Source organism: Bradyrhizobium sp. LTSPM299, assembly GCF_000938235.1.
Lineage (GTDB): Bacteria > Pseudomonadota > Alphaproteobacteria > Rhizobiales > Xanthobacteraceae > Bradyrhizobium.
In genome coordinates this window covers 114477-170647 of sequence record NZ_JYMU01000008.1, presented here as the reverse complement: position 1 = coordinate 170647, position 56171 = coordinate 114477, and the positions used below count along the sequence as shown (strand labels likewise).

Genomic DNA, 56171 nt, shown 5'->3' with positions numbered 1-56171 from the left:
GCCGCGCGACGCGAACGAGCCCATGCAGTGCGGGCCGGTGTCGGAATCGGCAGTATCGACATAGACGTCCTCGACGGGAACGCCGAGCGTCTCGGCGCAAATCTGCCGCGTCACCGACTTCATGCCCTGGCCGAGATCGATCGAGGACAGCGCCACCGTGAACTTGCCGCTCGGATTGGAATGCACCAGCGCCTGGCTCGGATCGCCGCCGAGATTCATGCCAATGGGATAGTTGACCGCCGCGATGCCGCGTCCGCGATGCCTGGTCATGGTCAGCGCCTCCTGGTGCCGAAGACGGAAGAGAAACGGGCGGCGCCATGCGCCGGCGCGTTCGGTCGCGGTGGCGGCGGGGGTGACGATGGCGGAGGCGGAGGTGGCTCCCGCGTCGCGGCCGGCGCACGGTCATATGTCGTGCGCTGCTGGAGCGCTGCGGCCGGCGGCGCGTGCGTTTCGCGCGGAGTGAGTGTGACAGCGGCGCGGATGCCGCCACCGTCCTTGCGCGACGACATCTGCTTGAACTCGTCGCGGAGCGGCCATTTGGCCTTCTCGGCGGCGACCTGCACGCATTCGATCAATGCGGTGTTCTTGGCCTCGCGGCGATGCGCCTTCATGTCGCCATCGCGATACGAATTGAGGATCCGGAACTCCATGGGGTCCATGCCGACGAGATGAGCAAGCTTGTCCATCTGGCATTCGATGGCGAAGTCCATCGCCGTGACGCCGAAGCCGCGCATCGCGGTCGCCGGCGTGCGGTTGGTGAAGACGCAGTAGATGTCGCCATAAACGTTCGGGATCGTGTAGGGGCCGGGCAGATGCGCCGCGCATTTCACGGCGGCGTAACTCGACAGCCGCGTATAGGCGCCGCTGTCGAAATAGGCGCGCACCTTGCGGGCGACGACGCGGCCGTCGCGCATCACGCCGTCCTTGATGTAGATGCGCTCGGCGCCGCGCGGCGGCCCATATTGCATTTCCTCCTCGCGCCCGAACACGTAGCGCACCGGGCGACCGGTCAGCATCGCGCCGAGAATACAAAGCGGCTCCGTCAAGGTGTCGACCTTGCCGCCGAAGCCGCCGCCGACCGTGCCGCCGATGAAATGGAAGGTGTTGGAGGGCACGTCGAGGATCTTTGCGCAGGTATCGACCGAGAAGAACAGCGCCTGCGTCGAGGTGTAGACGATGTAGCGGCCGTTGGTGTCGGGCGCTGCGATCGAGCCGTTCGTCTCGGTCGGCGCGTGCTCGATCGGCGACATCTGGTAGCGCTGCTCAAGCACATGGTCGGCCGAGGCGAGCGCACGGTCGACATCGCCGAAGCGCAGCTGCTGGCGATCATAGGTCTCGTGATAGGTGAAGGTGTTCGTCGGGTAGACCTCGTTGACCACGGGCGCGCCCGGCTTCAAGGCGTCCTCGACGTCGAACACCGCCGGTAGCGGCTCGTAGTCGATCTTGACCTTGGCGATCGCCTCAAAAGCCTCCCGCGGGCTGTCGGCGACGATGGCGACGATCGGCTCGCCCTTGTAGCGCACCTTGTCGACGGCGAGCGACGGCTCGTCGTCCTTGCCGAAATTGATCAGGCTGAGCAGCGTATTCAGATTGTGCGGCACGTCGGAGCCGCGAATGATCCGCCGCACGCCCTGCGACCGCTCGGCCTCGCTGGTGTCGACGCGGCGTAGCCGGGCGTGCGAATGGGTGCTGCGGACCACCTTCAGATGCAGCATGCCCTGCAGTTTGTGGTCGTCGAAATAGGGCGACGTGCCAGTGACATGGCCGAGCATGTCCTGCCGCTGCGTGCCCTTGCCGATCTCTTTCAGGTTATCGTCGCGCTCGTCGGCGAACAGGTCCTTGCGCAGTTCCAGCATGGTTCAAGTCCTTTACGCGCGGGCCCTGCCGCCGGATGCGGCGGCGAGTACGGCGTTGATGATTGGTTCATAACCGGTGCAGCGGCAGATGTTGCCGGAGATCGCTTCGACGACCTCGTCACGGCTCGGCGATGGGTTGCGGTCAAGCAGCGCCTTGGCCGCCATCAGCATGCCCGGCGTGCAGTAGCCGCACTGGGCTGCAAAATTGTCGGCGAAGGCGCGCTGCAGCGGGTGCAGATTGGGACCGTCCTTGATGCCGTCGAGCGTCTCGACGGAACGGCCGCCGACCGTCTCGGCCAACGTCAAACAAGAGAGATGCAGCTCGCCGTCGATCAGCACGCTGCAGGTGCCGCAGCCGCCCTGGCCGCAACCGAATTTCGGCGTCATGTCGCCGATCAGCTCGCGCAGCGCGACCAGGAGATTGGTGCCACCATCGACGAAGATCGCGACCTCGCGTCCATTATGGCGAAATTGCAGGGGAGTCTTGGCCATGAGATCCTATCCCTGACCGGACAGCAGGCGCTTGAGATGGACGCTGACGATTTCGCGGCGATACCAGGCGCTGGCGATCGCGCTGTCACCAGGCGAGGTCCCTTCGACGGCAGCGGCTGCGACGGCATCGATCGTGGACGCGTCGAGTGAACGTCCTTCCAGCGCGCGCTCGGCGGCGCGGGCGCGGATCGGGGTCGGCGCCATCGACCCGAGTGCAATGCGGGCACCGACGATGCGGCTGCCATTGACCGGCAAATACGCGGCGAGCGTGATCACCGCGCCGCCCTTGGGCTTGATGCGGGCGATCTTCCGGTAGCGAAAGGCCTCGGCGTTGCCGGGTTTTGCAAAGGAGATCGCCAGCACCAGCGTGCCGGCCTGCCGGTCCCGCGCCTGCAAAAATTCGTCGATCGGCACCTCGCGGCTGCCGAGCCCGCCCTGCACGGAGACAACAGCATCGAGCGCGAGCATCGCGACGGTGAAATCGCCATACGGGTTCGGCGCGAACAGATTGCCGCCGACCGTGCCCATGTTGCGGACCGCCGGTCCGCCGATCGAGCGGGCCGGGGCGTGAAGGAAGCCGAGATCGCGCTCGGCCAGGATGCGCGCGTAGGTGACGCCGGCGCCGAGCGTAATGCGCGAGCCGCCGGTATCGATCCGCGTCAGCGCATGGTCGTTGGCGCGCACCACCGTCGAGATCGAGATGTCGCCCTCGTTCAGGGCGCGCATCACCAGCGTGCCGCCGCCGAGATAGCGGGCGCTGCGGTCCGACGACAGCGCCGCCGCGGCCTCATTGGTGCTGGTGAAAGTCTTCACCGTGACAGGCATGATGTACTCCGCTTACGCGGCCTCCTTCAGGTGCCGGCGGATGGCTTCAAATCCGGCCTGGTAGATGTCTTCCGAAACCATATGCGTGATGCGGACGCTGTCCTCGGGGCGCGTCGAGAAGCGCGACTCCCAGTGCCAGAAGGTGCGGTCGCCGTCGGTGACCGGCAGCAGGCGGACATGCGCCACGTAATTGAACATCGGGACCGGCGTATCCAGCAGGCAGTAGCTGAAGGACTGTTCCAGATCCGACAGCGCCAGCAACTGCTCGCGCAGCTCCGCGCCGTCCTTCAGCTTGAATCGCCTGATACAGCCGATCTTGTCGGACGGCTGCGCCCGCTCGATGCCGCTGGTCGCGACCGCGGGATGCCAGCGGTCATGGCCGTTGAAATCGCGCAGCACGGTCCACACCGCGTCGGTCGGTGCGTCCAGGATCGTGCTTTTGACGATATGCGGCACGGCCTATCCCCCGAATGCCCGTTTCAGCGCGTCGAAGCCGCCCTGAAACACGCCGCCGCCGATGTTCGTCACGAGCTCGGCCTCGCGCTCCGGCGCGCAGTCGAATTCGGCGGTCCACTCCATGAACGTCTGGTCGCCGTCGGTCACCGGGGTCAACCGCAGCGTGGCGACATAATTCTCCACCCCCATCGGCGATTCCAGGATCGAGTAGGTGCAGAACATGTCGTAGTCGGACAGGCCGAGCAGCTTCTCGCGGATGCGGTCGCCATTGCGCAGCCGGAAGTCTCTGACGCAGCCGATCTTGTCCGAGGGCTCGCCGCCCTCGATGCGGCTCTCCGCGATCGCGGGATGCCAGTTCGGCAGGCCATTGAAGTCGCGCACGCGGGCCCAGACGCGGTCGTTGCGGGCGTTGACGACGGTGGAGACGTAGACCCTTGCCATGGCGTCAACTCAGTCCTTCTTGCGCGGCGTGCGCTCGGGGCGCGGTTCGGTGGGCCCTTCCGAGGCCGCCGGCTTGGCATCGCCACTACCTTTGCGCGCTGACTCCTTGATGCCCTGCATGTCGCGCGCCTCGCGGATCAGGCCCGGCATCTTCGACAGGCTGCCACCCTCGACGCCGATATCCGCCAGCAGCGAATCGATCAGCGGCGCCTGCACGCGGTAGCGCAAGGCCGAATCGATCACCTCGTCGGTGGCGCTGCGGCCGCCGCTGCCGCCTCCGCCATTGCCGTTGAGGCCGTCGACCTGGAGGATGCGGATGCCCTCGATCTTCTCCATCGGCTTGACGCTTTCGCGCACGATGCCCTCGATCCGGTCGAGCAGCTTGCGGCGGAACAACGAGTAGCGGGCCTGGTCGGTCAGCACGTTCTCGGCCTCGTTCAGCAGGCGCTGCGCTTCGGCCTCGACCGTGGCGCGCACCCGCTCGGCGCCGGCCGCGATCCTGGTCTCCTCGGCCTGCTTCTCGGCGAGCAGCACCTCGATGGTCTTGCGCCGTTTTGCGATTTCGCTTTCGCGGGCCGTGATGACGCGCTCAGCCGCCTCGGTCGCTCCCACCCGCGCGTCCTCCGCGGCGACCTTGGCGGCCGACTCCTCCAGGGACTTCTGGTAAAGGGCGATCGCCTTTTCCATCAACGCGGTCTCGACGTCTTTCTCTCTGTTCACCTCGAGCTTGCGCAGGTCGCGCTCGCGGCCGACCCGGGCCTCGTCGAGGCCGCGGTCGGAGGCGATGCGGGCGCGTTCGACCTCCTCGCGCGCCGCGATCTCGGCCTCCTGCAGCGATTGATTGCGGGCGACCTCCAGCTGCTCAATCGCGCGCCGCCGCTCGATCCGTGCCGCCTCCAGCGCCTGTTCGCGCGAGACGTCCGTCGTGTCGACCTCCTTGCGAGCCACGATCTCGGCCTGCTTGACCTGCCGGTCGGCGTCGATGCGCTCCGAGCGCTTGGCGGCGAGCGCGATCACGCGTTCCTCGTCGGCAAGCTCGATCGCCTTCTTATGGTCGATGTTGAGCACCTCGCGGGTCTTGGAGGAGGCGATCCGCTCGCTTTCCAGCGCGAGCTCGACGTCGATGCGCTGCCGCTCGATGGCGTCACGGCGCGTCAGTTCGGCGGCCTCGATCGCCCCGGTGCGCTCGATCTCGAGCCCGCGGGTTTCCTTCTCGGCGCGGATGCGCTGGGCGGCGACGGTCTTTTCCTGCGAGATACGCGCCGCCTCGATCGCCTCGCGCGAGGCGATGTCGGCTTCCTCGATCGTACGGGCGAGCGCGATCTCCAGGGCGCGAACGTGTTCCTCCTGGGCGATCCGCGAAGTCTCGGTGGCCTCACGCGCTGCGATCCCGGCGATCTCGATCGCCTGGTTGTGCTCGATCTCGAGCTTGCGCGTGGCGTGGTCGGCCGTGATGCGATCGGCGGCTAGCGTCTTGTCGCGGCCGATGCGGGCGGCTTCGACCGACCTGTGTGCTTCGATCTCGGCTTCCTGGATGTTCCGCACCTGCTGGATCTCCAGCGCGCGGGTGCGCTCGTCGGAGGCGATACGCTCGACATTGACCGTCATGGTCTGGGTGATGCGCGCCTTCTCGGTGGATTCGCGCGCGGCGATCTCGGCTTCCTCGACCGTGCGGGTGCGCTCGATCTCGCGCCGCCGGGTCTCTTCTTCATTGGCGATACGGGCATCCGTCACGACGCGATCCTGCTGGATGCGCGCCATCTCGATCGACTCGCGCGCCGTGATCTCGGCTTCCTCCACCGTGCGCATGCGTTCGATCTCGCGCTGCCGAACCTCGCGTTCCGACGCAATACGCGTGGTGTCGACCGAGCGCTGGTTTGCAATCCGTGCCTTCTCGATCTCCTCGCGGGCCAGCAACTCCTTCTCCTCGACCGCACGCGTCCGCTCGATCTCCCTGTGCCGGGTTTCGCGTTCGGAGGCGATGCGGGCCTCGGTGATCGCCTGCTCGTTGGCGATGCGCGCCTTCTCGATCGTCTCACGCGCCGTGATCTGAGCCTGTTCGGACTCAGTTTCACGCAGGGCGCGTTCGCGGGCGACTTCGGTGCGTTGCAAGGCGCGGCGCATCTCGATGTCGCGTTCCTGTTCGAGGCGGGCGGTCTCGCTCTCGCGCTCGATGTCCAGTGCCTGCCGCTCGGCTTCGAGATTGCGGGAGCGGATCTTGATCATCGAGTCCTGTTCGATGTCGTTGCGCAGCTTGCGCTTGGCCTCGATGTCCTCCATCAGCCGGGTCAAGCCTTCGGCGTCGAAGCGATTCGAGGGATTGAAATATTCGAGGTCGGTCTGGTCGAGGTCGGTGATCGCGACCGACTCCAGCTCGAGGCCGTTCTGCGCCAGCGCTTCCGCGGCGTTGGCCTTGACCCGGGCGACATATTCGCCGCGCTGCTCGTGCATCTGTTCCATCGTCATTTCGGAGGCGACGGAGCGGATCGCCGAGATGAACTTGCCCGAGAGCAAAGTGTGGAGCTGCGCCGGCTCCATGGTGCGACGGCCCAGCGTGGCGGCGGCGATCGACACGGCTTCGCGGGTCGCCTGCACGCGGACATAGAAGTCGGCCTCGATGTCGATGCGCATGCGGTCGCGGGTGCTCACCGCGTCCTGCCGGGAGCGCACGATGCCCATCGGCAGCACGTTCATATTGACCGGCGTGGTGTCGTGGATAAACGGCAGCACGAAGGCGCCGCCATTGATCACCACCCGTTCGCCGAGGAAACCGGTGCGGACGAAGGAGACCTCCTTCGACGAACGATGGTAGAGCCAATTCACGACGTAAACGATGATGATGATCGCGACGATCGCGACGATGAGCCAGAGGATCAATTCACCAGCCAGCATCCCCGACATCTCTTCCTCCCTTGGTCACGACGCGCTTAGCGTGCGCCGATCGCCTTGAACTTGCGAACCTGTTCCGTCAGCGCCCGTTCCACCGGTAGACGCTCCATCGAGGAGGCGCCGTAGAAGCCGTGGCAGTTGCGGGTCTTCTTCATGATGTAGTCGGCATCCGCAGGATCCGCGATCGGACCACCATGCGCGAGTACCAGAATGTTGGAGTTGACGCTGAGCGCGGCCTCGGCCCAGGTCTCGATGCGGGCAGGGCAGTCCGCGAGCTTCAGTGCGGTTTGCGCGCCGATGGTGCCGCCGGTGGTCAGGCCCATATGGCAGACGATGATGTCGGCGCCGGCGATCGCCATCGCGGCAGCCTCCTGCTCGCTGAACACGTAAGGCGTGGTCAGCATGTCCTTGTCATGCGCCTTCGCGATCATGTCGATCTCGAGCGCGTAGGACATGCCGGTCTCTTCGAGGTTGGCGCGGAAGACGCCGTCGATCAGGCCGACGGTCGGAAAGTTTTGGACGCCGGCGAAGCCCAGCACCTTGAGCTGGTCGAGGAACACATCCATGTCGCGGAACGGATCGGTGCCGTTGACGCCGGCGAGAACAGGCGTTTTGGTCACGACCGGCAGTACCTCGCCGGCCATTTCGACCACGATCGCATTGGCGTCGCCATACGGCATCAGCCCGGCAAGCGAGCCGCGGCCGGCCATGCGGTAGCGGCCGGAATTGTAGATCACGATCAGGTCGACGCCGCCGGCCTCCTCGCATTTGGCCGACAGCCCGGTGCCGGCGCCGCCGCCGACGATCGGCTCGCCGCGGGCGACCATGTCGTGAAACTTCTTCAGCAGCGCCGCGCGTTCAAACCTGGCCATGGGTCACCTCGCCACTCTCCGCCGTCCACCGGCGCGCCCGAGCAAAGGACGGAACGCGCTGACGATGGCGGCGGTGAATTCGGGATCGTTGATGTTGCGTTTGACGCGGATGACCTGCCGGTTGCTGGTTTGCCGCACGGTCTGCTCCAGCGCGCGGAACAGCGCCGTGTCGGCGTCGGGATCCCAGAACGGCTGACCCGGCGCGTCGAGGGCGGAGACGCCGCCCTCGGGCAGGACAAAACGCACCGGCCCATCCATCTGGTTCAGCTTGTCGCCGATCCAGCGGCCCATCCGCTCGTTCTCTTCGGGCGTCGTCCGCATCAAGGTGACCTGCGGATTGTGGACGTGGAATTTGCGCTTCCGGTAGCGCTCCGGAATCGTGTCGGGCGCGCCGAAATTGACCATGTCGAGCGCGCCGACCGAGCCGACATAGGGCACGCGGCTGCGGATGATGGCACCGAAGCGGTCGTCGGTGGCCGGGAACACGCCGCCCATCAGGAGATCACACACTTCGGTCGTGGTGAGATCGATCACGCCGGCGAGCTGCCCGGAGTCGACCAGCTTCTCCATCGAGCGGCCGCCGACACCTGTGGCGTGGAAAACGAGGCACTCGAAGTCGTCGCGCAAATCGGCTGCGATCTTCTGCACCGCCGGCGTGGTGACGCCGAACATCGTGATGCCGATGGCGGGAAGCGTGACCGCTGCGTCGCGCGGCTTGCTGGTCTGCGCGTCGAGACGGGCTTTCACCATGCCGACCAGCGCGTTGGCGCCGTTGGCGAGCACCGTGCGCGAGATCGAATTGAGGCCCTGCACGTCAGTGACCGAATACATCATGGTGATGTCGGCAGGCCCGACATAGGGGCCGACATCGCCGGAGGCGACCGAGGAGACGATGAGCTTCGGCACGCCGATCGGCAGCGCGCGCATGCCCGGCGCGACCAGCGACGCACCGCCCGAGCCGCCGGCCGAGATGATGCCGGCGACGTTGCCTTGGCGGCGCAGCCATCTTTCAAACGCATCCGCCATCGCGGTCACCGAAGCGCCGCGATCGACACCGAACACGCTTGCGCCGCCGCGGCCATGGTTGAGCGCGATCTCCTGTGCGGTGACGTCGCAGCTTGCCGCTTTGCCGCTGGTCGAGACGTCGACCAGGCGTGTGCGCAAGCCGCTACCCGCGACGATGTCGCGGATGAAGCGCAGCTCCGCACCCTTGGTGTCGAGCGTGCCGACGACGAGGACGACGGGTGGCCCCGATGCCCGAGACGTCGTCGGCTCGCGCCGCTGCCGGGTTGTTTCCTCGAGCCGCGTGACGCCGGTCGACTGCGTCCGTGCGGCAGCTTCGATGCGCGCAATGGGCACCGGCTGCGTCCAGCGCGTCGGCGGATCGGGGTTGGAGACGTAGATGCGGACCGGTCCGTTGCGTGCCGGTTGCTGCGCGCTGCCGGCTTCCGGCTTCGCCGGACCTGCCTCAACCTCCGTCGCGTCCGCGCCATGCGTTCCGACGCCGAGCAGGCGCTGCTGCAGTTCGCGGTCGGCAGCAAGACGCGCCGAGTCGATGATGCGGTTGACGCGGCCATTGACCATGATGGCGACGTTGCGAGAGACCGCCGTCGCGACGCCGATATTCTGCTCAATGACCAGAATTGCGATGTCGCCCTCGTCGCCGAGGCGCACCAGCATCTCCTCGACCTGCGCAACGATCACGGGCGCGAGGCCTTCGGTCGGCTCGTCCATGATCAGCAGGTGCGGATTGGTCAGCAGCGCGCGGGAGATCGCGAGCATTTGCTGCTCGCCGCCGGAAAGCTGGCTGCCGCCATTGGCCTTGCGCTCGGCAAGGCGCGGGAAGGTTTCGTAGATGCGCTCGACGGTCCAGGGACCGCGCCGCATCCCGGCCGCAAGCTGCAAATGTTCATCGACGGTCAACGACCGCCACAACCGCCGCCCTTGCGGCACGTAGCCGACGCCGAGCCGCGCGATGCGCGCCGGGTTCAGCCGCGTGACCTCCTCGCCACGGATCCGGATCGAGCCGCCGCTGGCGCGAACCAGGCCCATGATCGCCTTGCACAGCGTGGTCTTGCCCATGCCGTTGCGGCCGACCACCGAGAAGACACCCGTGTCGAGCGTCAGGTCGACGCCCTGCAGCGCATGCGAATGCCCGTAATAGACATCGAGGCCCTTGACCTCCAGCGCGGGCGGGCTGCGGCGGTCATTCATGGCCGGCTCCGAGGTAGAGTTCCTGCACCTCGGGATCGGACTCGATCTCGCGCGGCAGGCCTTCCTTGAAGATGCGGCCGTTGTGCATCATCGTCACGCTCTCGACGACGCGCAGCGCGACGTCCATGTCGTGCTCGATGATGATGTAGCCGATATGCGCCGGCAGCGAGGTCAGGATCTCGATCAGCTCGCGCCGCTCGGTCGGCGACAATCCCGCCGCCGGCTCGTCGAACAGGATGAAGCGCGGAGCGCCGGCCAGCGCCAGCGCGATCTCGAGCTGACGCTGCTGGCCGTGCGCCAGCTCGGCGACGCGCTGGTCCTTCACGGCGGTGAGATGCACCGCCTGCACCAGCGTTTCGGTCGCATGCATCAGCGCATCGTTCTGCCCGGGACGGAGTAACGAGAATCGCCCGCGCGAGACGCCGCGGCACGCGAGGTAGACATTGTCCTGCACGGTGAGGCCGGGAAACAGTGCCGAGATCTGGTAGGTGCGGCGCAGTCCGCGGCGGATGCGCTCATAGGGCGGAAATTGCGTGATGTCCTCGCCGAAGAAGCGGATCGTGCCGGAGGAGGGCGGGAAGTCGCCGGTGATGCAGTTGAACAGCGTCGTCTTGCCGGCGCCGTTCGAGCCGAGCACCGCGCGCCGCTCGCCGGGCCGCACGGTGATGGTGACGTCGGTCAGCGCGGCGAGCGCCCCGAACAGCCGCGTCACGCCGCGCAGCTCCAGCGCTGCACCAGCGCCGACGGCGGACAGACCTTGCGCGACGCTATCCATGGCGGCCTCCGCCTGAACGCGTCGTCGCGGCCTTGCCGCTGCGGCGCCACTGATCCCAGAGGCCGATTACGCCGTCCGACGACCAGAACACGATGGCCAGGAAGCCGAGCCCGATCAGAAGCCGGAAGCGGTTGCCGTCGAGCCCGAACTTGACCAGCAAATCGATCGCGAAGGTGCGCAGCAGGACGAAGATGAAGGCGCCGATGAACGGCCCGATCGGCCGCGTGATGCCGCCGACCACGGCGATGATCAGGACATCGATGCAGGCGCCGACGCTGACCGAGCCGGGCGATATCTGCCGGTAGTTCCAGACCTGCAACACGCCGCCGAGGGCTGCGATGATCGCCGCAAAGGCATAGGCCGCGATTCGGTGCGCGTTGGTGTTGAAGCCGAGCGCCGCCATGCGCCGCGGATTGTCGCGCACGCCTTGCAGCGCGAGGCCGAACGGTGCGCGCGAGACATACTGGACCGCGAAATAGCAGATCGCGGCGACGCCGAGCGTCACATAATAGAAGGCGATGTCAGCGCGCCAGTCGACGCCCCAGAAATGCGGTGTCGCGACCGTGTTGATGCCGGTGTGGCCGTTGAAGATCGCCCAGTTCTGGTTGGTGAAATAATAGAAGGCGGCGCCGATCGCGAGCGTGATCATGATGGTGTAGATGCCCTCGGTGCGCACCGCGAGCGCGCCACCGAGCGTGCCAAACAGCGTCGCCAGCGCCAGCGCCATCGGGGTCGCGAGCCACCACGGCCAGCCCAGGCTGATATTGGCGTTGCCGCTCATCCCGAACACCGCGACCATGTAGCCGGCAAAGCCGGCGATCGTGAGCTGCATCAGGCTGACCATGCTGCCATAGCCGGCGAGGAACATCAGGCTGAGCGCGATGATGCCGAGGATCAGGGTGGTGCCGAAGATCTCGATCAGGAAGAAGCCGTTGGCGATCGCCGGCATGATCACGAGGATCAGCGCGACCAGCCAGGCCGCCGGATTCTGCAGTTCGGGCCAGGCGCGGATGAAGGCGCGCCGCGCCGCCGTTGCAGTTGGCTCGGCGCGAAGCTGGGTGCTCTGCAACAGCGACATCTCATCGCCTCGCAAGCAGGCCCTGCGGCCGCACGGCCAGCACGAGCACCATGATCAGGAAAGTGACGACGATGGCGTAGGTCGGGATGTAGACCGAGCCGAGCTGCTCGGCGAGCCCGATGATGACGGCGCCGAGGGCTGCCCCCGGGATCGAGCCCATGCCGCCAACGATCACGACGACGAGCGAAGCGAGCAGGAAGCGGGTATCCTCGCCCGGCGACAGCGATTGGAAGGTGCCGCCGACCACGCCGGCGATGCCGGCCAATCCCGCGCCGAGCGCGAACACCAGCACGAACACCAGCTGGATCCGCACGCCTGTGGCGGCCAGGATGTCGCGGTCGTCGACGCCGGCGCGCACGATCATGCCGATCCGCGTGCGATTGAGCGCGAGCCACATCGCGATCCCGATCACGACGGATGCTACGAAGATCACCAGCCGCACCAGCGGATATTGCAGATAGACCGGCTCGCCGGAGGATTTCACCGCCGTGAGCAGCGGCAACTGGATCGGGCCGATCAGCCAGGCCGGGGTCTGGACCTGGTAGAAATCGCCGCCGAACACCCAGAGCATCAGATCGGCGAACACGATCGATAGCCCGATCGTCACCATGGTCTGTCGGAGGTCCTGTCCCTCCATGCGGCGGAACACGGCGAGCTGCAGGATCACGCCGAGCAGGGCGACGCCGATGAACGCGGCGATGAAGCTGAGGATCCAGGAGCCGGTCCAGGTGCTGACGGCGTAGCCGATATAGCCGCCGAACAGATAGAGCGAGCCATGCGCGAGGTTGACGTTGCGCATCAGGCCGAAGATCAACGTGAAGCCGCTGGCGACCAGGAAATAGAGCCCGCCGAGCGTGATGCCGTTGAAGACCGCGTTGAGGAAGACGCGCTTGCGGCCGATTGCAGCCTCCAGGCCCGGCGGCCAGATCGCGAACACCAGCCACAGCAGCACCGCGATCGCGATGATCACGATCAGCGCCCAGGCCGGATGGCGTTCGATGAATTTGGTCATCTCCGTCGCGCGTTCCCTGATTCCGGCGCGACCGTCTGCGGGCCGCGTTCCGGATATCCTATCGGGCGCGGGCGTGGCGGATTTGTTCGAGAGTATCTTTTATCGCGCGGGCGGAACCCGCTCAGGGCCGCAACACCTTGGCGGCGCGGCGGTAATCGGTCGGGGCCATGCCGACATTGGCGGCGAAGAAACGGGTGAAGCCGCTCTGCGAGGAGAAGCCGAGATCGAAGCCGATATCGGCGATCGGGGATTCGGTCGCGACCAGCGCGTCCAACGCCTGCTCCATGATCAGCGTGTTCATGTAGAGATGCGGGGTGACGCCGGTCTGGGTGCGGAACAGCCGGTAGAAATGCGGCCGCGACAGCCCAGACTCCCGCGCGATCGAATCCAGCTCGATCTCGGCGCCGGGGCTTTCCGACATCAGCTTGATCGATTTGCGGACGCGAAAATCGGTGATCGCAGCCGCCGCGCGCGCGTCCTGTGCCGGCTCCGACAGCTGCCAGCTTTCCTCGTAGCAGGAATCGATCAGCTGCCGCAGCTCGCAATCGAGGCTGCGTAGCGATGGCGCGCCGCACACCAGCGCTGCGGTGCGGCGGATCAGCTTGTCGAGTGCCTCGGTGCGCGGGAAAAAGGTCCGGCCGAACCGCAGGCTCTGTGCATTCGCGGCCGTCGGCGCGAACCATTCGGCGTTGACATAGAGCACGAAGAAGATCGCGCCATGGTCGACGTCCGACGGCAGGAAGTTGTGCGGTTCCCACGGGTTGACCGCGACGACGGAGCAGTCCTTGAGCAGAAAGCGCTGCTCGGAGACGTCGATCTGCGCCGGCGTGCCGCCGACATGAAAAATCAAGTGCCCTTCGCGGTGCGCATGCACGTTGAAGGGCCGGTTCAACTGATAGACCGTCGCGCGGCCAAACCGGCCGTGGAAGACGGCAAGCGCTCTGCTCATGCCTTCCCTCCCGCGGGATGTCCTTGTCTTTTCGACAAGCGTTCAACATCCGGGGAGGGAAAGCAAGCCAGTTTGCACCTGCGACCGCGCACCTCGGCCGGTTCGCTCGCACTTGCAAAATACGTCAGTACTTCTTGCACTCCGGAACCGTGCGACTCGGCAGGCCGATCTTGGCGAACACCGCCGGATCGTAGCCCAGCGTCTGGTTGACGTTCGGGATCACCTTCACGACCTTGCTGAACAGCGCGCCCTTGCCGTCATCGACCACCTCGGTGACGAAATTGGTGCCGATCGCCTGCCGGTTGGCGTCGAGCTTGATCTTGCCGTTGGGGGCATCGATCTCGATCTTCGCCAGCGCGTCCTTGAGCTTGGCCTGATTGTTGGAGAGGTCGCCATTGACCTGCCGCAGCGCCAGGATCAGCGCCATGGTCGAGTCGTAATAATTGGTGGCGAGCAGCGACGGGCTCGGGAAGCGTTTGGCCTCAGGGAACGAGTCCTGGTAGGCCTTGACGAATTTCTGCCAAGCGGGGTCCTCCCAGGTGTCGGCCTGGCCGCTCGCCGCGAGCGTGCCGACCAGCGCGTTCTTGGCGCTGCCCTTCGACGACAGGATGGTCTGGTCGATCATGATCGAGCCGCCCATCAAATGCGCCTTGCCGCCGGCCTGCTGATACTGGTTGAGGAAGTTGACCGCGTCGGCGCCGCCAAGGCCGAGATAGATCGCATCGACATCATCAGGCAGTGCTGCGATCACGGAGGCGAAGTCCTTGGTTCCGAGCGGCACCCATTGCCGGTTCGTGACCTGGCCACCGGCGCCGCAGAACTCCAGCACCAGCCCGAACACCTGGGTGTAGATGAAGGAGTAGTCCTCGCCGACGGTCGCGATCTTGCGATAGCCCTTGGTCTCATAGGCGTATTTGCCGAGGCCCACCTGCCATTGCGCGCCGTCCATGTTGTAGCGGAAGAAATTCGGCGCCGGATCGACATAGGTCGTCTCCTGCGCGCCGGAGGCGGCGTTGACGAAGGCGAGCTCAGGATGGGTCTTGGCGAAGTTCTTCACCGCGATGCCCTCGTCGCCGGATAGCGGCGATAGCAGGATCTGTACCTTGTCCTGCTCGATCAGCTTGCGCACCGCGCGCACCGCGGAGTCGGGCGTCGCGTCGGTCGAGGCGATGACGAATTCGAGCTCCTTGTCGCCGATCTTCTTGCCAAGCACGTTGAGCGCAGTCTGGAAGCCGCGGATGCCGTCCTCGCCGAGCACCGTATAGGTGCCTTCGAGGGTGGCGGTGACGCCGACCTTGATCTTCTCCTGAGCGAACGCCGTGCCCGAAAGCAACAGGCTGCCCAACGCAATCAGTCCCACACTGCCTTTCAACATCGCTCTCTCCCTGGTGTTGTCACCGGCGCCCGCATTGTCTGCTGCAATGTTCGCGAACGTCCGATCGTTGCGCACAAGGCTAGCCGATGCCGGGCGCGACGCGCATGTCGTCACCCTCCTGTGGTTTGACGGGCAGTCTCATTTTGATTGTTGCGCCGCAACGAGATCAGCGGCGCTATGCCGCGGACATCGGCGGCGTTCGCCAGAGGGACAGGGGCACCGATGCTATCTCTGCATCGACCAATCGCATTTCGCGTTTGGTGAGGCGATGGCTGCCTCGCTATGGTCGTTCTACGAAACATGCCGGAGGACGCCCCATGGCCAGATCGATACGCGCAATCACGGTCGCATTGCCGCTTGCGATCATGGCGATCGTCGCCGGAGGCGGAGCAGGGATGGCCGGCACCTTTGCCTATGTCGGCAATGCCGACAGTAACGACATCAGCGTGTTCCGTCTTGCGCCTGAGACCGGCGAGATGATTGCGGTGCAGACGGCGGCCCTTGTCGGCGTCGAGAAGCCGGGCGCCTCGACCCCGCTCGCGGTGAGCCCGGACCGCCGCATCCTGATCGCCGGCGTCCGCTCGCAGCCTTATTTGGCGGTCAGCTTTGCGATCGATCCGGTGAGCGGCATGCTCAGGCACATCGGCAATGGGCCGCTCACCGACAGCATGGCCAACATCGCGATGGACCGCACCGGCAAGGTGCTGTTCAGCGCCTCCTATGGCGGCAACAAGGTTGCGGTTAATCCGGTTCAGGCCGACGGGGTGGTCGGCGCGCCTGTTCAGGTGATCCCGACCGGACTGAACGCCCATGCTATCCTGCCCGATCCCGCCAATCGGTTCGTGTTCGCGACCAATCTCGGCTCCGATCAGGTACTGAGCTTCAGCTTCAATGCTGCGACCGGCGTGCTCACCGCGAACGATCCGCCGACCATCAAGGTGTTGAACAAGTCCGGGCCGCGGCACTTCGTGTTTCATCCCAACGGCAAATTCGTCTACCTCGTCCACGAGCTGAACGGTGACGTCGCTGTGTTCAGCTATCACGGGCGCGACGGCGTCTGGCAGGAGATCCAGCGCACCACCGCACTGCCGTCGGATTTTGGCGGCAAGCCGTGGGCGGCCGACATCCATCTCACGCCGGACGGACGCTTCTTCTACGCGTCCGAGCGCGGATCCAATACGATCGCGGCGTTCAAGGCCGATGCCGCGACCGGGCAGTTGACCACGATCGGCAGCGTCCCGACCGAGCAGCAGCCGCGCGGCTTCAACATCGACCCCTCCGGGCGATATCTGGCCGCGGTCGGCGAACTGTCCGACAGCATGACGGTCTATGGCATCGATCAGGCCAGCGGCGCGCTGACCAGACTGAAATCCTATCCGGTCGGGAAAAAGCCGAACTGGGTGGAGTTTGTCAGCCTGCCGTGATGGGGCGACACCGAGGATGTGGTACGATCCCATAATCAAACAATCGGTGTCATCACCCGCGCGCATGCGGGTGATCCAGTATTCCAGAGACGTTCGTGATTGAGCCGACCGGCCGCGGCGTACTGGGTCGCCCGGTCCATGTGCGCAATTGCGCACAGGCCGGGCGATGACATCTGTGGATGGGGACGCAGCTTCCCGTTCTCGCGACATGATTTGCCCGAGCTTTGCATTTCGTTTGCCCTCTCAACAAGAAGGGGTTGATCGAGCCTACGCCCGTCAAGGCCAGTGCGAGAAACCGCACCGAGATCAAGACTGTCGTCGCGCGGTGTCGCGCTGTTCGACCGCAGCCTGGATGAAAACCTGCGCCGGCACGACAACCTCACAGCAGGGCTTGACGTCAAATCGTTGGAGGTCTTTTTCCGCGTCGTTGAGCATCTCGGACAACGCATTCCGCATATGGGCGATGAAGCCGCCAACGGCCGCTCGGCTCATGCTCCGGTCAAGCGGATCGCCAAGGGGCGCCGACGAAAGCAGCAGGGAATGTGACGTGGCGAATGGCGCCCCACGCGCGGCGGCGAAAGGGGAGTTTATAGCGAGACCCTACGAAAATAGTCCTCAGTTGAAGAGTTTCCCTGGAAGGACATCTCGGCATCTCGACCCGACAGCCTTCGCACCTTGCACTTCCCTACAACGTCATGCGAATGGATGGACGATGCAGGACGAGCGCAACAACATGGCGGCGCTGAATAACGCCGAATGGTGTGCCGCAGTTTGGCGGTCGCATCGGCTGCCGGTCGAGCAGGCTCATGGGATGTGGTTTTGTCCCTGTCCAACGCCGCAATATTATCCCAACGTCGTGACGGTTGATGCCGCGGCAGATCCTGTCAAACAGACTGGATTCATTGCTGAACTGGCTCGCGGCGACGACCTCGACTTCAGCGTGAAGGACAGCTTTTCCTGCCTCGATCTGTCGGCCGCGGGCCTTCACATGCTGTTCGATGCGCGGTGGCTCTGCCTGAGGCAATCCACGCCGGCGGTTGTAACGGGCGGGTTAGGCTGGCGCCGGATCGGCGATGAGCCAGGTCTGGCGGTATGGGAGCGGGCCTGGCGTGGCGCTGAACCGGATGCTCGGCGCATCTTCCGCGCCGAGTTGTTGGAGGACCGACGTGTCTGCGTGCTTGCGGGCTTCGACGACATGGGCAAGATTCTGGCCGGAGGGATCGCGTACGACGCGGCCGGCGCCATCGGGGTCACGAATATCTTCGGCTCGACGCGGCAATTCCTGAACGCCGTGGCCACGCAGTTCGCTCCGTCCGAAATCGTCTGCTACGAGCATGGGCGGGACCTGACGCTTGCGATGGATCTCGGTTTTACGCTGCTTGGTGGCCTCCGGGTGTGGGCTCGCATCGCATAGACGATGACGGCGACGCATGCGTTGTTGGCGCTCGACGACGGTCCGCTCGCTACTCGCTCTCGCCATTGCGTTCGCCGAGAAAGTGAAAGGGGCCGTAGCCCCTTTCACAGTGATTACCACTGGTGCCAGTGATGCCAGTGGTGCCAGCCGTAGCCGTAGCCGTCGGCATAGCCCCACGGATGATGCCAGCCGTCATAGCGGTGCCAGCCGTAACGATGCCAATGGTGCCAGCTGTCACCATGCCAATAGTGGCGATGGTAATAGCGTCCACCGTAGCCATGGCGGTGCCAGCAGTGGCCCCATTCGTTGCAGACGTAGCCGGCTGGGACAACCATTCCGGTTGCCGTCACCGGGACCTCGACCGGTGCCGCAGTTGCGGCCGCGCTGGTGAGAGCGACCCCACCAAGTGCGGCAAGGCCAACAAGTGCAGAAACAAGTTTCATGAATATCACCTCCTTAGATCTGTTGGAGGCGACGGGGGGCTCACGGGTTCGGCGCATTACGCAGGTTTAATGCCGGGCAGAAGTGCTCCGGCCGTCGACCTTGCAGCGGTCATCGCTGGTCTCTGTCATGGGCCGACACCGGACGTCTCTACTTGCTTGTCTTCCGCATCACGCTTTCGACATAGGCGGATTTAGCGTCGGTATAAGCTTCGCGATCTGCGCGATGATCGGTCGCAAGTCGTCGTTTGAGCCGCTCGTAGGTCGCGGCCTCCTCCGGATGAGCGCGCAAATAATCCCTGAATGCCAGCCGCTGCCACATCTGTTCCTGTGGCTCCGTGACATGCACGTGATGGGAGCGCTTTGGACCAAACGGCGGCATCCCCTTGACGAAGAACATGCGATCTTGCTTCGGATTGTCGGCCCAATAAACGTAGTCGAGCTTTCGCAGCGCTTCGACAAAGGCGGCCCGAGCGGCAGCCAATGTCCTCACTGCGATCAGGATGTCGATGATGGGCTTGGCCGACAGGCCGGGAATCGCGGTGCTTCCGAAATGTTCGAGCCCCACGATCAACGATGGATCAAGGACCGCCCGTAACCGCTTCGCCTCCTCGTCGAACAAGAGCGGCCATCGGGGATCGTAAGCGACGATCTCGACTTCATCCATGTCGTCGGCTCCATGATCCGGCCCGCTGAGACCTCGTCATCAGACAAGCGATGTCCACGGCCGGAAGGTGCGCGAAATGCCGTAGAAAATCCATTGGGGGCGCAGCGCTGGCATTTTCGATGTCCAGAAGGTATAATTTCAAGTCACTCACGAGTAGTCCGAATGTCGATCTTCGCAAGCAAAGGCGGTCTCGCAATCCTGTTGGCAGCGCTCTGCCTCGGCGGCCAGCAGGCCTGCGCCCAATCCGCCCCCGTGAGATACTGGCTGCCGGGCGGGCTGTTCGGCTTCGGCGGTCATCCGACGGGCGGGCAGGGCGCGGACAGTTACGGGAACTTTCCAGGTTTTGATGGCGGCAACGCTCAAGGCGATGCTCAAGCTGGCGCGGGCTCCTCGTATCTGGGCAGCAATCTTCCGACCGGCTGGTTCGTCGGCGGTGAAGGCGGCAACCTCGGATTGACCGGATCCAACCAGAGTGCAGCGTTCGGCTCGCTGAGCTATCAAGGCGTTCAGTACGGCTACAATTTCAAGGGTGTCGGCGGATCGCCGGTCACGTTCTTCGCCGGTTTCGACAGCTTGAAGTACACGCCTCCCGGCGCGGGCGGGCCGGTTTCGCCGTTCAGTTCCGGCTCCAGCGTGCCCGCCGGCTACGCCGCGCGTGCCGGTCTCGAATTCCGGCCGACGTCGAATATTAGCCTGTCGTTCGGTGCCAGTTTCGCGCAACCGAATTCGCAGCGCATGGACAGCGACATCAATGCGCCGCTGCTGCCCGGCCAGTCTCCGCTGTTCTACGGCCGTTAGGCCAACATATCCCCGCATACTTCCGTCATGCCCGGGTCAAGCCCGGGCATGACGAATTGAGGTGCTCACCTCAATCCTTGAATTCGCAGCCCAGCCGCTGCAGCGCCTCGTCGACCCAGCGGCGGTCACTGGTGCCGGCGAGGATGTCCTGGATCGCCTTCTCTTCGGTCGCCTTCTTGGCCTCGGTCAGCTTGCAGATCGCAGCCGCCTCGTCATAGGGCACGCACAGCACGCCATCGTCATCGGCGACGATGAGGTCGCCGGGCTCGACGATCATGCCGTCGATCGAGATCGTGCAGTTGATTTCGCCGGGACCGTCCTTGTAGGGGCCGCGATGTGCGACACCGGCGGCAAACACCGGGAACGATCCGGCGCGGATTGCACCCGCATCGCGGATCGAACCGTCGATCACGAAGCCGGCCACGCCCTTCTTCTCGGCGAGCGTCGACATGATCTCGCCGATGATGGCGTTGACCAGGACGCCGCCGGCGTCGACCACGATGACGTCGCCGGGCTGCGCAAGATCGATCGCTTTGTGCACCATCAGATTGTCGCCCGGCCGCGTCTTGACGGTCAGCGCCGGGCCGCCGAGCCAGCCACCCGCATGCATCGGCCGAAGCCGGTTAGTGCCCGCGATCCGCGACATCGAATCGCTGATGTTGGCAACGGGGAGGGTGCGGTAGCGCGCAACCAAGTCGGGCGACACCTTCCGCTTCGCCTTGTGAATTGCAAATCCTATGGCCATCGGTTGTCTCCGGGTTCTGTCAGTGCGCGTGGCGGTCGAGATGGGTGTTCAACCGAGGATAGACCCGGCGGACGTTGCCTTCAAAGATCTTCGCCTTGTCTTCCGCGCTTAGCGGCAAAGCATCAATGTAGCGGCGGGTGTCGTCGAAGTGGTGGCCGGTTTCCGGATCGATGCCGCGGACCGCGCCGACCATCTCCGACGCAAACAGGATGTTCTCGACCGGGATCACCTTGGTCAACAGCTCGATGCCGGGAAGATGATAGACGCAGGTGTCGAAGAACACGTTCTGCAGCAGATGCTCCGACAGCGGCGGCAGCTTCATGTCCTGCGCCAGGCCGCGGTAACGGCCCCAGTGATAAGGCACCGCGCCGCCGCCATGCGGGATGATGAACCGCAGGGTCGGGAAGCGCTTGAACAGATCAGAGGTCAGGAACTGCATGAACGCGGTGGTGTCGCCGTTGAGATAGTGCGCGCCGGTGCCGTGGAAGCAGGGATTGCAGGACGAGGAGACATGGACCATCGCCGGTACGTCGAGCTCGACCATCTTCTCATACAGCGGAAACCACCATTCGTCGGTCAGCGGCGGATCGCACCAGTAGCCGCCGGCGGGATCCGGATTGAGGTTGCAGCCGACGAAGCCGAGCTCGTTGACGCACCGCTCCAGCTCCGCGATACAATTGGCCGGCTGCACGCCAGGGCTCTGCGGCAGCTGGCAGACCGGGACGAAATTGCTGGGAAACAGCGTGCAGACCCGATGCACGAGATCGTTGCAGATCGTCGTCCATTCAACGCTGGTCGCTTCCTTGCCGACATGATGCGCCATGCCGGCGGCGCGCGGCGAGAAGATCGTGACGTCGGTGCCGCGCTCCTTTTGCAGCTTCAGCTGCGCACCTTCGACACTGGCGCGGATCTCGTCGTCGGTGATGCCGAGATTGGTGGTGAGCGGGCGGCGCGACTTGTCGGCGAGCGCGGCCAGCTGCCTGTCGCGAAACGCATGCAGCTTGGGCGGCTCGGTGGTGTAGTGACCGTGACAATCGATGATCATGGTGTCTTCCTTGTGAGATGTGTCAGTGTGCAAAGGATGACGGGATGGCTCCCGTCAGCTCCGTCTCGCGCGGTTTGACGCGCATGGTGGCGGCGATTGCAGATGCGACGAGCAAGAACCCGGCGATCCCGACCAGCGCCCACGAGAAGCTGCCGGTGGAGTCCTTGATCAGGCCGATGCACCAGGGGCCGATCAAGCCGCCGAATTGCGCCAGCGTATTGACCGTAGCGATCGAGGCCGCGCCGGCGGCACCCGTCATCAGCGAGGCGTTGATGCTCCAGAACAGCGGATTGCCGGAGTTGATGCCGAAGCCGGCCACGCACAGGAAGACGAAGGCCAGCACCGGGCTCTGGACGTAGGCGCTCGCCAGCATGGCGATGGCGGCGAGCAGGTAGACGCCTGCAAGATGAAACTTGCGGTCGCCGGTCCGGTCCGAGCTGCGGCTGATCAGGATGGTGCCGACGACGCCGAGCAAGGGCGGGATCGCCGAGAGAAAGCCGACCTCGATATTGCTGAGATTGCCCATGCCCTTGATGATCTGCGGAAGCCACAGCAGCAGGCCATAGATGCCAACCAGCGCACAGCCGAACAGCGCCGCCAGCAGCCAGACCCTGATATCGAGGATGCAGTCGATCACCCTGTGCTGTCCCTGTTGTTCTATGGAGGCCCGCTCAGTGGCCAATTCGCCTTCCAGCCATGCGGCCTGTTCCGGGGTCAGCCAGGTCGCCTTGGCCGGCCGATCGGTGAGATAATATAGCGTGAAGAGGCCAAGCAGAATGGTGGGGACGCCTTCGACAATGAACATCCATTGCCAGCCATGCAGACCGCCGGCGCCGTCGAACCAGGTCATGACGCTGGTCGAGATCGGCCCGCCTGCTACCGCCGAGAACGAGCCTGCGATGATGTACCCGGCGACGGCGCGGGCGCGATAGCGCGGAGGAAACCAGTAGGTCAGGTACAGCACCACGCCAGGCATGAACCCAGCCTCCGCCACGCCGAGGCCGAACCGCATGACATAGAGGCTGAGCGGACTCCAGATGAAGGCGGTGAGGGTTGCAACCAAGCCCCAGGTGATCAGGATGCGGGCAAGCCATATTCGCGCGCCGAGCAAGTGCAGCATGAGATTGCTCGGGACCTCCAGCACCATATAGCCGAGGAAGAAGACGCTGGCCGCGAAGCCGAAGATCGCGGGGCTTAAGCCGAGATCCTTGTTCATGGTCAAGCCGGCATAGCCGAGATTGATGCGATCGAGATAGTTGAAGAACATCATCGCGAACAGGATCGGGATCAGCCGCCAGTAGACCCGCCGGATGGTTTCTCGTTCGAGTTCGCTTACCGAAGAAACGGTCATTGAAATCCTCCCTTTATTATTATGATGGCGCCAGTGATTTGATCCTGGAGCGCACGCCGCATCGTTTTTCGCCGCCGCGATAGCGCAGGGCAGACCGGCTATGCGGGCCGCGCCGTCCTGCCTGATCCCAGCACATTGTTGCGCGTCTCCCCTTGGAGCGTCCGTTGTTTTGCGCCAAGATCGGGAAACGCGTCTGCAAGGTCAAATACGTTGTTGACCCCTCACTTATAGGGAAACGGTATAAGCGATGGATTACAGGCAGCTTCGTTACTTCATCGCGGTGGCCGAGGAGCTCAGCTTCAGCCGTGCCGCCAAACGCCTCCATGTCAGCCAGCCGCCGCTGAGCACCCAGATCAAGGCGATGGAAGACGAACTGGGGACGCAGCTCCTGGCGCGGACGCGGCGCAAGGTGGAACTCACCCAGGCCGGGCAATTGCTGCTGGACCATGCGCGGCGCGCCGTCGGCGAGCTCGACCTTGCCTCGGAGACGGTGCGTCGTGCGGCCCGCGGCGAGGCCGGCGTGGTTCGCGTCGGGTTCACCTGCTCGGTCCCGATGCTCGACATCTTCGCGGAACTGTTTCGGAGTTTTCGTGCCGGTTATCCGAAGGTGAAGACCGACCTGCGGCATATGTCGACCGCAAAGCAGCTTCAGGCGCTCGCCGACGCCGAACTCGATGTCGCGATCATGCGGCCGCCGCTCGATTTCATGCCCGGAGCCGATCTGCAGGTCCACACGATCTGGCGCGACCGGATGATGGTGTTCCTGCCGCTGGATCATCCGCTGGCCGACATGCCGGGCAAGTTGAAGATGGCTGATTTGGCGGAGCATGCCTTCGTCGGAATTGCCGCCGTCGGCTGCGGCGTCGGCGACCAAACCGCGACGCTGTGCCGGCGCGCCGGCTTTGCGCCGCGCGTAGCGCAGGAGGCGCATGAGCTGCGCACCGTGCTGAGCCTGGTCGCGGCGGGGATCGGGCTCTCGATCCTGCCGTCCTGCTACCAGCATGCCGGCGTCGTGAATGTCGTCGCCAAGACGCTGGATACACCGGATGCCGAGAGCCGCATGCTGGTGGCAATGCGCACCTGCAACGCCTCGCTGTTGCCGCGCCGTTTCATCGAATGCGCGCTGCAGGCCTCGTCGCGGATGGTGCGGCCGCTGGCCGCTGACGTCGCGGCTGCCGGCCGCTGATCCTGTGGCTGATTGTGCGCTTTGCGCCCGCAGCGGACCCTAGACGAAATCAGTCACAGCAGGCATCACGAGCCGGTTGAGAATCGCGATCGGAATCTGGCTGCGATGATCGAACGCGTTGATGGCGACCACGAGATCGAGCCGGGGATCTGCGAAAAGACGTTGGCCGCCACTGCCGAAGCCGGCGGTCCACGTCAGGTCGTGACCGTTGAGCAGGGAGCGCCCCAGCCACCAGTGGTATCCGTAGTACAGCGCGCCGTGTCCTTCCACGTTCATGCGCGGGATCGTCGACTCGCCGCCGGGCGGGCAGGATTTGCCTGCCGTTCCAACGCCCCTGATCCACCATGAGCTGGCCGAGCTTCGCGAGGTCGCGCGGTCTCAGCCGCAAGCCGGCAAACGCCGCAACCTCCGCACAGCCGGTAAAGCTCAGCCACTCGACGTCAGTGATGCCGAGCGGTGCGAACAGTCTATCCTTGGCATAGACGTCGAAGCTCCGGCCGGCCGCTTTGGCCACAGCCGCAGCCAGCAGGGTGGTGGCGCCACCGCTATAGTTGAACGCCGTGCCGGGCGGTGACGCGACCCGCTGCTCCAGCACGTAACGGGAGGGATCCACCGCCTCGAGCAGTTGGCGTTCATTGTTGGCCTGGCTCTTCCAGCCCCGGCTTTCGTCCCATCGCAACCCATGCGACATCGTGAGCAGGTGTCGGAATGTGATCCGCTCGTTCTTGCGCGTGCGCAGATCGGCATATTCGGGAAAGCAATCGATAACCGGCGAATCGAGCGACGGAAATCTATCCTCGCTCACCGCCGTGCCGACTAAGAGTGACGTCACGCTTTTTGAGATAGAGCGGATGTCGTGTTTTTTGGTCGGTGAGAATTGAACCTCGTCCGACCAGTCCATCCAGCGCCGCTCCCTGCCACGGAAATAGCGCTCGAAGACAAGCTTGCCTCGCCGCGCGATGACGACTGCGTGAACATTGCGCTTGGGCCACTGCCTGAGAAAGGCATCGAGTTCGGAGAGCGTGGCTGCGTCGAGACCGACCTCCGCGGGAGTGGCAGCAGCCCATCCATCGTGATCGATCGGCACGCCGCACTTCCTCATTCTGGCTGTTGTGGCCGCGGGTGAAGCCAGGCGAATCTGTCCGGCCATATTGCCGGCGTCAAGCCGACCGCGGTCGCAGCTGGCAGACCTGATGGCGGCGCGACTTTCGTTGCCAGTAGTCTCCCGGGCTGCGGGTTGGCGTCGGTTTTGCATAGCCTGTCCCATGTGGTTGGGACGCTGATTCGTGTCCCTGCCTGCCGCTGCGGCACGGCAGAGGAAACGGTGACGCGTGCCCGCCGACCTAAACCGTGGAGACGAGACGATGCACGCCATCACGCGTGCGGCATTGCTGCTTGGCATGATAGGGCTCGCATCGCCGACACTGGCGCGCGATGACGGCCGCTACGCCAATTCGCCGCTGAAACCCTGGTTCGAAAGCCTGCACAGTGCGTACGGACAATGCTGCTCGGATGCCGACGGCTATGTCGTCGCCGATCCGGATTGGGAGTCCGAGCACGGGCACTATCGCGTGCACCTCGATGACGAGTGGGTCGTGGTGCCGGACGAGGCCGTGATCACCGAGCCGAACAAGATCGGGCGGACCATGGTGTGGAAGCACTATCTCGACGGCCATCCGCTGGTTCGCTGCTTCATGCCGGGCAGCATGACCTGAGCGCGTCATGCCGGTGGGACGAAGACGCGTCCCGGGAACGCTCTCTCGACGGCGTCGAGGAACGCGCGGACCTTGGCACCGACAAGGCGGCGCGAACTCTGTAGCGCCCAGATTTCGACAGAAGGTCCGGCCTGCGTTCCCCAACAGGCGAGTCGGCCGGCGGCAATATCATCCTCGACCAGCAGCCTGGGCAGCAGCGCCGCACCCGCGCCGGCCAGCGCTGCGTCGCGAACCATCAGCAGTGATGACAGGCGCAGGATTGGCCTTGGCTGGAGCGAGATCTCGTCGTCTCCATCCTTCAAGCGCCAGGTGACATCGGCCGGCATCGCGCTCATGAGGATTGCATTGACGGTGGCGATGTCTCCATCACGCGCGGACTTTGGCCGCGGGCGAGCGGGGTGCGCGACGACCAATCGCTCATCGTTGAGGAAGCGGCGGCCGACGAGCTGTTCATCCGGCGACGGGTTGATCCGGATCACGAGGTCAAAGCCATCCTCGACCGGATCGACGACGCGATCGTCCGCGACGATCTCGAGCTGGACGTCGGGATAGGCGAGCGCAAAGCGCGCAGCGATCCGGCCAAGCGCGACATGGGCGATCACCAGCGGCGCGCTGACCCGCAACCGGCCGCGCGGAGTCGAGGCGCCCAGCACCACGGCCTCGCCGGCCTCCGCGATCTCCGACAGCGGGCCGCCGGTGCGCTCGTGAAGCGCGCGCCCCTCATCTGTCAGCCGAAGACTTTGCGACCCGCGCTCGATCAGCCGTACGCCGAGGCTTTGTTCGAGCTCGGCGACCCGGCGCGACAATGTCGCCTTGGCCCGGCCGGAGGCGCGGCTCGCGCGGCCGAACCCGCCATGAACAGCCACCAGATTGAAGTCGGTGAGGGCCTGCAGGTCCATGACCTGTTCCATAATTGAGACGAAGTGTCCAGATCATGGCATCTCGTACTAATCCTCAACGGCAGACGGTCTGCCCCAACGAGGAGTATTCGAAATGGCTATTCTGGTAACTGGCAGCACGGGCACCATTGGAATGCAGGTGCTCAATCACCTGGCCGGCCACGACGTCGAGGTTCGCGCGCTGACGCGGTCGCCCGGCAATGCGCAGTTTCCCGCTGGCATCACGCCGGTGCGCGGCGATCTGGCCGATCTGGAGTCGGTGCGCGCGGCGCTCGAGGGTGTCAACACGCTGTTCCTGTTGGTGCCCAACGTCGCCGACGAATTGACCCAGGCCATGCTCACGCTCACTGCTGCGCGCGAGGCCGGCGTCAAGGGCATCGTCTATCTCTCGGTGTTGAAGGGCGAGGCCTATGCCGACGTGCCGCATTTCGCGGGCAAATACACGGTCGAGCGGATGATCGAGGCGCTCGATCTTCCCGCGACCATCCTGCGTCCAGCCTACTTCATCCAGAACGATGTCAGGCTGAAGGATCCGCTCTCGAAGTTCGGCGTCTACGGCATGCCGATCGGCGGCAAGGGCGTTTCGATGGTCGACATCCGCGATATCGGCGAAGCCGCGGCGATCGAGCTGCTGCGCCGCGAGCGTGCGCCGGCGCCGCTTGGCCGCGAGACCTATGCGCTGGTCGGACCGGACAGTCTGACCGGTACCAGCATCGCCGCGATCTGGAGCGAGGCGCTCGGCCGCGCTATCAGTTATGGCGGCGATGACCTCGTGACCATGGAGAGCCGCCTCAAGGCGACAATGCCGGCCTGGCACGCGCTCGACCTGCGTCTGATGATCGGGCGTTACCAGTCGGATGGCGCTGTCGCGAGCGCCGACGACATCGCGCGCCTGACCAAACTGCTCGGGCGTGCACCGCGTTCCTATCGAGATTTCGCGAAGGACGCGGCTGCGCAGTGGCTGAAGGGTTAAGTCCGCCGATCCGTGAGAAAACGCGCGATCACGCCGCCGAGCCTGGCGTGATCCAGCGGCGCGGCGAGCGAGGCCTTGGCGGTTGCGACCACGTCGTCCGGCGCGCGGCCGCGGCGCAGGTCGCACAGCGCGTCGGCATAGTCCGCGGTGAATTCAGGATGCGGCTGCACCGACAGCGTCGTGCCGTTGGCATAGAGCAGCCCGGCATGCGGCGTGAAATCAGACGACATGATGGTGCGTGCGGAGGCGGGTGGCGTGATCACCTGGTCCTGATGCGAACAGGCAACCGCGATCTCCTCGCCGTCGATCAGTCCGTTATCCGGCGCTATCAGGTAGACGTGACGCCCGATGCCCCAGCCCTTCTCCGACTTGCGCACCGTGCCGCCGAGCGCCTGCGCGATCAGCTGATGGCCGAAGCAGACGCCGACCAGGGGGATGCGCCTGTCGTGGGCCTTCCGCACGAAGTCTTCAAGCGGTGCGATCCAGTCGAATGCGTCATAGGCGCCGGCCGACGAACCGGTGATCAGGATCGCATCCAGCCCCGCAGGGTCCGGCAACGCCTCGCCGTTGGCGACGCTGACGACGCCGTACGCGTTCGATGGATCAGTTGGCGCGATCATCCGCTCGAACATCTGCGGATATGTTCCGTGACGCTCACGGAACTGCGGACCGACGAGCCCGGTTTCAATGATGGTAATGCGTGGCATGGGATCTGCTGGTGGTGGCTAAGCGAGCCGTGCTTACTCCAAAAGCGCTGAAGGCCACAAGCCGCGCAGCTGGAGATCAGTTCTGCTGCAGCCGCACAGGTTCACTCGTTTCAGCGGCGTGCCGCGCAACCGGGACAACACTCACGATCGCCGGCGTCGTGCTTACGATCGCCGCCTCGGTGCGGTAGCGCGGCAGCTGATCCTCGAGCGAATAGCAGATACAGAGCGCCAGGCTCGACCACACCGCCATGCTGAAATACAGCGACATCCAGGCGATCTCTTCCTTCCACTCGGCAATGTCATGGGTGACGACCCAGCGCGTGCTGACGTCGCGCAGCCCTGCGAGCGGGTGGAGCAGGGTGCTACCGGCGGCAAGTTCGGCGCGCCAGCGGTTCAGATACATCGGGACGTCGACGGTCATCAGGAACGCCAGATAGGCCGCGATCCCGACGATGGTGATGAGGAAGGCCCAGCGCACCGGTCCCTGAAACTCCGGCAGCAACCGGCAAAGCCCGATCCCGACCAGGAAGAAGACGACGGCCCAGATCGAGTTCTCGATCGCATTGCCGAGATAGTGGGTGGTCAGCACCGCATACCAGGAGAAGCATTCCGCGATCACGATCAGCGGCACGATGACCCAGGCGATATTCACGGTGGTCTCGGCGCCGGTCATGGTGCCGAGCTGGTGCAGGATCAGCGCCCATTGCGCGGCGAAGGCGACTTCGGCGACGGTGGCAACCGTGCGGCCGACGACAACGCTCGACAGCCAGGTGTCGAACAGGCAGATGCGCTGGACGTCCGCGCGCGGCAGCACCGAGCGGAAGGCGCAGCCGAACACATAGGCCGCGCACAGCAGCAGCATCAGGCCGATGCCGGACGTGCTGCTCAGGCCACCGCTGGTCTGCTCCTGGAGCTGGCGGTACATCACGAACCAGATCGCGATGTTGGCGCTGCTGACCACGGTCAGCAGGCCCCACCACTGCACCACCGGATTCGACCAGGCCAGCGCAACCGGCCGTGCTCGCCACTCCATGCTCATAAATTTGCTCCTTGTAACCGAAATGACATTCCGTTGTATTAATTCTGTCACAGAAGATCGAGAATCACGACTGAAAAATGCATGTGACAGCAGCGTCAGGGCGCAGACGAGTGTCACAATTCGCGATTGTGATCGCGAATCGAGTTCTGCCGGTAGGCATTGCCGGTCAGATCAACTATTGAACGGCCTTCTCAAAACCGGACGACGGCTCGCAAGGCGGTTTGTGACAACGGGAATCGCTTTGTGACAATGGAAATGACGGCCAGCTACGATCCGCTGTTGCGCAGGATTCATTGGGCGACGGCGGTGCTGTTCATTGCGGCCATGCTGATCGGGTTTTACTGTGGCCTGCAGCCGCCCGGAACCTCGCCGCGGCGCGAACTGCTGCTCGAGGTGCACAAGTCGCTCGGCATGTCGCTGTTCGCCCTGGCGATCCTGCGGCTGATGGTACGGTTTGCGACCACGGCGCCAGCCGAGCCGGGATCGTTGTCGCCGCTGGTGCGGCTTGCGGCGCGGCTCAATCACTGGGCGCTCTATGTCATCCTGTTCGCCATGCCGGTGACCGGATACATGTTCTCGTCGGCCGGCGGCTATTCGCTCAGATATTTCTGGACCTTCAGCTGGCCGCGCCTGTTCGCCGGCAATCAGACGATCGAACATGCCGGCGAGGTCGCGCACGGTCTGCTTGCCTACGTCGTCTACATCGCGGTCGCGCTGCATATCGGCGCGACGATCTGGCATGCCGTCGTCAAGAAGGACGAAACGCTGTCGCGGATGTGGCCGCGCGCCGGCCGCAGTCTTTGACTCTGTCCTGAGCGGGCCGCCATACTGCCCCAAGACCACGCAAGATGTCCCGGAGACAATGATGAAGCTGCGCGGCGGCACCACGAATTATGGTGAAACCATCGGCATCCTGATGCTGGACACCAGATTTCCGCGCCCGCGCGGCGATATCGGCAACGCGCTCTCCTACGATTTCCCGGTGCGCTACAAGATCGTGCGCGGCGCCCATCCGACCAGGATTATGGGCGACCATCCGGAGCCTGCGTTGCTAGAGCCGTTCAAGGCGGCGGCGCGGGAGCTGGAAGCGGAAGGCGTCAAGGCCATCACGACGAGCTGCGGCTTCCTGGCGCCGTTCCAGAACGAGCTGGCCGCCGCGGTCAATATCCCGCTGTTCGCCTCGAGCCTGATCCAGGCGCCGCTGATCCATGCGATGCTGCCACCAGGCAAGGTGATCGGGATATTCACCGAGCGCGGCCATCACATGAATGACAGCCATTTCCGCGGCGTCGGCTGGTCGAGCGCCGATATCCCGGTCCAGATCCAGGGCATGAAGCCGGATGCGCAGTTTCCAGCGACCTACATCCTCGGCCGCGAAGAGCTCGACACCGATGTGCTCAAAGCCGAGATGATCGAGATGACGGAAGCCTTCATGGCATCCTGCAAGAACCCCGGCGCGATCCTGTTCGAGTGCACCAATATGTGTCCGTTCTCGAAAGACGTCGCCGAGGTCTCCGGCCTGCCGGTGTTCGACATCAATACGCTGATCAATTTTGTCTATCGGGCGTCGAACCCGGTTGCGTTCCTGCGTTAAGGGGCGCACTGCCAAAATATCGAAAACAACCCCATGCAAAGTAGCCGGCGGCCGCCGGCGTTCGACACGGCAACTTGACACGTCGGGCAACTCAACGGCATTCTTCCATTATTCCGAAATCATGCAAGTGTCCCTCGCCCGCCCGCAAGCGGGAGAGGTGCAGCGACGTCGGTGCCGCACTGATCAACCCGACGCGTCAGCCGCGCAGCGCGGTTTCCGGAATGGTGCGGCGGACCACCTCGCGCATCGCGAAGCTGGAATGGATACGCGCGACGCCCGGCATCCGCGACAGATGCTGCTTGTGGATCCGCTCGAAGTCGGCGATGTCGCGAGCGATGACCTGCAAATGATAGTCGTCGCTGCCTGACATCAAATGGCAGGACACGACGTCGGGGCAGCGCGCGATGGCGGCCTCGAACGCGGCCAGATAATCCTCGCTCTGCTTTTCCAGCGTGATGGTGACGACGACGGTTGTCACGAGGCCGAGCGCCGTCGGTTCAAGGTCGGCGCTATAGCCGCGGATCACGCCGATTTCTTCGAGATGGCGGATGCGCCGCGCGCAGGCGGTCGGCGACAGCCCGACCTTTTCGGCAAGCTCGATCTGGCTCGCACGGGCGTCGGAGACCAGTTCGGCCAGGATCTTGAGATCGATACGATCGAGACCGTCCACGCAATTTTCCTCTAAGTATCCGGGCAGTGACGAAGAATAGGAGCGCATTTTGGTATCGGCAAGCCGGATTTCGCTGAGAAACGCCGCGCGACGAGGACTACGCTTGTCGCAAGGCGGAAGCGAATCATTCAGGGAGCGGACCATGCGCATCGGCGTGCCCAAAGAGATCAAGGTCGAGGAATATCGGGTCGGACTGACGCCAGCGTCGGTGCGCGAATATGTGGCGCACGGGCACGAGGTCGTGGTGCAGCGCGGGGCCGGCGAGGGCATCGGCGCCGGCGACGACGTTTACCGCCAGGCCGGCGCACGGGTCGCCGACACGGCCGAAGAGGTTTTTGCCGCCGCCGACATGATCGTGAAGGTGAAGGAGCCGCAGCCGGCGGAATGGGCGAGACTCCGCGAAGGCCAGATCTTGTTCACCTATCTGCATCTCGCGCCCGATGTGCCCCAGACCAAGGGGCTGCTCGCCTCCGGCTGCACGGCCATCGCCTACGAGACCGTGACCGACGCGCATGGCGGGTTGCCGCTGCTTGCGCCGATGAGCGAGGTCGCCGGCCGGCTTGCGATCGAGGCGGCGGGCGCCGCGCTGCGCAAATCCGCCGACGGCATGGGCAAATTGCTCGGCGGCGTGCCCGGCGTTCCGCCGGCGCGGGTCGCGATCATCGGCGGCGGCGTCGTTGGCACCCATGCGGCGCGGATGGCGGCGGGGCTCGGCAGCGACATCACCATCCTCGATCGCTCGCTGCCGCGGCTGCGCCTGCTCGATGATCTCTTCGGTGGCCGGGTCCGCACCCGCTACGCCACGCTGGAAGCGATCGAGCAGGAGATCGTCGCCGCCGACGTCGTGATCGGCGCGGTGCTGGTCCCCGGCGCCGCCGCGCCGAAGCTGGTCTCGCGCGCGCAGCTTGCCAGCATGAAGCGCCGTGCGGTGCTGGTCGATGTCGCAATCGACCAGGGCGGTTGCTTCGAGACCTCGAAGGCGACCACCCACCAGGCGCCGACCTATCTGGTCGATGAGATCGTGCATTACTGCGTGGCCAACATGCCCGGCGCGGTGCCGGTCACCTCGAGCCACGCGCTCAACCATGCGACGCTGCCTTTCGGCCTGGCGCTTGCCGCGAAGGGGTTGCGCGCGCTGGTCGAGGACCCGCATCTGCGCGCCGGCCTCAACGTCCATCGCGGTCGCATCACCAACCGCGCGGTGGCCGAGAGCCAGAATCTGGCCGTGGTGATGCCGGAGGAGGCGCTGGCGTCGTAAGAGGATTCGGATCGAAGCTTTGTAGCCCGGATGGAGCGAAGCGAAATCCGGGGCAGGTCTCTCTACGGAAGGGTTGGCCCCGGATTGCGCTTCGCTCCATCCGGGCTACGGCCATTGTCAAGCTGCGCCTGCGCAGCCCTCCCTCCATGTCATGTTCGCCACTCCCTCTGGTGGAGCGGGCGCCTGCATGATTTGATGCGCTCGTATTAAAGCCGCGCCAAAGCGGCGTTCGGCGGTGCGCGCCGCTGGCCTCAAGAAGCCGAAGGGAGGACTGTCTTGGAAAAGACCGGTCGTACGATGCTGGCCAAGATCTGGGACCAGCATGTCATTGCCCGTTTGAGCGAAGATACCGATCTCCTTCATATCGACCGCCATCTGCTGCACGATCTCGGAGGCTCGCGCGGCCTGCTCGACCTCAAAAGCAAGGGCCTCACGGTTCACAATCCCGAACTGACGTTCGCGACGCCCGACCACGCCATTTCCACCCAGCATGGCCGCGCCGGGACCAGCAAGATCGGGCAGGAGCTGCTGGTAGCGCTGCGGGCCGAGACCGCGGCGAGCGGCATCACACTGTTCGATGTCGATCAGCCCGGCCAGGGCATCGTCCATGTCATCGGGCCGGAGCTGGGCTTGAGCCTGCCCGGCTGCACCATCGTTTGCGGCGACAGCCACACCTGCACCCATGGCGGCCTCGGCGCGCTCGCCTTCGGCATCGGGTCGAGCGAACTGACCCATGTGCTGGCAACGCAGGCGCTGATCCAGCGCCGACCAAAGACCTTGCGCGCGAAGTTCGAGGGCAAGCTGCCGCCTGGCGTCACCGCCAAGGACATGATCCTGGCGCTGATCGGGCATATCGGCGCCGCCGGCGGCACCGGCTATGCAGTCGAATATGCCGGCAGTGCGATCCGCGACTTAGCCGTCGAGGGGCGGCTGACGATCTGCAATCTCTCGATCGAGCTCGGCGCCAAGATGGGCATGATCGCGCCCGACGAGAAGACTTTTGAATTCCTGCGTGGCCGGCCCTATGCGCCGCCGGGCGCGCACTGGGAGCAGGCGGTCAAGGCCTGGCGCGAACTGCCGAGCGATGCGGATGCGGTGTTCGACCGCGAGGTCGTGATCGATGTCGCAACGATCATTCCGCAGGTGACCTGGGGCATCAGCCCCGAACATGTGATCGGCGTCGATGGCCGGATTCCCGATCCCAAGACTGTCGACGATCCTGCGCGACGCGCTGCGATCGAAACCGCGCTCGAGTACATGGGATTGCAAGGCGGCGCGCTGATCGCAGGCACGCCGGTCGACTGGGTGTTCATCGGCTCCTGCACCAACAGCCGGATGAGCGATTTGCGTGCGGCGGCCGAGGTGGCGCGTGGCCGCAAGGTCGCGGCCGGTGTCCGGGCCTGGGTGGTGCCGGGATCGGAGACCATCAAGCGCGAGGCGGTCGCCGAAGGACTCGACAAGGTCTTCACCGACGCCGGCTTCGAATGGCGTGAGCCGGGCTGTTCGATGTGCCTTGCCGCCAATGGCGAGGTGGTGGCGCCCGGGCAGCGCTCGGTCTCGACCTCGAACCGCAATTTCGTTGGGCGGCAAGGGCCGCAGGCGCGGACGCATCTGGCGAGCCCGGCGAGTGCCGCGGCCTCCGCCATTGCCGGTGCGATCGCCGATGTCAGGATGATGGGGCGCTAACAATGCCGAAACCGTTCGACAAGCTCACCGCAACCGCCGCGCCGATCATGCGTGGCAATATCGACACCGACGTCATCATCCGCATCGAGCGGCTGGTCGGCAATTCCGTCCGTAGCACGCTCGGCAAATGGGCATTCGGCGCGCTGCGCTATCTGCCTGACGGCTCGGAGAATCCGGACTTCATCCTGAACCGCGAGCCGTACCGGCAGGCGGAGATCCTGGTGACCGGGCCGAATTTCGGCTGCGGTTCGTCGCGCGAGGGTGCGGTATGGGCGCTGCAGGAGATGGGCATCCGCGCCGTCATCGGCTCGGGCTTCGGCGACATCTTCTTCGCCAACTGCTTCCAGAACGGAATCTTGCCTGTCGTCGTCGACAAGGCGGTGGTGGATTCACTCGCCGCCGATATCGAGGCGACGCAGGGCGCGGGCAAAGTTTCGATCGACCTCGAGGCCCAGACCATCGTTTCGCCCTCGGGCCAGCGCCATGCCTTCGAGATCGATCCGCGCCGCCGCGAGGGACTGCTGCGGGGCCTTGATGAGGTCGCACTGACACTGAAGCGCGACGATGAAATTCGCGCGTTTCAGGCCGTCGACCGTGCGGCGCGCCCCTGGATTCATTTTGCAAGGACACCGGCATGAATACGCAATCCAACATGATCAAGGTCGCCGTGGTCGGCGGCGAGGGCATCGGCCCCGAGGTCACCGCGCAGTCGCGCCGGATCCTCGACTGGTTTGCCACAAGACGTCACGTGCCGATGACGCTGCGCGAGGCGCAGTATGGGCTGATCCCGTATCTTGCGACCGGCAAGGTGCTGCCGGAGGACACGGCCGAAGCGATGGACGAGGCCGACGCGATCCTGTGGGGCGCGACCGGCGGGCCCGAGACCAAGGAGGTGCCGGCGGCGGCACGCAAGGCGGGCAGTCTCCTTGGGCTGCGCAGCAAATACGATCTCTACGCCAATCTGAGGCCGATCGTGGCGAACCCCGCGCTTGCGGCCTCCGCGCCGCTCAAACCCGAGGTGCTCGATGGCGTCGACTTCGTCATCATCCGCGAGCTGACCAGCGGCATCTATTTCGGCGAGCCGCGCGGCATCGAGACGCTGCCCGACGGCCAGCGCCGCGGCTTCAACACCGAGCAATACACCACCAACCAGATCCGCCGCGTGGCGCGGTCGGCGTTCGAGCTGGCGCGGACCCGTCGCAACAAGGTCTGCTCGGTCGACAAGGCCAATGTGCTGGAGACCAGCGTGGTCTGGCGCGAGGAGGTGATCGCGCTCCACAGGGAAGAGTTTTCCGATGTCGAGCTCGTCCATCTCTATGTCGACAACGCGGCGATGCAGATCGTGCGCGAGCCGCGGCAGTTCGACGTGATGGTGACCGGCAACATCTTCGGCGACATCCTGTCCGATTGCGCGGCGATGGCCTCCGGCTCGCTCGGCATGCTGCCATCGGCCTCGCTCGGCCCGGTGGACCGCTACGGCCGGCGCAAGGCGCTGTACGAGCCGGTGCATGGCAGCGCGCCCGATATCGCGGGACGTGGCATCGCCAACCCGCTCGGCTCGATCCTGAGCGTTGCGATGATGCTGCGGCTGACGCTGAATCGCCCCGAGGATGCCGATCTGCTGGAGAAGGCGGTGCAGTCCGCGCTCGCATCGGGTGCGCGGACCGCCGATATCGCCGAGGCCGGTGCGAAGAAGTTGTCGACATCGGAGATGGGCGATGCGGTGCTCAGCGCGCTCGACAAGGTCTCGGCCAGGGAGCACGCCTGATGGCCCGTCTGTCCAGGCGTTCAGCGCTGACAGTGATCGCGGCCGGCGGCGCGGCGCTTGCAGGGCGGCATGCCTGGGCGGAGGCGACGGCGAGTCGCGCGATCTATCCGGTCGCGGTGCCGGTCTATCAGACGCAGTACGTCGCCGACCGGATCGGCTTCTTTAAGGAGGCAGGGCTCGACTGCAAGCTGATCCAGGGCGGCAGCGGCGTGAAGACCCGCGAGATCATCGCCTCGTCGCAAGGCGATGTCGGGATCGGCGACGTCACGCATCCGATGCAGCTCTGCAATCACGGCCGCGCGGCGCGCATCCTGCTGCCGGTGGACACGAGATCAAACTCGGTGATGTTCATCATCCGCAAGGATCTGAAGGACCAGGGCATCGCCACGCTGGAAGCGTTCACGCAGTGGAAGCGGCCCGACGGCCATAAGCCGATCGTCTCGGTCTCCTCGCTCGGCGGCACCAACCACGTCTGGGCGTCCTACTACATGGAAACCATGGGACTCGACGACAAGGTGACCTGGATCGGAACCGGCAACGTCGACACCATGCTGGGATCGCTTAAGTCGAAGCAGGTCGACATCCTGGTCTCATCGCTGTCGCTGCTGAACGAGGCGCAGCAGCAGGGCTGGGGCGAATTGCTGTTCGACGGCACCGACGAGGCGATCTGGAACAAGCATATCGGCGGCAAGGTCCCGGTGACCGCGCATTTCACGCTGCAGGCAACGATCGACAAGGACCCGGCCAAGCTGCAGGCCTTTGTCACCGCGCTGTGGCGCGCGTCGCAATGGATCAAAGCGCACAAGCCGGCAGAGGTCTACGACACCATCGAGCCCTATGTCGGCAGCACGTCGCGCGATGCGAACTTGCTGGAAATCGCCGCGATTCAGAAGGTCGCGGACTATGAGGGCACGATCGACGCGGCGAGTTTCGCGCGCGGTGAAAAGGTCTGGTTCCGCGAAATGACCGGCATCAAGCCGCTCAAAATGGACGAGGTGGTCAACACGACCCAGATCGACGCGGCACGAAAGGCCTATCCGGGTTGAGCGCAGTCGAGACAAGCGCAATCCCGTCACCGCGATCGCCGGATATCCGGCGGGTCGAGGTCAAGGGCTTGAGCAAGTCGTTCCAGCTCGCCAAGACCACGATCGAGGCGGTGCGCGAAGTGTCCTTTGGCGTCCGGCGCGGCGAGTTCGTCGCGCTGCTCGGACCGTCAGGCTCCGGCAAGAGCACCGTGCTCAACATGATCGCTTCGCTGATCCGGCCGAGCGGCGGCGAGATATTGATCGACGGCAAGCGCGTCGTCGCCGGCAAGGCGACTCCCGATGTCGGCTATGTCTTCCAGCGCGACACGCTGTTTCCGTGGCGGACCGTCGCCGACAATATCGGTTACGGACTGGAGCTGGCGGGCGTGCCCGCGCAGGAGCGGAAAGAACGCATCGCCGAATGCGTGGGACAGGCCGGCCTGAGGGGATTCGAGACCGCCTATCCGTCGGCGCTGTCGGGCGGCATGCGCCAGCGCGCGGCGCTGATGCGGACCCTGATCGTCGAGCCGCAGATCCTGCTGATGGACGAGCCGTTCGGCGCGCTCGACACCCACACCAAGATCGACATGCATGACGTCTTGCTGCGGATCTGGGAGCGCGAGCAGCAGACCGTGCTGTTCGTGACCCACGATCTCGGCGAGGCGCTGACGCTTGCCGATCGCATTATTCTGTTTTCGGCCCGGCCGGGCCGCATCAAGGATATGTTCGAGGTCGACGTCGCCCGCCCGCGCGACGCGGTGAAGGTGCGCGAGACGCCGCGCTATGCCGAGCTGTTCCAGCACATCTGGCACTCGCTCGGCGAGGAGTTCGTCAAGGGCCGCAGCGCATGAAACAATACAGCACGATGAGCGCGGTCGGCTGGCAGGTCCTGATCTGCGCTGTGGTGCTGTCGGTCTGGCAATGGGGTTACGATTTGCACGTCAATATGCCGTGGCTGGTCCCTGACCTGCTCGACCCGTACTTCATTTCCAAGCCGTCGATGATCTATGAGAATTTTCTGATCCAGAGCTGCCTGAAGTCGAAGCTTGGCGTATTCAACGGCTGGCTGAACGGCGAGTTCGCAAAATGCCTGGCGCGCAACGAGAACAATCTGTGGGCGGCGACCGCGGTGACGCTGAAGAATACCTTCTTTGGCTTCGTCACTGGCGTGGTCTCTGGCTTCGCCGCCGGGCTGATCCTCGGACGCTCCGACCGCCTGAGCGCGATCTTTCAGCCCTTCATCACCGCGGTGAATTCGATCCCGCGCATCGCACTGGCGCCGATCATCGTGCTCGCGTTCGGGATCGGCGACATGTCCAAGATCGTGACCTCCTGGATCGTCGTGGTGTTCCTGGTGTTCTTCAACACTTTCGAGGGCGCGCGCTCGATCGACGAGGGCTTCACCAATGCCGCGCGTCTGCTCGGCGCCAGCGAGTGGCAGATCACCCGCACGGTCGTGATCCCCTCGACCATGGCCTGGGTGTTCGCGTCGCTGACGCCGGCGATATCCTTTGCCCTGATCGGCGTGATCGTTGGCGAGTTCATCGGCGCCGAGCGCGGCATCGGCCGTCTCATCATCGAGTCGGAGGCGCGGGGCGAGGCCTCCGGCATGATGGTCGCCGTCGTCGTGCTGATGCTGGTCGGTGTCGTGCTGTCGGCGATGATCTGGCGGCTACAGGCCTATCTGCTGCGCTGGCAGCGCCAGCGCGGCGCGGAGTAAGCCGTCAGGCTGCCGTCTCCCGAGCGCGACCCGGAAGCTCAACGGGATTGTCTGACGGCGATGTCTTGCCATCGAGCCAATCCTGCTCCTTCGCCAACGCCCGCCAGGCCGCTTCCATGCGCCTGTAGCGGTTATGGGTCGGCTCGTCGGACGCGCGTTCGGCAAGCTGGGCGCAATTCTCCGCATTATCGAGAAAGTGCTGCGACTGTTTCATGGAACATCCTCCTGTTGAGGAGAAGGTGGGGCATCATTTGGGGCTATTCAACGCAGGGAACATGAGCGTTTCGCCACACTGGTGAATGCTTGTTCAGGGAGTTCCACGGTCAATGTTCCATCGGTGCAGGCAAACACCTGCAGCGATCTTTCACAGGAACGGTTCGTCGCATCCGACGTTCCCTTACCATACACATCAAAGCTGGAGGAGAGAGACATGAAGAAGTATCTATTGGCTGCGGCCCTGGTGACTACGATTGCGGCGCCTGCGTTCGCCGATGATGTTGGTGTTCGCGTCGGTCCCGTCGGCGCAGGCGTGACGGTCGGCCAGTCCCCCGAATATCGCGACCGCGATCGTGACCGCACCACCGTCATCAAGGAGCGCGAGCCGCGCGACCGGACCACTGTGATCAAGAAGGAAGACGCGGACGGCAATCGCAGCAAGACCATCATCCATCACGATAATGATTGACGGTTGAGCAGCGCGTCCTGCTCATGAACACGAAAGTCCGCCGCTGACCCTGTCGCGGCGGACTTTTGTTTGCCGGAGAAATCATAGAGCGGCCGCTCAACTCAACTTGTCATTCCGGGACGACGCGTGAGAACCCGGAATCCATCAGGCCGCAAATTAGATCGATGAATGGATTCCGGGCTCGCGCGTTGCGCGCCCCGGAATGACGAGATGGGGCTACGTCACCGGCGCCGGGTTGAACAGCGTGAGATCGTTGTGGATGCCCCAGCGATCCGACCACGGCTTTGTCCGGCCGCTTGCGACGTCGAGAATCAGGCGGAACAGGTCCCAGCCGGTCTCTTCGATGGTCTTCTCGCCGGTCGCAATGCAGCCGGCGTCGAAATCGATCAAATCCTTCCAGCGTCGCGCCAGCTCGCTGCGGGTTGCGACCTTGATGACGGGCGCAGCCGCAAGGCCATAGGGCGTGCCGCGGCCGGTGGTGAACACCTGCAGCGTCATGCCGGAGGCGAGCTGCAGCGTGCCGCAGATGAAATCGCTCGCGGGCGTCGCCGCGAACAGCATGCCCTTCTGCCGCGCTCTCTCGCCGGGCGCCAGCACGCCGCTGATCGGACCCGAGCCCGATTTGACGATCGAGCCCAGCGACTTCTCCACGATGTTGGCGAGCCCGCCCTTCTTGTTGCCTGGCGTAGTGTTGGCGCTGCGGTCGGCGCCGCCGCGGGCCAGATACGCATCGTACCACGCCATCTCGCGGATCAGCGCGCGGCCGACGTCTTCGTTGATGGCGCGGCGGGTCAAAAGTTGGATCGCGTCGCGCACTTCGGTGACTTCCGAGAACATCACGGTCGCGCCTGATCGTACCAACAGGTCGGCCGCGAAGCCGACCGCGGGATTCGCCGTGACGCCGGAGAACGCGTCGCTGCCGCCGCATTGCAGGCCGATCACGAGATCGGCGGCCGGGCAGGTCTCACGCGTGCGCGCGTTGAGGATCTTCAGCCGCGCTTCGGCCTGGGTCATGATGGCGTCGACGATCGCGCCAAAGCCGTCGAAGGCCTCGTCCTGCATCCGGACGATCGCGTTATTGACGCCTTCAGGCACCAGCCGCTCGGGCGCGAGCTTTTCGCAGCCGAGGCCGATGACGAGGATCTCGCCGCCGAAATTCGGATTGAGCGCGAGGTTCTGCAACGTGCGGATCGGTATCACCGCATCGGGCGCCGATATCGCGACGCCGCAGCCATAGGCGTGGGTCAGCGGCACGACGTCATCGACATTGGGATATTTCGGCAGCAACTCGTTGCGGATGCGCTTCACTGCATATTCCATCGTGCCCTTGACGCATTGCACGGAGGAAGAGATGCCGAGGATGTTCTTGGTTCCGACCGAGCCGTCGCGATTGCGAAAGCCCTCGAAGGCGAAGCCTTCGAGCGGCGGCAGGGTCGGTGGGACCGCGGTCGATATCTCAAGCCGGTCGAGCGCCGGCGCCTCCGGCATGCGGATGCGCGCCTCATCGACCCATTCGCCGGCAAGGATCGGCGAAAGGGCATAGCCGATCACCTCGCCATAACGGATGATCGGCGCGTCCTCGGCGATGTCTTCGAGTGCGGTCTTGTGGCCCTGCGGCACGAACGCGCGCAAGGTCAGGCCGCAGGCGAAGCGTGAACCTGCAGGCAGCCCGAAATCATTGACGACGATCGCGACGTTATCGCGCGCGTTGAGCTTGATGTAGCGGGGCTGCTCCTTGGCGCCGATCGACTGGTCCATGACGACTCCCGCAATTTGTAAACTTTGTAGGATGGGTAGAGCGCAGCGAAACCCATCATCGCGCCTTGCAGAAAGTCGATGGGTTTCGCTGCGCTCTACCCATCCTACGATTATTAGCCCGGGAACGTATAGGCGGTCTTCACTGTGGTGTAGAACTCGCGGGCATAGGCGCCCTGTTCGCGCGCGCCGTAGCTCGAGCCTTTGCGGCCTCCGAATGGGACGTGATAGTCGACGCCGGCGGTCGGCAGGTTGACCATCACCATGCCGGACTCGCTGTTGCGCTTGTAGTGCGCCGAGTATTTCAGGCTGGAAGTGCAGATGCCGGAGGCGAGGCCGAACTCGGTGTCGTTGGAGATTGCGAGTGCTTCGTCATAATCCTTGGCGCGGATCACGCAGGCGACCGGGCCAAAAACCTCCTCGCGCGCGATGCGCATGGAATTGTTGGCTTCGGTGAACAGCGCAGGCTGCAGATAGAAGCCGGGGGTTTCGCGGTTCAACAGCTCGCCGCCCCAATGCAGGCGGGCGCCTTCGTCCTGGCCGATCTTGATGTAGCGGAGGTCCTGGTCGAGCTGGCTCTGGTCGACGACCGGGCCGACATGCACGCCGCTCTTCAGCGCGTCATCAACCGAAAGCCCCTTCAGCCGCTCGGTCATCGCGGCGACGAAACGGTCATGGATCCCTGCGGTGACGATCAGGCGCGAGGATGCCGTGCAGCGCTGGCCGGTGGAGAAATAGGCGCCGTTGACCGCAACCTCGACCGCGACCTTGAGATCGGCATCGTCGAGCACGACCAGCGGATTCTTGCCGCCCATCTCGAGCTGGAACTTCTTCATCGGCGTGGAGAGCACGCAGGCCTGCGCGATCTTGCGGCCGGTCTGGACCGAACCGGTGAACGAAATCGCGGCGACATCGGGATGCTCGAGCAGGGTCTGGCCGACCACCGAGCCCGAGCCGACCACGAGGTTGAAGACGCCAGAAGGAATGCCGGAGCGCGCGATGATCTCGGACAGCGCATGCGCCGAGCCCGGCACCAGCTCGGCCGGCTTGAACACCACGGTGTTGCCGTAGCAGAGCGCGGGCGCGATCTTCCAGGCGGGAATCGCGATCGGGAAATTCCACGGCGTGATCATGCCGATGACGCCGACCGGCTCGCGGGTGATTTCGACGTCGAGGCCGGGGCGGACCGACGCGCCCTTTTCGCCCATCAGCCGCAGCGTCTCGCCGGCGAAGAACGCAAAGATCTGTCCGGCGCGCGCGACTTCGCCGATGCCCTCGGGCAGCGTCTTGCCTTCCTCGCGCGCGAGCAGGCGGCCGAGCTCTTCCTTGCGGGCGATGATTTCGACCGAGATCTTGGTCAGCGCGTCAAACCGCTGCTGTGGCGTCGATTGCGACCAGGCCGGGAATGCGGCCTTGGCCGCGGCGATCGCCTGTTCGGTCTGCGCCTTGTCCGCCCTGGCGTATTCGCCGACCACATCGTTGGTGTTGGAGGGGTTGATGTCGCGCGTGATGCCTGTGCCGTCGACCCATTCGCCGGCGATGAAGTTTTTCTGGTGAGCGGTCATGATTTCTCTCCAACTCTCTTAGTTTAACGCACGAGGCAGGGACGCTTGTCGTCGAAGGTCCAGCCGGGGATCAGGAATTGCATGGCGAGGGCGTCGTCGCGGGCGCCGAGCCCGTGTTTCATGTATAGCGCGTTCGCAGCCTCAATGGCACCGCGATTGATCTCGATGCCGAGGCCGGGACGATCGGGAATCGCGATCTTGCCGCCCTTGATCTGCAGCGGCTCCTTTGTCAACGCCTGGCCGTCCTGCCAGATCCAGTGGGTGTCGATCGCGGTGACCTTGCCGGGCGCGGCGGCGCCGACATGGGTGAACATCGCGAGCGAAATGTCGAAATGGTTGTTGGAGTGCGAGCCCCAGGTCAGGCCGTTGTCGCGGCAGGTCTGCGCCACCCGCACCGAGCCCTGCATGGTCCAGAAATGCGGATCGGCGAGCGGAATGTCGACCGCGCCGAGGCGGATCGCGTGGGAGAGCTGGCGCCAGTCGGTCGCGATCATGTTGGTCGCGGTCGGCAGCCCGGTGGCGCGGCGGAACTCGGCCATGATCTCGCGGCCCGAGAAGCCGGCCTCGGCGCCGCAGGGGTCTTCGGCATAGGCGAGCACACCATGCATGTTGCTGCAGAGCCGGATCGCTTCATCCAGTGACCAGGCGCCATTCGGATCCAGCGTGACGCGGGCATTCGGAAAGCGCTTTGCGATCGCGGTCACCGCCTCGATCTCCTCCTCACCGCGGAGCACGCCGCCCTTGAGCTTGAAATCGGCAAAGCCGTAATGCGCTTGCGTTGCTTCCGCGAGCCGCACCACGGTATCAGGCGTCAGCGCTTCCTGATGGCGCAGATTGAACCAGTCGGGCTTGCCGGTCTCGCCCTCGACATAGGGAAGGCTGGTCTTGCTGCGATCGCCGACAAAAAAGAGGTAGCCAAGCGTCTCGACACTGGCGCGCTGCTGGCCTTCGCCGAGCAGGGCTGCGACCGGCAAATTGAGATGCTGGCCGAGCAGATCGAGCAGCGCGGCTTCGACCGCGGTCACCGCATGGATGGTGACGCGCAGGTCAAACGTCTGCTTGCCGCGGCCGCCGGCGTCGCGATCGGCAAAGGTCTTGCGCATCGACGCCAGGATGTTGTTGCAGGCGCCGATGGTCTGGCCGACGACGAGGTTGCTTGCGTCTTCCAGCGTCTTGCGAATCTTCTCGCCGCCCGGCACTTCGCCGACGCCGGTATGGCCGGAATTGTCTGTGAGGATGACGAGGTTGCGCGTGAAGAACGGCGCATGCGCACCGCTCAGATTGAGGAGCATGCCGTCGCGGCCGGCGACCGGGATCACCTCCATCGCCGTGACGATGGGGGCGCCGGTAAAGCCGGCGCGGATCGTGTCCTGAACCATTTGCTCCTCCCTTTATGCTGGCCGTTTCGGCCTTATTCTGCAGCCTGCTGAGCCTTGGCTTGCGGCAGCTTCGCGACAAGCGCCGCGAGCTCGGCGATCTCCTGCTCGGTCAGGTCGGTCAGCGGCGGCCGCACCGGGCCGGAATCGCGGCCGATCACCTTCATCCCGGCCTTGATGATCGACACCGCGTAGCCCTTCTTGCGGTTGCGTATCGCAATCAGCGGCAGGATGAAATCCTTCAGGCCTGCATGGATGGTCTGATGATCGCGCCGGCGCACCGCGGCATAGAAATTGGTGGCGAATTCCGGCACGAAGTTGAACACGGCCGACGAATAGGTCGTTACGCCCATGTCGAGATAGGGCAGGGCAAAGGTCTCCGCGGTCGGCAGCCCGCCGACATAGGTCAGGCGGTCGCCGAGCTTGGTGTAGACCCTGGTCATCAGCTCGATGTCGCCGATGCCGTCCTTGTAGCCGACCAGATTCGGGCAGCGCTCGCAGAGCCGCGCAAGCGTATCGGGCTGCAGGATCGCGTTGTCGCGGTTGTAGACGATGACGCCGATTTTCACGGATGAGCACACCGCCTCGACATGCGCGGCGAGGCCGTCCTGCTCGGAGTGCGTGAGGTAGGGCGGCAGCAGCAACAGACCGTCGGCGCCGGCCTTCTCGGCACCGACGGCGATCTCGCGTGCGGTCGCGGTGCCGTAGCCGGTGCCGGCGAGCACGGGCACGCGGCCCCTTGTTTCCTCGACGGCGACCTTGACCACCTCGGGGACTTCCGCCGGGGTCAGCGAGAAGAATTCGCCGGTGCCGCCGGCGGCGAACAGGCCGGCGACGTCATAGCCGCACAGCCAGTCCATGTTGGCACGATAGGTTGCCTCGTCGAAGGAAAAATCCGCCTTGAACGGGGTCACGGGAAACGACAGGAGGCCGCCGCCGATTGTCAGGGCCATCTCCTGAGGGGTCATCTTGCTCATGGCGCCACTCCGTAGATAAATCAATGGGAAAGGGATGCGCGAGGCGCCTCCACGGCGGCATTTGTAGGAAATGGTTCGATGCGGGTCCAAGCCAAACGCGGTATTGAACGATGCAATATCGGTATCAATCGCCGCGGAGATGCGGCGCCGCGATTTCCGTCGCGATCTCGATCAAGGGCGGCAGCAGCGGGTTCTCATGATCGCGCCGCCATACCAAAAACAGCTCGACCGGCGCCGGCCCGCGCAGCTTCAGCGGCTTCAGCCTGACATCCGCGATCTTCAGGCTCGCGGCGGCTTCCGGCACGATCGCGACGCCAAGCCCGGCGCGCACCATCGCGAGGATGGAGTGGATCTGGCTGAGATGCTGGACATAGCGCGGCAGCACGTCAGCGCGGGTGAACAACGCGACCAGCAGATCGTGGAAGTAGCGGCTTTCATACGGCGAATACATCACGAAGGTCTGGCCGTCCAAATCCCTCAGCGAGACCGATAAGGTTGACGCCAGCGGATGCTTCTTCGGAATCGCGACGAGCAAGGGCTCGGCGACAACGCGCCGGCTCGCCAGTTCCGGGCGCGCGATCGGCGGCCGCAGCAGGCCGGCGTCGATCTGGCCGGTGGCGAGCGCCTCGAACTGGTCGCCGGAGACCATTTCCTTCAGCGAGAAATCGATCTCGGGCAGCCTCGCGCGGCAGGCCGCGATCAGGTCGGGCAGGAAGCCGTAGGCGGCCGCGGCGGTGAAGCCGATCTTGAGCGAGCCGGTCTTGCCGAGCGCGATGCGGCGCGCGACCTGCGAGGCAGATTCGGCAAGCTTGAGGATGCGTCGCGCCTCGGGCAGGAAGCTGCGCCCCGCCGGCGTCAGCCGCACCGACCGGCTGGTGCGTTCCAGCAGCGTCGCGTCGATGATGTGCTCGAGAAGCTGGATCTGTCGGCTGAGCGGCGGCTGGGTCATGTTCAGCCGCGCCGCGGCGCGACCGAAGTGCAGCTCCTCGGCCACCGCGACGAAACAGCGGAGCTGGTTCAGGTCGAACATCGATGCGTGCCCGGAATGGATGGGGCGGGGTTTTGTCCGTTCTAGCATCGATGCCTCCCGAAGACCAAGAAGACAAAAACAGCGGTCGCAGCCGCCGTTGAACTGTCGTGGTGTGGTCCCTCGGGCTCAGGCCGCCTTCAGCTGCACCCGCTTGATCTCGCCGACGATGAAGAGGTAGGCGATCGCAGCGACCAGTGCGTTGGCGCCGACAAAGACCAGCGCGCCGTTGAACGAGCCGGTGCCAGCCAGGATGTAGCCGATCACGATTGGCGTGGTGATCGAGGAGAGGTTGCCGAACATGTTGAACAGGCCGCCGGAGACGCCGCCGGCCTCCTTCGGCGATGTATCCGACACGACCGCCCAGCCGAGCGCGCCGATGCCCTTGCCGAAGAAGGCGAGCGCCATGAAGCCGACCACCAGCGCCTGGCCGTCGACATAGTTGCAGGCGATGATCGCCATCGACAGCAGCATGCCGCCGACGATCGGGATCTTGCGCGCCATGGTCAGCGAGCCGGTGCGGCGCAGGATGGTGTCGGAGATGACGCCGCCAAGCACGCCGCCGATGAAGCCGCACAGCGCCGGCAATGTCGCGACGAAGCCGGCCTGCAGGATCGTCAGCCCGCGCTCCTTGACGAGATAGACCGGGAACCAGGTCAGGAAGAAATAGGTCAGCGTGTTGATGCAGTACTGGCCGATATAGACGCCGAGCATCATGCGGTTGCCGAGCAACTGGCGGATGTGGCTCCATTGCGGGCCGTTGTTGGACGCTTTCGTGTCCTTGGCTGCGTCCATGTCGACCAGCGCGCCGCCGTCCTTGATGTAGTCGAACTCGGCCTCGTTGATCCCGGGATGGTCCTTCGGGTCGTGGATCGTCTTGATCCAGGCGATGCCCATGACGATGCCGAGGGCGCCCATCACATAGAACACGTGGCGCCAGCCATATTCATGCGCGATCCAGCCCATCAGCGGCGCAAAGATCACGGTCGCGAAATACTGCCCCGAATTGAAGAAGGCCGACGCGGTGCCGCGCTCATTGCCGGGGAACCAGGCCGCCACGATGCGGGCGTTGGCGGGGAATGACGGCGCCTCGGCGAATCCGACCATCAAGCGGAGCGCGAACAGCACGATGACGGCGGTTCCCGCCGCCAGGAAACCGACCAGGCCCTGCATCGCGGTGAAGGCCGACCAGATCAGGATGCTGACCGCATAAACCCATTTGGAACCGAAGCGGTCGAGCAGCCAGCCGCCGGGCACCTGCGCGATCACATAGGACCAGCCGAAGGCCGAGAACACGTAGCCCATCACGATGGGATCGAGATGCAGTTCCTTGGAAAGCGCGGAGCCTGCGATCGACAGCGTCGCACGGTCGGCATAGTTCACGGTGGTGACGAGAAACAGCATCGTCACGATCAAGAGACGCACGCGGGATCGCCGCACGTCCGTGGCGGACACAATTGCGCTCATGGGCGCCTCCTCGAAATTTCCTCGAGAACCGTCCTAGAGAGGAGCAGGCAAGGGGTCCACGCCGAAACGTGCATCGATTGATACCGGTTTTGAATTGATCGGCCCGGTGTCATTCCACCGTTGAGGGTGTTGCCAAGGTCGGACAATTAATGTACTAGTTGTACAGTATTGAGAGCGCAACGTCGCGCTTTTTGGGGTCGAATGCCGATGTCCACGCCTCGTGACTACGATGTGTTCGAAGCCGGCGAGGTGACGTTGCAAGGCGGCGCCGTCTTTTCTTCCCTGCAGCTGGCCTACAAGACCTACGGCACGCTGAGCGCCGCGAAGGACAACGTCATCCTTTACCCGACATCGTTCAGCGCGCAGCACACCGACATCGAATGGCTGGTTCAGCCGGGTGGGACGCTCGATCCCGACAAATACTTCATCATTATCCCGAACCTGTTCGGCAATGGCCTGTCATCCTCGCCGTCGAATTCGGGCGACGCGCTCGGCGGCGCGCCGTTTCCCGCCTTCAGTTATCACGATGCCGTCGCGGTCCAGCGGCGGCTGCTGGTCGAGCGCTTCGGCATATCCAGGATTGCGCTGGTCTATGGGTGGTCGATGGGCGGCATGCAGGCCTATCATTGGGCCGCGCGCTATCCTGATATGGTGGAGCGCGCCGCCGTGGTCTGCGGCAGCGCGAGGTGTGCGCCGTACAATCATGTCTTCCTCGAGGGCGTGAAGTCAGCGCTGACGGCCGATCCCGCCTATCGGGATGGTCGCTTTGCCGAAAGGCCGGCGGCCGGCTTTCGTGCGATGGGGCGCGTCTATGCTGGCTGGGCGATGTCGCATGAGTTCTATCGTGAGGAAATCTGGCGCGAGGCCGGCTTCACATCGCTCGAAGATTACCTGGCGGGATCGTGGGACGGCGCCTTTGCACGGCGCGACGCCAATGATTTGCTGGCGCAAATCGCGACCTGGCAGAGCGGCAACATCAGTGGCTGCGAGGAGTTCGGCGGCGATTTCGATCGCGCGATGGCGGCGATCAAGGCGGACATGCTGCTGATGCCCGGGCGCACCGATCGCTATTTCGATGTGCGCGACAATGAGGACGAACTCGGCCGCCTGGTCAATGCGCGCTCGGCCGCGCTGCACGCGATCCCCTCAATTCATGGCCACCGCGCCGGCAACCCGATCAACAATGCCGCCGACCGCGCCTTCATCAACGCCGAGATCTCGGCGTTGCTGCAACGCTGACATGTGAGGCGACGACCATGAGCACCGCAGAGACCCATGATGGCGGCGTCAGGCTGAAGCCCCTGAGCCCGGTCGTGCTCCGCGAATTGTCGGCCAAGTCGAATTTTGCAGGTGCGATACGCACGGCAAGCCATTACGGAATGATCCTCATCGTCGGGACACTGATCTGGCTGGTCTCGTCGCGCTATGGGCTCTTATGGGCGCTGCCGCTGGTTGCGGTGCAGGGCTATTTCGTCGCGTTCCTGTTCATGGTGGTGCACGAGACCGCGCACAAGACCGCGTTCCACAGCCGTGCGATCAACGTTGCGGTCGGCAATCTCTCCGCATTCGCGATCGGGCTGCCTTACGAATATTACTGCCTGTTCCACTGGGACCATCACCGCTACACGCAGGATCCCGACAAGGATCCGGAGCTGATCCTGGGGCAGAAGCCGGCTTCGGATACGCAACTCGCGATCGCCTACACCGGGCTGCTGCAGGTGCTGACACGCGTGCGCCTGATGCTCCGCCATGCGTTGAGCGGCAACGTCACCGTGCCGTGGATCCCCCAAAACAAGCGCGCCGGCATCGTCAGGGAAGCGCGGCTTTATCTCGCTGGCTATCTGATCCTGCTGATCGCATCGCTCGCGCTGCACGGCGCGATCCTGCTCTGGGTGTGGATCGTGCCCGTGCTGGCCGGCCAGCTGATCCTGCGGCCCTATCTTTATGCGGAGCACACCGGTTGCGACCAGACGCGCAGCGCGTTCGAGAACACCCGCACCACGATGACCGGCGCCATCATGAAATGGTTTGCCTGGAACATGCCCTACCATGTCGAGCACCACGCCTATCCGACGGTGCCGTTCCACGCGCTGCCGAAGCTGAACGCCATCGTCGACGGCCACATCGTGTTTCGCGGCCGGAATTACCGTGCCGTGACCCGCGAGACCTGGGCATGGTTTCGCCGGCAGCGCCAGACGGCTTGATGTTTGAATGATCTCCGCGCAAGCGCTTCGCGTTTGTCGCGAGGGAAAACCGCTGCACACTTTTCCGGATCATGCTCTGCCTGATCAAGCATCCGCGGGCGGCTGCAGCACCTGGTTGACGAGGTTGCGGGCGTAGGCCGGCGTCAGCGGCTTGATGCCGAAGACGTAACGATAGAACAGGCTGCCATAGATCGCGTCAAAGAGATCGCCGGGCGCGCCCGACGCGCCGATGCTGCCATCCTTCCGGCCGGCGATGATCGTCTCCAGCATCTTGCTGCGGCGAAGGCCAAGATAGCGTTCGTAGAAGATCTCCGCCGATCCGGTCGTCGAGATGCATTCGGAGATCACCGCAAGTTGCACCCGCCCGAACTCGCCCAGAAGCGCCTCGGTATAAGTCGCGGCGTGGCGGCGAATTTGCGTCACCGGATTGCCGGTCCCGTGCAACGGCACGGCGCGCGAAGCCTGGTCGAGGAACGCGTCGATCAGCAGCGCTTCGCGCGACGGCCACCATTTGTAGATCGTCATTTTCGAGACGTTGGAATGGCGGGCGATCGCGTCGATGGTGGTGGCGGCAAGGCCGGTGGTCGCCATCAGCGTATAGGCGCTTTGCAGGATGGCGGCCGTGGTCGCGGCCGATCGCGGCCGGCCGCGGCGCGCCGTCGTGCCACCCTCGATGTTCGCCCTGCCGCCCGCCATTGTCTGATTCACACTCCGCTGTCCCGAACTTAGCACAAAACGGCTTGTGTTTCAGACGTGCGTCGAGCCAGCCTGCAATCTCGCGCCATCAAGTCGCTTGACAGTGGAGAACTGTCGCTTCAACGAACAATGCTGCCGTCCCGGAGTTTTCGAATCGACAATGGACAATCCTTCCCGATCAGAACGATCCCGCAACGCAGTGCTGCAGGCCGCGATCAAGGTCATCTCGCGCGACGGGCCCGGTCGGTTGACGCTCGATGCGATCGCGCGTGAAAGCGGCCTGAGCAAGGGCGGTGTGATGCACCAGTTCCGCACCAAGGAGGCGGTGCTGAAGGCGCTGCTGGAGCAGCAGGTGACCTATTTCGAGGACTTTTCCAACCGCTACATGGAAAAGGCGCGCGCCACATCCGACCAGCCTGAGCTGGCGACGCAGCTCGCCACCGTGTGGGAGGCGACGATCAAGTCGAATTCGGCCGCGCTCGGCCTGCTCGCGGCGATGGTCGAGAATCCGAGCTTGATGAACGCGCCGCGCGAGATCGACGTCAAGAGGATCAAGGCGATCAAGGCCGAAGCGAAGGATCCGGAGTTGGCGATGCTGCGTTGGGCCGCGGCGAGAGGACTGCTGCTCAGCTCGATGTTCGGTCTGTCGCCGCTGAGCGAGGCCGACCGCAACCGGCTGTTCGAGCGCCTGCTCGACGACAAGCAGTGGACCGCGCTGGAGCAGCCCAAAGCAGCGTCCAAGGCAGCGTCCAAGGCCGCATCCAAGGCTGCATCCAAGCCGGCGGGGGCCGCCAAATCGGCCGCCGCGTCCGAACGGCCGGCGCGGAAACCGCGCGCCGGTACCTGACCACAGCGGGGACAATCCTGCGGCCGATCATTTCCATTCATTTTTGTACTTTACAAACCGACTAGTCGGTTTTATAGCCTGCCACATCGATTGAGGCTGGGCATTCGTCGGAGGTCGACATTGCCGGCGACGATGGGCTTCCGCCCGGCGTCGTGGGCCCGCAGCACAAGGGCTTTCCCGAAAGGCCGCTAGAGGAGACTGGAATGGATAGCTCGATCGCGACGCGCGGTCTGGGATTGCTGCTGCTTTGCTCGGTCGCGGCCGGGTGCGCCAGCGTCGCGCCGGTGCCTTATTCGGACGTGGCGTCCTCGTCCTACATGGCGCCTGATACCTCCGACACGACCGGCCGCGTGCCCTATCGCTACGCCACCGAAGTCGACTGGCGGAGCTACAACAAGGCGATCCTCGATCCCGTCGCAATCTATCACGGCCGCGATCACCAGTTCGGCGACATGTCCGACAGCGACAAGGCCGAGCTCGCGGCTCACATGCAGACGAGCTTCATGACCAGGCTCGCCAACCGCTTCGCCATGGTGAACAGGCGTGGCCCGAACACGCTTCGGGTGCGGCTGACCCTGACCGGCGCGGTCGCCAACACTCCCGTCCTCGGCACGCTGTCGCGGTTCGACATGGCCGGCGCCGTCTACAACGGTGTGCAGGCGGCGCGCGGCGGCGAGGGAATGATGACCGGTTCGGTGATCTACGCCGTCGAGATCTTTGACGCATCGACGGCGCGCCTGCTCAGCGCCTACGTCACCAAGCAATATCCCGATGCCTACGACATCAAGTCCAGCATCGGCCCGCTCGCGGCATCGTTCGCCGGCATCGACAAGGGTGCCGAAAGTCTGGTGACGCAGTTCAGATGAGCGTCGTTTTTGCGAAGCCTGGCGCCATCAGGCGCGCGGCCGAGCGCATGAGTAAAACCAACGAAGGGTGCAATAGATGAGTATCTTGTTTCGACTGATCCTGCGCGGCGTGGTTGCCGCGGTTCTGATGAGCACGATTGGCCGCGCCGAGGCGGCAAGCCCCGCCGATCCAAGCGGGACCTGGTCAACCGAAGACGGGCGCGCCCGTATCCGGCTCGAGCGCTGTGGCGCGGGGAAGCAGCGGATCTGCGGCTACATCGTGTGGATGAAGGATCCGCTTGACGAACGCGGCCAGCCGGTCCGCGATAGCTACAATCCGGACACGTCGAAGCGAGCGCGCAACGTTCTTGGTCATCAGCTGATCATGGGCCTGAAGCCGACGCCGGAAGGATGGTTCGACGGCGACATCTACAATGCGGAGGACGGCAGGTCCTATTCGGTGATGTTGTGGCGCGACTCGTCCGACCGGCTGAAGCTCAGGGGATGCATGCTGAAACTGCTCTGCCAGACCCAGACCTGGAAGCAGACCAACGACGTGCTGCCGGGACAATTGGTCGGTCTGACCGGTGATCCCAGCGGTCCCAAGGCCGACAAGGAATGGGCTGCATTGCCCCCGGCGAAGACCGCGACGGTCGGCGCCAGGTAGGGCACAGCTTCGCTAGATCTCCCGCAGCGCCTGATCGAGCGTCTCGATCAGGAGATCGGCATGCTCCCGGCCGAACACCAGCGGCGGCCGGATCTTCAGCACGTTGCCGTTGGGTCCGGCGGCGCTGATCAGTACGCGACGTTCGCGCAAGCTGTTGACGAGCTTCGCCGTCTCCTTCGTTGCGGGCGCAGCGCCGCGGCGCAGTTCGACGCCGATGAACAGGCCGGCGCCGCGGACCTCCGCGATCAGCTCATGCCTGGCGCGCAGTGTGTTGAGCCGCTCGCGTACATAAGCGCCGGTGCTTCCAGCGTTCTCGATCAGGCCCTCCTGCTCGATCACGTCGAGCACGGCCATGGCGGCGGCGGCGGAGACGGGGTTGCCGCCAAACGTGTTGAAATAGCGCGAGCGCGCACCGAACTCCTTCAACAGCTCCGGACGCGCGGCCATCGCGGCGACCGGATGGCCGTTGCCCATCGGCTTGCCCATCGTGACCATGTCGGGGACGAGGCCGTGGCGGGCAAACCCCCACAGGCCCTCACCGCAGCGGCCGAAGCCGGGCTGCACCTCGTCGGCGATGAACAGCGCGCCGGCTGCACGCACGGCGTCGACCGCTGGTGCGAGGAAGCCGGGCGGATCGGCGAACACGCCGTCGCTGGAGAAAATCGTGTCGACCAGCAGCGCCGCCGGGCGAATGCCGCTCTGTATCATGTCCGCGAACGCGGCACGGACGTGGCCTGCGAAGATCTCGCCGGTTTCGGCGCCGGCGGACTGCGGCGCCGGCACCAGGCGGATATGGGCCGCGGTCGGCTCGGGCAGGCCGAGCGACGGCGACAGCTCGGCAAGCACGCTGGTAACGCCGTGATACGCGGTTTTGGTGATAACGACGCCGGTGCCGCCGGTGCAGGTGCGGGCGACGCGGAGCGCAAGGTCGTTGGCCTCGCTGCCGGTGCAGGTGAACATCACGTTGCCGATCTCGGCGGGAAAGGTCGCGAGCAACCGTTCGGCATAATCGAGCACGGTCTCGTGCAAATAGCGGGTGTGGGTGTTGAGCACCGCGGCCTGCCGCGCGATCGCCTCGACGACGTGCGGATGGCAGTGGCCGACCGAGGCGACATTGTTATAGGCGTCGAGATAGCGGTTGCCGGCGGCATCGTACAGCCAGACGCCTTCGCCGCGCAGGACCTGTACCGGCTCTTCATAGAACAGCCGGTAGGCTGGGCCGAGCAGGCGGTTACGCCGCGCGATCAGGTCTGGCGTCGAATTGTCCATGGGCATTGTGTCACTCCCCCAGGCAGGCGCGTTCGATCTGCCGTGCCGCTTGCTCACGCGTCAGCGCCGCGATTCGGGCGAGCCGCACCGAGGCCTGCTTGTTGTTGCGCAGAATATACGTACTGTTGTCGGGATAGCGAGCGGCCCTGATGTTGCTGATCACGATCGTCATCACCATGCGGGTTGCGATCAGGTCGAACAGGATGCCGCGCTCGCGCGCCTCGAGCGGCGCGACCGCGTGATAGGCCGCGATCAGCTCGCAGGCCGGCGCCAGCGGATCGTCGCTGTCGGTGACCTGATAGGCAGCCGCGATCGCGAGATCGTTGATGCGGGCCGTTGCGGTCAGGTCACCGAAATCGATGATCCCTGCGACGTGTGCCTGTTCGGCCGGATCGACCACGATATTGTGCGGATTGAGGTCGTTGTGCAGCGGCTGGATAGAGAGTTGCGCCAGGACCGGAACGGCGTGGGTCGCAAAGCCGTCGAGGAAGCGTTCGACCGTGTCGCGCTGGCCTGATGGCACGGTGCCGATCAGAGGCCGCAACTCGGCGGCGTGCTCGATATCCCACAACAGTTTGTGGTTTGCGCCGGGGTGGTGGAAATCGCGCAGCGCCAAAGCAAGCCGCGCCGCACAGCGGCCGACGTCACGGCGCAACGCCGCTGACTGTGGCGCCTGATGCATCGGCGTTCCCTTCAGGAAGGACAAGAGACGCACGATCCGGGCCGAGCCGTCGTCGAAGGTGATCTCGAGTTCGACCGCACCGTTGCGTGCGGGGACCATCCGCGGGATCGGCAGCGCGGGATCGCGGGCCGCGATGTGGCGCAGCGCCTCGGTCTGCAGATTGGTGACCGCGCGATCCTCGGTGGGATTGGCGATCTTCAGGACGTAGTCGCGGCCATCAGCCGCGCGCAGCCGAAAGTTCTGGTCGCGTTCGCTGTCGAGCCGGCGCACGGCGACCGACAGGCCGTAATGTTCGGCGGCCAGCGCTTCGGCGCGGGCCTCCGGAATGGCAGATGCCGCGCGCAATCCATCGATCGGATCCGCTCTTGCGACGACGGGGGAGCTGCCTTGCACCTGACGAATCCCTGAACCTTCAATAGCCGCGCGCGCGGTCGATCGCATGCGGCGGACGCTGTCCGGTGCGGATCGCCTCGGCCGTCACGGCGAGTGTCGTGGCAACCGCGCCGATGCTGACGTCGCTGGCGTCGTGCGGCGTGATGACGATTTGCGGATGATCCCAGAACGGATGCGCTTGCGGCAGCGGCTCAGTGGCGAACACGTCAAGCGCCGCGCCGGACAATTGGCCGCAGTCGAGCGCTTTGAGCAGGTCGGCTTCGACCAGATGCTCGCCGCGGCCGACCTGGATCAGATAGCCGCCGCGCCGCATCCTGCTGAAGAGATTACCGTTGAGGATGCCGCGCGTCTCCGGCGT

The 56171-nt window shown here is 64.7% G+C and carries 56 protein-coding genes (2 of these 56 cut by a window edge); 21 read left to right on the top strand and 35 right to left on the bottom strand.

What is annotated here, in order from left to right; all coding sequences use genetic code 11:
* The 14 genes from UP10_RS07100 to UP10_RS07035 all read right to left on the bottom strand — a co-directional run.
* On the bottom strand, positions 1-270 hold the beginning of the coding sequence (locus tag UP10_RS07100; RefSeq protein ID WP_044586647.1) for a xanthine dehydrogenase family protein molybdopterin-binding subunit. The gene continues 753 nt to the left of window position 1, outside the view; only the first 270 of its 1023 coding nucleotides appear in the window; the start codon lies at positions 268-270; its stop codon lies off the left edge, out of view.
* Positions 271-272: 2 nt separating this feature from the next.
* The gene (locus tag UP10_RS07095; RefSeq protein ID WP_044586646.1) at positions 273-1856 is read right to left on the bottom strand and encodes a xanthine dehydrogenase family protein molybdopterin-binding subunit; all 1584 of its coding nucleotides are present in this window, start codon (positions 1854-1856) and stop codon (positions 273-275) included.
* Positions 1857-1868: 12 nt separating this feature from the next.
* The gene (locus tag UP10_RS07090; protein WP_044586645.1) at positions 1869-2348 is read right to left on the bottom strand and encodes a (2Fe-2S)-binding protein; all 480 of its coding nucleotides are present in this window, start codon (positions 2346-2348) and stop codon (positions 1869-1871) included.
* Positions 2349-2354: 6 nt separating this feature from the next.
* Complete coding sequence (locus UP10_RS07085; RefSeq protein WP_044586644.1) at positions 2355-3173, bottom strand: FAD binding domain-containing protein; 819 nt, start codon at positions 3171-3173, stop codon at positions 2355-2357.
* A 12-nt stretch (positions 3174-3185) separates the two neighbouring features.
* A complete protein-coding gene (locus tag UP10_RS07080; RefSeq protein WP_044586643.1) occupies positions 3186-3629 on the bottom strand; it encodes an SRPBCC family protein in 444 nt (147 codons plus the stop codon).
* Between the two features lie 3 nt (positions 3630-3632).
* Positions 3633-4070 carry an SRPBCC family protein gene (locus UP10_RS07075; protein WP_044540646.1) on the bottom strand — a complete coding sequence of 146 codons (438 nt, stop codon included), beginning with the start codon at positions 4068-4070 and terminating at the stop codon, positions 3633-3635.
* Between the two features lie 9 nt (positions 4071-4079).
* A complete protein-coding gene (locus UP10_RS07070; protein WP_044586642.1) occupies positions 4080-6971 on the bottom strand; it encodes a flotillin family protein in 2892 nt (963 codons plus the stop codon).
* A 26-nt stretch (positions 6972-6997) separates the two neighbouring features.
* Positions 6998-7831: a phosphoenolpyruvate hydrolase family protein gene (locus tag UP10_RS07065; protein ID WP_044586641.1), complete on the bottom strand. Its 834-nt coding sequence runs from the start codon at positions 7829-7831 to the stop codon at positions 6998-7000.
* Positions 7832-7834: 3 nt separating this feature from the next.
* Positions 7835-10045, bottom strand: a complete 2211-nt coding sequence (locus UP10_RS07060) for an ABC transporter permease (RefSeq protein WP_044586640.1) — start codon at positions 10043-10045, stop codon at positions 7835-7837.
* Positions 10038-10820, bottom strand: coding sequence for an ABC transporter ATP-binding protein (locus tag UP10_RS07055; protein ID WP_044586639.1), 783 nt, complete (start codon positions 10818-10820; stop codon positions 10038-10040). The genes UP10_RS07060 and UP10_RS07055 overlap by 8 nt, the downstream gene beginning before the upstream one ends.
* Complete coding sequence (locus tag UP10_RS07050; protein WP_044586638.1) at positions 10813-11898, bottom strand: branched-chain amino acid ABC transporter permease; 1086 nt, start codon at positions 11896-11898, stop codon at positions 10813-10815. Before UP10_RS07050 ends, UP10_RS07055 begins: the two co-directional genes overlap by 8 nt.
* Position 11899: 1 nt before the next feature.
* Positions 11900-12910: a branched-chain amino acid ABC transporter permease gene (locus UP10_RS07045; RefSeq protein WP_044586637.1), complete on the bottom strand. Its 1011-nt coding sequence runs from the start codon at positions 12908-12910 to the stop codon at positions 11900-11902.
* A 121-nt stretch (positions 12911-13031) separates the two neighbouring features.
* Positions 13032-13859, bottom strand: a complete 828-nt coding sequence (locus UP10_RS07040) for a helix-turn-helix transcriptional regulator (RefSeq protein ID WP_044586636.1) — start codon at positions 13857-13859, stop codon at positions 13032-13034.
* 124 nt (positions 13860-13983) lie between these two features.
* Positions 13984-15234: an ABC transporter substrate-binding protein gene (locus tag UP10_RS07035; RefSeq protein ID WP_044586682.1), complete on the bottom strand. Its 1251-nt coding sequence runs from the start codon at positions 15232-15234 to the stop codon at positions 13984-13986.
* A gap of 365 nt (positions 15235-15599) precedes the next feature.
* On the opposite strand from UP10_RS07035, the gene UP10_RS07030 reads away from it, so the two are divergent.
* Together UP10_RS07030 and UP10_RS07020 are read left to right on the top strand one after the other, a co-directional pair.
* The gene (locus UP10_RS07030) at positions 15600-16658 is read left to right on the top strand and encodes a lactonase family protein (protein WP_502692172.1); all 1059 of its coding nucleotides are present in this window, start codon (positions 15600-15602) and stop codon (positions 16656-16658) included.
* A 712-nt stretch (positions 16659-17370) separates the two neighbouring features.
* On the top strand, positions 17371-18072 hold the full coding sequence (locus tag UP10_RS07020; RefSeq protein WP_044586633.1) for a hypothetical protein: 702 nt from the start codon (positions 17371-17373) through the stop codon (positions 18070-18072).
* A gap of 113 nt (positions 18073-18185) precedes the next feature.
* On the opposite strand, the gene UP10_RS07015 is transcribed toward UP10_RS07020, so the two are convergent.
* Together UP10_RS07015 and UP10_RS07010 are read right to left on the bottom strand one after the other, a co-directional pair.
* On the bottom strand, positions 18186-18515 hold the full coding sequence (locus UP10_RS07015) for a hypothetical protein (RefSeq protein ID WP_044586632.1): 330 nt from the start codon (positions 18513-18515) through the stop codon (positions 18186-18188).
* Positions 18516-18663: 148 nt separating this feature from the next.
* Positions 18664-19179: a GrpB family protein gene (locus UP10_RS07010; RefSeq protein ID WP_044586631.1), complete on the bottom strand. Its 516-nt coding sequence runs from the start codon at positions 19177-19179 to the stop codon at positions 18664-18666.
* Between the two features lie 162 nt (positions 19180-19341).
* Between UP10_RS07010 and UP10_RS07005 the strand changes: the two genes are divergently transcribed.
* On the top strand, positions 19342-19977 hold the full coding sequence (locus tag UP10_RS07005) for a hypothetical protein (RefSeq protein ID WP_044586630.1): 636 nt from the start codon (positions 19342-19344) through the stop codon (positions 19975-19977).
* Positions 19978-20047: 70 nt separating this feature from the next.
* Here UP10_RS07005 and UP10_RS07000 read toward each other — a convergent pair whose 3' ends face one another.
* The 3 genes from UP10_RS07000 to UP10_RS06990 are packed head-to-tail and all read right to left on the bottom strand — an operon-like array spanning position 20048 to position 23118.
* Positions 20048-20722 carry an RraA family protein gene (locus tag UP10_RS07000; protein WP_044586629.1) on the bottom strand — a complete coding sequence of 225 codons (675 nt, stop codon included), beginning with the start codon at positions 20720-20722 and terminating at the stop codon, positions 20048-20050.
* A 19-nt stretch (positions 20723-20741) separates the two neighbouring features.
* The gene (locus tag UP10_RS06995; protein WP_044586628.1) at positions 20742-21767 is read right to left on the bottom strand and encodes an amidohydrolase family protein; all 1026 of its coding nucleotides are present in this window, start codon (positions 21765-21767) and stop codon (positions 20742-20744) included.
* Positions 21768-21789: 22 nt separating this feature from the next.
* Complete coding sequence (locus UP10_RS06990) at positions 21790-23118, bottom strand: MFS transporter (protein ID WP_044586627.1); 1329 nt, start codon at positions 23116-23118, stop codon at positions 21790-21792.
* A gap of 247 nt (positions 23119-23365) precedes the next feature.
* Here UP10_RS06990 and UP10_RS06985 point away from each other — a divergent pair, with 247 nt between their 5' ends.
* Positions 23366-24304 (top strand): LysR substrate-binding domain-containing protein, encoded by a 939-nt coding sequence (locus tag UP10_RS06985; protein WP_044586626.1) that lies wholly within the window; start codon positions 23366-23368, stop codon positions 24302-24304.
* Between the two features lie 49 nt (positions 24305-24353).
* Here UP10_RS06985 and UP10_RS42810 read toward each other — a convergent pair whose 3' ends face one another.
* On the bottom strand, positions 24354-25391 hold the full coding sequence (locus tag UP10_RS42810) for a serine hydrolase domain-containing protein (RefSeq protein ID WP_197086755.1): 1038 nt from the start codon (positions 25389-25391) through the stop codon (positions 24354-24356).
* 277 nt (positions 25392-25668) lie between these two features.
* Here UP10_RS42810 and UP10_RS06975 point away from each other — a divergent pair, with 277 nt between their 5' ends.
* Positions 25669-26019, top strand: coding sequence for a hypothetical protein (locus UP10_RS06975; protein ID WP_044586625.1), 351 nt, complete (start codon positions 25669-25671; stop codon positions 26017-26019).
* Positions 26020-26024: 5 nt separating this feature from the next.
* On the opposite strand, the gene UP10_RS06970 is transcribed toward UP10_RS06975, so the two are convergent.
* A complete protein-coding gene (locus UP10_RS06970) occupies positions 26025-26918 on the bottom strand; it encodes a LysR family transcriptional regulator (RefSeq protein WP_044586681.1) in 894 nt (297 codons plus the stop codon).
* Between the two features lie 94 nt (positions 26919-27012).
* Here UP10_RS06970 and UP10_RS06965 point away from each other — a divergent pair, with 94 nt between their 5' ends.
* Positions 27013-27891 carry an NmrA/HSCARG family protein gene (locus tag UP10_RS06965; protein WP_044586624.1) on the top strand — a complete coding sequence of 293 codons (879 nt, stop codon included), beginning with the start codon at positions 27013-27015 and terminating at the stop codon, positions 27889-27891.
* Here UP10_RS06965 and UP10_RS06960 read toward each other — a convergent pair.
* Both UP10_RS06960 and UP10_RS06955 read right to left on the bottom strand, forming a co-directional pair.
* The gene (locus UP10_RS06960) at positions 27888-28598 is read right to left on the bottom strand and encodes a type 1 glutamine amidotransferase (protein ID WP_044586623.1); all 711 of its coding nucleotides are present in this window, start codon (positions 28596-28598) and stop codon (positions 27888-27890) included. The two genes, UP10_RS06965 and UP10_RS06960, sit on opposite strands and share 4 nt — an antisense overlap.
* 76 nt (positions 28599-28674) lie before the next feature.
* Positions 28675-29631 carry a hypothetical protein gene (locus UP10_RS06955; RefSeq protein WP_044586680.1) on the bottom strand — a complete coding sequence of 319 codons (957 nt, stop codon included), beginning with the start codon at positions 29629-29631 and terminating at the stop codon, positions 28675-28677.
* A gap of 261 nt (positions 29632-29892) precedes the next feature.
* Between UP10_RS06955 and UP10_RS06950 the strand changes: the two genes are divergently transcribed.
* The gene (locus UP10_RS06950; protein ID WP_245321682.1) at positions 29893-30441 is read left to right on the top strand and encodes a cytochrome b; all 549 of its coding nucleotides are present in this window, start codon (positions 29893-29895) and stop codon (positions 30439-30441) included.
* A gap of 61 nt (positions 30442-30502) precedes the next feature.
* Positions 30503-31231, top strand: a complete 729-nt coding sequence (locus UP10_RS06945; protein WP_044586679.1) for an aspartate/glutamate racemase family protein — start codon at positions 30503-30505, stop codon at positions 31229-31231.
* Between the two features lie 196 nt (positions 31232-31427).
* On the opposite strand, the gene UP10_RS06940 is transcribed toward UP10_RS06945, so the two are convergent.
* Positions 31428-31949: an Lrp/AsnC family transcriptional regulator gene (locus tag UP10_RS06940; protein ID WP_044586678.1), complete on the bottom strand. Its 522-nt coding sequence runs from the start codon at positions 31947-31949 to the stop codon at positions 31428-31430.
* Positions 31950-32043: 94 nt separating this feature from the next.
* Between UP10_RS06940 and ald the strand changes: the two genes are divergently transcribed.
* From ald to UP10_RS06905, 7 genes are all read left to right on the top strand, one after another.
* A complete protein-coding gene (ald, locus tag UP10_RS06935) occupies positions 32044-33159 on the top strand; it encodes an alanine dehydrogenase (RefSeq protein ID WP_044586621.1) in 1116 nt (371 codons plus the stop codon).
* 297 nt (positions 33160-33456) lie between these two features.
* A complete protein-coding gene (leuC, locus tag UP10_RS06930) occupies positions 33457-34845 on the top strand; it encodes a 3-isopropylmalate dehydratase large subunit (protein WP_197086756.1) in 1389 nt (462 codons plus the stop codon).
* 2 nt (positions 34846-34847) lie between these two features.
* On the top strand, positions 34848-35483 hold the full coding sequence (leuD, locus tag UP10_RS06925; protein WP_044586619.1) for a 3-isopropylmalate dehydratase small subunit: 636 nt from the start codon (positions 34848-34850) through the stop codon (positions 35481-35483).
* A complete protein-coding gene (leuB, locus tag UP10_RS06920; RefSeq protein WP_082077005.1) occupies positions 35480-36613 on the top strand; it encodes a 3-isopropylmalate dehydrogenase in 1134 nt (377 codons plus the stop codon). Before leuD ends, leuB begins: the two co-directional genes overlap by 4 nt.
* Complete coding sequence (locus tag UP10_RS06915; RefSeq protein WP_044586618.1) at positions 36613-37659, top strand: ABC transporter substrate-binding protein; 1047 nt, start codon at positions 36613-36615, stop codon at positions 37657-37659. The genes leuB and UP10_RS06915 overlap by 1 nt, the downstream gene beginning before the upstream one ends.
* A 68-nt stretch (positions 37660-37727) precedes the next feature.
* Positions 37728-38489 carry an ABC transporter ATP-binding protein gene (locus UP10_RS06910; protein WP_245321681.1) on the top strand — a complete coding sequence of 254 codons (762 nt, stop codon included), beginning with the start codon at positions 37728-37730 and terminating at the stop codon, positions 38487-38489.
* A complete protein-coding gene (locus UP10_RS06905) occupies positions 38486-39358 on the top strand; it encodes an ABC transporter permease (RefSeq protein ID WP_044586616.1) in 873 nt (290 codons plus the stop codon). Before UP10_RS06910 ends, UP10_RS06905 begins: the two co-directional genes overlap by 4 nt.
* 4 nt (positions 39359-39362) lie before the next feature.
* Here UP10_RS06905 and UP10_RS06900 read toward each other — a convergent pair whose 3' ends face one another.
* Positions 39363-39572 carry a hypothetical protein gene (locus tag UP10_RS06900; RefSeq protein WP_044586615.1) on the bottom strand — a complete coding sequence of 70 codons (210 nt, stop codon included), beginning with the start codon at positions 39570-39572 and terminating at the stop codon, positions 39363-39365.
* A gap of 216 nt (positions 39573-39788) precedes the next feature.
* On the opposite strand from UP10_RS06900, the gene UP10_RS06895 reads away from it, so the two are divergent.
* Entirely contained in the window at positions 39789-40043 is a 255-nt protein-coding gene (locus UP10_RS06895; protein WP_044586614.1) for a hypothetical protein, read from the top strand.
* Positions 40044-40259: 216 nt separating this feature from the next.
* Here the strand turns inward: UP10_RS06895 and garD are convergent, their stop codons facing one another.
* The 6 genes from garD to UP10_RS06865 form a co-directional block, all read right to left on the bottom strand.
* Complete coding sequence (garD, locus tag UP10_RS06890) at positions 40260-41801, bottom strand: galactarate dehydratase (RefSeq protein WP_044586613.1); 1542 nt, start codon at positions 41799-41801, stop codon at positions 40260-40262.
* A 113-nt stretch (positions 41802-41914) separates the two neighbouring features.
* Positions 41915-43363 (bottom strand): aldehyde dehydrogenase family protein, encoded by a 1449-nt coding sequence (locus tag UP10_RS06885; protein ID WP_044586612.1) that lies wholly within the window; start codon positions 43361-43363, stop codon positions 41915-41917.
* A 23-nt stretch (positions 43364-43386) separates the two neighbouring features.
* Positions 43387-44742 (bottom strand): glucarate dehydratase, encoded by a 1356-nt coding sequence (gudD, locus tag UP10_RS06880; RefSeq protein ID WP_044586611.1) that lies wholly within the window; start codon positions 44740-44742, stop codon positions 43387-43389.
* Between the two features lie 32 nt (positions 44743-44774).
* Positions 44775-45716: a 5-dehydro-4-deoxyglucarate dehydratase gene (gene kdgD, locus UP10_RS06875; protein ID WP_044586610.1), complete on the bottom strand. Its 942-nt coding sequence runs from the start codon at positions 45714-45716 to the stop codon at positions 44775-44777.
* Between the two features lie 124 nt (positions 45717-45840).
* The gene (locus tag UP10_RS06870) at positions 45841-46746 is read right to left on the bottom strand and encodes a LysR family transcriptional regulator (RefSeq protein WP_044586609.1); all 906 of its coding nucleotides are present in this window, start codon (positions 46744-46746) and stop codon (positions 45841-45843) included.
* Between the two features lie 126 nt (positions 46747-46872).
* Complete coding sequence (locus UP10_RS06865; RefSeq protein ID WP_044586608.1) at positions 46873-48210, bottom strand: MFS transporter; 1338 nt, start codon at positions 48208-48210, stop codon at positions 46873-46875.
* 207 nt (positions 48211-48417) lie between these two features.
* Between UP10_RS06865 and UP10_RS06860 the strand changes: the two genes are divergently transcribed.
* Both UP10_RS06860 and UP10_RS06855 read left to right on the top strand, forming a co-directional pair.
* On the top strand, positions 48418-49449 hold the full coding sequence (locus UP10_RS06860) for an alpha/beta fold hydrolase (protein WP_044586676.1): 1032 nt from the start codon (positions 48418-48420) through the stop codon (positions 49447-49449).
* A 17-nt stretch (positions 49450-49466) separates the two neighbouring features.
* On the top strand, positions 49467-50414 hold the full coding sequence (locus UP10_RS06855; protein WP_044586607.1) for a fatty acid desaturase: 948 nt from the start codon (positions 49467-49469) through the stop codon (positions 50412-50414).
* Positions 50415-50498: 84 nt separating this feature from the next.
* On the opposite strand, the gene UP10_RS06850 is transcribed toward UP10_RS06855, so the two are convergent.
* Positions 50499-51110, bottom strand: a complete 612-nt coding sequence (locus tag UP10_RS06850) for a TetR/AcrR family transcriptional regulator (protein ID WP_044586606.1) — start codon at positions 51108-51110, stop codon at positions 50499-50501.
* Between the two features lie 160 nt (positions 51111-51270).
* Here UP10_RS06850 and UP10_RS06845 point away from each other — a divergent pair, with 160 nt between their 5' ends.
* The 3 genes from UP10_RS06845 (at position 51271) to UP10_RS06835 (ending at position 53469) form a co-directional block, all read left to right on the top strand.
* Complete coding sequence (locus UP10_RS06845) at positions 51271-51957, top strand: TetR/AcrR family transcriptional regulator (protein ID WP_044586605.1); 687 nt, start codon at positions 51271-51273, stop codon at positions 51955-51957.
* 203 nt (positions 51958-52160) lie between these two features.
* Positions 52161-52823, top strand: a complete 663-nt coding sequence (locus UP10_RS06840) for a DUF3313 domain-containing protein (protein ID WP_044586604.1) — start codon at positions 52161-52163, stop codon at positions 52821-52823.
* Positions 52824-52899: 76 nt separating this feature from the next.
* Positions 52900-53469 (top strand): DUF2147 domain-containing protein, encoded by a 570-nt coding sequence (locus tag UP10_RS06835; RefSeq protein WP_044586603.1) that lies wholly within the window; start codon positions 52900-52902, stop codon positions 53467-53469.
* A 12-nt stretch (positions 53470-53481) separates the two neighbouring features.
* On the opposite strand, the gene UP10_RS06830 is transcribed toward UP10_RS06835, so the two are convergent.
* The 3 genes in view from UP10_RS06830 to UP10_RS06820 are tightly spaced (at most 19 nt apart) and all read right to left on the bottom strand, a layout consistent with a single transcriptional unit that may run on beyond the window.
* Positions 53482-54744 carry an aspartate aminotransferase family protein gene (locus UP10_RS06830; protein WP_044586602.1) on the bottom strand — a complete coding sequence of 421 codons (1263 nt, stop codon included), beginning with the start codon at positions 54742-54744 and terminating at the stop codon, positions 53482-53484.
* A gap of 4 nt (positions 54745-54748) precedes the next feature.
* On the bottom strand, positions 54749-55813 hold the full coding sequence (locus tag UP10_RS06825) for a phosphotransferase (RefSeq protein ID WP_044586601.1): 1065 nt from the start codon (positions 55811-55813) through the stop codon (positions 54749-54751).
* Positions 55814-55832: 19 nt separating this feature from the next.
* Positions 55833-56171, bottom strand: the final stretch of a protein-coding gene (locus UP10_RS06820) for a 2-hydroxyacid dehydrogenase (protein WP_044586600.1). Its footprint extends 597 nt past the window's final position; only the last 339 of its 936 coding nucleotides appear in the window; the start codon falls outside the window, past its right edge — the gene reads right to left on this strand; the stop codon is at positions 55833-55835.

Bases quoted from the DNA above. Each gene is read 5' to 3' on its own strand.
- UP10_RS07095 (WP_044586646.1), bottom strand. From the start codon at position 1,856: ATGCTGGAACTGCGCAAGGACCTGTTCGCCGACGAGCGCGACGATAAC.
- UP10_RS07090 (WP_044586645.1), bottom strand. From the start codon at position 2,348: ATGGCCAAGACTCCCCTGCAATTTCGCCATAATGGACGCGAGGTCGCG.
- UP10_RS07085 (WP_044586644.1), bottom strand. From the start codon at position 3,173: ATGCCTGTCACGGTGAAGACTTTCACCAGCACCAATGAGGCCGCGGCG.
- UP10_RS07075 (WP_044540646.1), bottom strand. From the start codon at position 4,070: ATGGCAAGGGTCTACGTCTCCACCGTCGTCAACGCCCGCAACGACCGC.
- UP10_RS07070 (WP_044586642.1), bottom strand. From the start codon at position 6,971: ATGTCGGGGATGCTGGCTGGTGAATTGATCCTCTGGCTCATCGTCGCG.
- UP10_RS07065 (WP_044586641.1), bottom strand. From the start codon at position 7,831: ATGGCCAGGTTTGAACGCGCGGCGCTGCTGAAGAAGTTTCACGACATG.
- UP10_RS07060 (WP_044586640.1), bottom strand. From the start codon at position 10,045: ATGAATGACCGCCGCAGCCCGCCCGCGCTGGAGGTCAAGGGCCTCGAT.
- UP10_RS07055 (WP_044586639.1), bottom strand. From the start codon at position 10,820: ATGGATAGCGTCGCGCAAGGTCTGTCCGCCGTCGGCGCTGGTGCAGCG.
- UP10_RS07050 (WP_044586638.1), bottom strand. From the start codon at position 11,898: ATGTCGCTGTTGCAGAGCACCCAGCTTCGCGCCGAGCCAACTGCAACG.
- UP10_RS07045 (WP_044586637.1), bottom strand. From the start codon at position 12,910: ATGACCAAATTCATCGAACGCCATCCGGCCTGGGCGCTGATCGTGATC.
- UP10_RS07040 (WP_044586636.1), bottom strand. From the start codon at position 13,859: ATGAGCAGAGCGCTTGCCGTCTTCCACGGCCGGTTTGGCCGCGCGACG.
- UP10_RS07035 (WP_044586682.1), bottom strand. From the start codon at position 15,234: ATGTTGAAAGGCAGTGTGGGACTGATTGCGTTGGGCAGCCTGTTGCTT.
- UP10_RS07030 (WP_502692172.1), top strand. From the start codon at position 15,600: ATGGCGATCGTCGCCGGAGGCGGAGCAGGGATGGCCGGCACCTTTGCC.
- UP10_RS07020 (WP_044586633.1), top strand. From the start codon at position 17,371: ATGCAGGACGAGCGCAACAACATGGCGGCGCTGAATAACGCCGAATGG.
- UP10_RS07015 (WP_044586632.1), bottom strand. From the start codon at position 18,515: ATGAAACTTGTTTCTGCACTTGTTGGCCTTGCCGCACTTGGTGGGGTC.
- UP10_RS07010 (WP_044586631.1), bottom strand. From the start codon at position 19,179: ATGGATGAAGTCGAGATCGTCGCTTACGATCCCCGATGGCCGCTCTTG.
- UP10_RS07005 (WP_044586630.1), top strand. From the start codon at position 19,342: ATGTCGATCTTCGCAAGCAAAGGCGGTCTCGCAATCCTGTTGGCAGCG.
- UP10_RS07000 (WP_044586629.1), bottom strand. From the start codon at position 20,722: ATGGCCATAGGATTTGCAATTCACAAGGCGAAGCGGAAGGTGTCGCCC.
- UP10_RS06995 (WP_044586628.1), bottom strand. From the start codon at position 21,767: ATGATCATCGATTGTCACGGTCACTACACCACCGAGCCGCCCAAGCTG.
- UP10_RS06990 (WP_044586627.1), bottom strand. From the start codon at position 23,118: ATGACCGTTTCTTCGGTAAGCGAACTCGAACGAGAAACCATCCGGCGG.
- UP10_RS06985 (WP_044586626.1), top strand. From the start codon at position 23,366: ATGGATTACAGGCAGCTTCGTTACTTCATCGCGGTGGCCGAGGAGCTC.
- UP10_RS06975 (WP_044586625.1), top strand. From the start codon at position 25,669: ATGCACGCCATCACGCGTGCGGCATTGCTGCTTGGCATGATAGGGCTC.
- UP10_RS06970 (WP_044586681.1), bottom strand. From the start codon at position 26,918: ATGGACCTGCAGGCCCTCACCGACTTCAATCTGGTGGCTGTTCATGGC.
- UP10_RS06965 (WP_044586624.1), top strand. From the start codon at position 27,013: ATGGCTATTCTGGTAACTGGCAGCACGGGCACCATTGGAATGCAGGTG.
- UP10_RS06960 (WP_044586623.1), bottom strand. From the start codon at position 28,598: ATGCCACGCATTACCATCATTGAAACCGGGCTCGTCGGTCCGCAGTTC.
- UP10_RS06955 (WP_044586680.1), bottom strand. From the start codon at position 29,631: ATGGAGTGGCGAGCACGGCCGGTTGCGCTGGCCTGGTCGAATCCGGTG.
- UP10_RS06950 (WP_245321682.1), top strand. From the start codon at position 29,893: ATGACGGCCAGCTACGATCCGCTGTTGCGCAGGATTCATTGGGCGACG.
- UP10_RS06945 (WP_044586679.1), top strand. From the start codon at position 30,503: ATGAAGCTGCGCGGCGGCACCACGAATTATGGTGAAACCATCGGCATC.
- UP10_RS06940 (WP_044586678.1), bottom strand. From the start codon at position 31,949: ATGCGCTCCTATTCTTCGTCACTGCCCGGATACTTAGAGGAAAATTGC.
- ald (WP_044586621.1), top strand. From the start codon at position 32,044: ATGCGCATCGGCGTGCCCAAAGAGATCAAGGTCGAGGAATATCGGGTC.
- leuC (WP_197086756.1), top strand. From the start codon at position 33,457: ATGCTGGCCAAGATCTGGGACCAGCATGTCATTGCCCGTTTGAGCGAA.
- leuD (WP_044586619.1), top strand. From the start codon at position 34,848: ATGCCGAAACCGTTCGACAAGCTCACCGCAACCGCCGCGCCGATCATG.
- leuB (WP_082077005.1), top strand. From the start codon at position 35,480: ATGAATACGCAATCCAACATGATCAAGGTCGCCGTGGTCGGCGGCGAG.
- UP10_RS06915 (WP_044586618.1), top strand. From the start codon at position 36,613: ATGGCCCGTCTGTCCAGGCGTTCAGCGCTGACAGTGATCGCGGCCGGC.
- UP10_RS06905 (WP_044586616.1), top strand. From the start codon at position 38,486: ATGAAACAATACAGCACGATGAGCGCGGTCGGCTGGCAGGTCCTGATC.
- UP10_RS06900 (WP_044586615.1), bottom strand. From the start codon at position 39,572: ATGAAACAGTCGCAGCACTTTCTCGATAATGCGGAGAATTGCGCCCAG.
- UP10_RS06895 (WP_044586614.1), top strand. From the start codon at position 39,789: ATGAAGAAGTATCTATTGGCTGCGGCCCTGGTGACTACGATTGCGGCG.
- garD (WP_044586613.1), bottom strand. From the start codon at position 41,801: ATGGACCAGTCGATCGGCGCCAAGGAGCAGCCCCGCTACATCAAGCTC.
- UP10_RS06885 (WP_044586612.1), bottom strand. From the start codon at position 43,363: ATGACCGCTCACCAGAAAAACTTCATCGCCGGCGAATGGGTCGACGGC.
- gudD (WP_044586611.1), bottom strand. From the start codon at position 44,742: ATGGTTCAGGACACGATCCGCGCCGGCTTTACCGGCGCCCCCATCGTC.
- kdgD (WP_044586610.1), bottom strand. From the start codon at position 45,716: ATGAGCAAGATGACCCCTCAGGAGATGGCCCTGACAATCGGCGGCGGC.
- UP10_RS06870 (WP_044586609.1), bottom strand. From the start codon at position 46,746: ATGTTCGACCTGAACCAGCTCCGCTGTTTCGTCGCGGTGGCCGAGGAG.
- UP10_RS06865 (WP_044586608.1), bottom strand. From the start codon at position 48,210: ATGAGCGCAATTGTGTCCGCCACGGACGTGCGGCGATCCCGCGTGCGT.
- UP10_RS06860 (WP_044586676.1), top strand. From the start codon at position 48,418: ATGTCCACGCCTCGTGACTACGATGTGTTCGAAGCCGGCGAGGTGACG.
- UP10_RS06855 (WP_044586607.1), top strand. From the start codon at position 49,467: ATGAGCACCGCAGAGACCCATGATGGCGGCGTCAGGCTGAAGCCCCTG.
- UP10_RS06850 (WP_044586606.1), bottom strand. From the start codon at position 51,110: ATGGCGGGCGGCAGGGCGAACATCGAGGGTGGCACGACGGCGCGCCGC.
- UP10_RS06845 (WP_044586605.1), top strand. From the start codon at position 51,271: ATGGACAATCCTTCCCGATCAGAACGATCCCGCAACGCAGTGCTGCAG.
- UP10_RS06840 (WP_044586604.1), top strand. From the start codon at position 52,161: ATGGATAGCTCGATCGCGACGCGCGGTCTGGGATTGCTGCTGCTTTGC.
- UP10_RS06835 (WP_044586603.1), top strand. From the start codon at position 52,900: ATGAGTATCTTGTTTCGACTGATCCTGCGCGGCGTGGTTGCCGCGGTT.
- UP10_RS06830 (WP_044586602.1), bottom strand. From the start codon at position 54,744: ATGCCCATGGACAATTCGACGCCAGACCTGATCGCGCGGCGTAACCGC.